We start from the raw sequence: 55,961 nt of genomic DNA on the forward strand, positions 1-55,961 counted from the left end.
TTGCCGAGCATGGCTCGGCACTACACCTGGAGCTTAGCGCGCAGGACGGGGAGAGTGCTTGTGGGAGCGGCGTAAGCCGCGAAGCTGGCCTCGCCCAAAACCTCGGTAGTGCCGAGCCATGCTCGGCAGAGGCCTTACCGGTAAAGCCCCCTTGCCGAGCATTGCTCGGCACTACCTTGCTGCGGCTACTTGGCTCAGGGGCCGAGCAACTCGAAGCTCACCGCCTCGCCGCTCACCGACGAGGTGCATACCCAGAGATCAAACATCCCCGGCTCAGCGCTGTATTCGCCATCCACCCCGGTGAAAGCGAGCTGATCGCGGTCCAGATGGAATTCCACTTCCACCGATGCTCCAACAGCTACGGCCACCTTCTGGAAGGCCTTCAGCTCACGCACCGGCCGTACCCGGCTGGCGACGCGATCGTGCACATACAACTGCACCACCTCCTCGCCCGCCACCGCACCGAGATTGCGTACGCGGGTACGGATGACAAGCTCGCCGTCCCAATCCAACTGCGCGGCACTCAGGCGCGGGGCTTCATATTCGAAACGCGTATAGCCGATGCCGTGGCCGAAGGCGTACAAAGCGGTATTGGGAAACTCGCGCCAGCGCGACTTGAACTCCGACATCGTCGGCAGTTCCGGGCGGCCGCTGCGCGGGTGGCTGTAGAAATACGGCTGCTGGCCCGACGCATGCGGAAAGCTCACCGGCAAGCGTGCCGAAGGGCTGTAGTCACCAAACAGGATATCGGCCAGTGCGTGGCCATTCTGCGTGCCCAGATACCAGCTCACCGCAATGGCCTGTGCATCACGTACCGCACCTTGCAGAGCCAGCGCGCGGCCATTGCGCAGCACCACCACCAGCGGCGTACCGGTCGCGGCAACCGCTTCGGCCAGCGCCTGCTGTGCCGGCGGCACGGTGATCTCCACCCGCGACTGCGCCTCACCGCTGTAGCGCTGCGGCTCGCCAATCGCCAACACCACCACATCGGCGCGTTGCGCGGCGGCCACTGCCGCCTCGATGCCACCGTCCAGCGGTGCTTCCAAGCCACAGCCCGGTACGATTTCCAGTTCGGAATGCGCTGCCAATGCGGCGCGCATACCGCTTTCCAGAGTGACGTAACGCGACTTGTCGCCGAACAGCGTCCAGCAACCTTCGATATTCTCGCGGTCCTGCACGAACGGACCAATCAAGGCGATCTTCTGCCCCTGCTTCTTCAGCGGCAGCAGCTCACCCTGGTTCTTCAACAACACTACCGAGCGCCGCGCGGCATCGCGCGCCAGCGCATCATGCTCGGCGATATGTGATTGATCGGCTTCGCGTGCGGGGTCGAGCGAGCGATAGGGGTTGTCGAACAGGCCGATCGCATCCTTCAGCCGCAGGATGCGCCGTACCGATGCATCCAGCGCCGCCATCGGCACCTCACCAGCGTGCACCAGCCCGGCCAGATGCTGGTCGTAGAAACCGCTCTGCATGCTCAGGTCCAGCCCGGCGAGGAACGCCTTGCGGGTGGCGTCCACTTCATCGGCTGCATAGCCGTGCGCGATCAGTTCCATGTCGGCGGTGTAATCGGACACCACCACGCCTTCGAACTTCCACTCGTTGCGCAGCAGGTCGGTCAGCAGCGCGCGGTTGGCGCTGGCGGGCACGCCATTGATGTCGTTGAAGGCGCTCATCAATGACAAGGCGCCTGCATCCAACGCCGCCTTGAAGGGCGGCAGGTGCACATCGCGCAGTGTCTGCAGCGAGATATCAACCTGCGCGTACTCCATGCCTGCGGCAACGGCGCCATAGGCGGCGAAGTGCTTGGGGGTAGCCAGCAGCGAATCGGCGGCTTTCAGATCATCGCCCTGGAAGCCGCGCACGCGGGCCGCGGCGAATTCACAGCTCAGCAGCACGTCTTCGCCCGCACCTTCGGCACCACGCCCCCAGCGTTGGTCGCGGGCGATATCCACGGCCGGTGCATAGGTCCAGTGGATGCCTGCGGCGGTGGCCTCGATGGCGGTGGCGCGCGCGGTGCGCCGGGCCAGCTCGGGCTCGAAACTTGCGGCTTCCCCCAGCGGTATCGGGAACACCGTGCGCATGCCATGGATCACGTCCGATGCGAGGATCAGCGGAATGCCAAGGCGGCTTTCTTCCAATGCCACCTGCTGCAGGCGCCGGCCCAGTTCGGCGCCGACGCCGTTGAACAGTGAGCCCACGCGGCCAGCACGCACCTGCTCCAGCACCTGCTCGGCGTTGCGGACGTTGGCCTCGGGGTTCACGTCCGGCGCGAAGGGGCGGCCCATGTCGGCGAATACGCTCAGCTGGCCGACTTTTTCGTCGACGGTCATGCGCGCGATCAGGGATTCAATGCGGTCGGGGGACACCGGTGTTCCTTGGTAAACACAAGCAGGCGGGGATTCTAGCGCCCCGTTCGTTAAGCGGTTGGCGCGCGGGGTGCAGTGGTGGAGCTGAGTTCTGCTGTGCTGGGGGTTTAACGGTACGGCGCTGCCGAGCATGGCTCGGCACTACAGTGCGTCCTCTCGCCTGCCGAGCATGGCTGGGCACACAGTGCAGGTTGGTGTTTCGGGTTTGTTGGCAGGGCCCCTGCCGAGCATGGCTCGGCACTACAGTGCGCGGCTGGCGCTAGGGTTGCCGGTCGCGCTGGTCGCGCGCGGTCATCAGCATCGCGTCGCTGGATTCCTGGAATACGTGCAGGCCAAACTCCGGCAGGATCGCCAGCAGGTGGTCGAACATGTCCGACTGGATGGCTTCGTACTTTGCCCAGGCGATCGAGGAGGTGAAGCAGTAGATCTCCAGCGGCAGGCCTTGCGGGGTGGGTGCCATCTGCCGCACCAGCAGGGTCATGTCCTGGTGGATGCCGGGGTTGTGCCGCAGGTACAGCTCCACGTACGCGCGGAACGTGCCCAGGTTGGTCAGCCGGCGCGCATTGACCGGCTCCGGGTGCGCCTGCGCCACCTGCGCGTTCCATTGCTGCAGCTCCTGCTGCTTGCCGGCAAGATAATCATCCAGCAGCGCAATCTGGCCCAGCCGCTCGAGCCCGGCGCCATCCAGGAAACGCACACTGTGCTGGTCCAGGTAGATCGAACGCTTGATCCGCCGCCCACCCGACTCCTGCATGCCACGCCAGTTCTTGAACGACTCGGTGACCAGCTTCTTGGTCGGAATGGTGGTGACGGTCTTGTCCCAGTTCTGCACGGTGACGGTGTGCAGTGCGATGTCGATCACGTCGCCATCGGCGTTCTGGCTGGGCATCTCGATCCAGTCGCCGATGCGCACGCGGCCATCGCCACTGATCTGCACGCTGGCCACCAGCGACAGGATGGTGTCCTGGAAGATCAGCATGAACACCGCAGTGGCCGCACCCAGGCCGGTGACCAGGTGCAGCAGCTCCACACCAACCAGGATCGCCACGATCGACAGGCCGGCAAACACGAACACCACGATCTTGACGACCTGCAGGTAGCCCTTGATCGGCTTGTTGCGGGCATCGGCGCGGCGTTCGTAGAAATCGTTGAAGGCATCCAGCGCATGCGACACCGCCATTGCGATGGTCAGCACGGTCCAGGCATGACACAGCGCCTTCAAGCCGTGCACCAGGCCGGGCGGCAGCTCCGGCACGATGCTCAGGCCGGCGGCGAGCACCACCGAGGGCACGATGTTGGACAGCCGCGCGATCACCCGCAGCGGCTGCCTGGCGTTGTGATTGGGACCGGAGAAGCGTTCGATCATCGAACGCAGGCCGCGCAGCAGTACACGCTTGGTGACGAAGTTGGCCAGCCAGGCCACCAGCACCAGGCCAGCCAGCACCACCGCCGGGTAGGCCATTGGATACGGCGCCAGCATGTTTTCCAGCTGATCCAGCCAACGAATTCCCATTACCGCCATCGTGCTCGCTTCCTTTTACGTGTATTGCAGAAACACCCTGCCCGGCCCATCACGTCACTGCTGGGCGTGTGCGAACAGGAAACCATCCAGGCCGTGCGCCACAGGACGCCCGGCCTTATGCATGCTGGCTCACGCCGCTGCGCGGCTGCGCTCGATGATCACCCCGACCGCGCGCGCACCGCGCACCGCACCGGGCTTGCTCAGCTTCAGCCGCAGCCATTGCACATTGAACTCGTCCAGCACGATCTGCGCGCAGCGCTCGGCCAGCGTCTCCACCAGACCGAAGTCGGAGGCGCGTACGAACTCCATCAAGCGCTTGCTGACGGCCTTGTAGTTCAGCGTGTCGACGATGTCGTCGCTGGCGGCCGGCTTGCGGTTGTCAAAACCCATTTCCAGATCGAACACCAGGGTCTGGCGGATGCGCCGTTCCCAGTCGTAGATGCCGATCAGGGCGTCGATTTCGAGCCCTTCGATGAATACCTTGTCCATTGCATCTGTCGTATTGGATGAATACGACATGGTAACGGCAGCAGACTGAGCCTGCCGTGGACGAGCACGGCAGGCCTGCTTTTCAGCCCTGCAGTGGCGGCAACAAGGCCATGTCCCAGCGCGGCGTCACCTTGATCTCGGCCGGACCGTGCTGGCCGGCCTGCAGGCGTAGGGCACCGGCGAAGGCGATCATCGCGCCATTGTCGGTGCACAGTTCCGGGCGCGGGAAGCAGACCCGGCCGCCACGGCGCTGGGCAGCGTCCTGCAGCTTGGCGCGCAGGCGCTTGTTGGCGCCGACGCCGCCGGCCACCACCAATACGTCGCAACCGGCCGCATCCAGCGCGCGGCCACACTTGATCGCCAGCGTATCCACCACCGCGTCCTCGAAGCCACGGGCGATGTCGGCGCGGGTCTGATCGGTCTGGTCGCTGTCGCGCCAGGCCATCAGCACCTGGGTCTTCAGACCGGAGAAGCTGAAATCCAGCCCCGGCCGGTCGGTCATCGGCCGGGTGAACTTGTAGCGCCCCGGGGTGCCGAGCTCGGCCAGCTTGGCCAGCTGCGGGCCGCCCGGGTACGGCAGGCCCATCATCTTGGCGGTCTTGTCGAAAGCCTCACCGGCGGCATCGTCGAGGGTCTCGCCGAGCAGGCGGTACTTGCCGATGGCGTCCACCGCGATCAGCTGGGTATGGCCACCGGAGACCAGCAGCGCCACGAACGGCGCCTGCGGCGGGTCGTCTTCCATCAGCGGTGCCAGCAGGTGGCCTTCCATATGGTGTACGCCGATGGCCGGCACATCCAGGCCCCAGGCCAACGACCGGGCCACGCCGGCGCCCACCAGCAGCGCCCCGACCAGGCCGGGGCCGGCGGTGTAGGCCACGCCCTCGATCTCGGAAATGGCGATGCCAGCCTCGTCCAGGGTCTGCCGGATCAGCGGCAGGGTCTTGCGCACGTGGTCGCGGCTGGCCAGCTCCGGCACCACGCCGCCGTATTCAGCATGCAGCGCGATCTGGCTGTAAACGGCATGCGCACGCAGCGCAGCCGCCCCGGAAAAGGAGGTGTCATAGACGGCTACGCCCGTCTCATCGCAGGAAGATTCAATGCCAAGGACTTTCATAAGGCGTATTGTGAACCTGTCTGACGCCCCCGCCAAATCCAAGGGGGTTGCACGTCTGTTCAAAGGGACTATAATGCGCGGCTCACCGGGTATGACCCGGTTTTTCTACTGAGTCCCCGGAGATTCCATGCCCAGCGTTAAAGTCCGCGAGAACGAACCCTTTGAGTTTGCTCTTCGCCGCTTCAAGCGCACTTGCGAAAAGGCCGGCGTGCTGGCCGAAACCCGCAAGCGCGAGTTTTACGAAAAGCCGACCCAGGAACGCAAGCGCAAGGCCGCTGCTGCCGTGAAGCGCCAGCTGCGTCGTTCCTCGCGCGACGTCACCAAGCGTCAGCGCCTGTACTGATCGTACGCGACTCCTGAACGGGGGGCTCCGGCCTTCCGTACTGGGGTGAAAGCCGGCACGCGCAAGCGTCGCCGGCTTTTTGCGTTCCAGATGCCAGCAATGCTGACGTCTCTTCCCTCCTATTCCCGACCCAAAGAGGTGCTCCATGAGCCTGAAGCAACAGCTGTTCGAAGACATGAAGGCCGCCATGAAGAGCGGCGACAAGCACTCGCTGGGCGTGATCCGCCTGATCAATGCCGCCATCAAGCAGCGCGAAGTGGACGAGCGCATCGAGTTGACCGACGCCGACGTGATTGCCGTGCTGGACAAGATGGTCAAGCAGCGCAAGGACTCGGTCACCCAGTTCGAAGCCGCCAACCGTGAAGACCTGGCCGTGATCGAGCGCGACGAGATCGTGGTGATCGAGCGCTACGTGCCGGCCAAGATGGGCGAAGCCGAGATCCAGGCCGCGATTGACGCTGCCAAGGCCGAGACCGGCGCCAGCAGCGCTGCCGACATCGGCAAGCTGATGGGCGTGCTCAAGCCCAAGCTGGCTGGCCAGGCCGACATGGGCCTGGTGTCCAAGCTGGTCAAGCAGGCCCTGGCCGGCTGATCCCAGCTGCCAAGCCTGTACCGACAAGGCCCGCCCCGCGCGGGCTTTGTCGTTTCTTGCCCATATGCTTTTTGTGGGAGCGGCATGAGCCGCGAAGCTGGCAGTGCTGGAATCACCGGCCTGCCTGCAATTTGAGTGATATGTGGCTTCGCGGCTTACGCCGCTCCTACATCGTTGTGTATTGCCGGGAGAGCCCCTGCCGAGCATGGCTCGGCACTACAGATGCCGCGCTGCCACTTGCTTTTGTGGGAGCGGCGTCAGCCGCGAAGCTGGCGGCGCTGGAATCACCTGCTTGCCTGCAATCTGAGGGATATGTGGCTTCGCGGCTGACGCCGCTCCCACATCGTCGTGTATTACCGGGAAAGCCCCTGCCGAGCATGGCTCGGCACTACGGGTGTGGGCGGATTTGGCCGGCGAGGACCTCCCCCATTCACCCGCTCCGAAGCCCGGCTTTGCTAGAACAGAACCCTGTCTTCACGCCACATCAAACCCTGATGCCCCTCACCCGCCCCACCCTGCACACGTTCAAATCCCGCCTGGAGCTGCTCCAGCAAAGCCTGCCGGCCGCTCTGGTCCGCCGCTTCGTCGAAACCGATGTGATGACCCAGGCCGCCTCACTGGCCTTCTATACGCTGCTGTCGCTGGCGCCGCTGCTGGTCCTGCTGCTTTGGTTGACCGCCTCACTGTACCCACCTGCACAACAGACACTGATCGACCAGATCGGCTCACTGGCAGGCCCCAGCGTGGCCGAGGTCGCGCGCACGGTGATCACCAACGCCAGCGCGCAGCCGGACCTGGGCTCGTTCGCCGGCATCTGGAGCCTGGTGCTGCTTTTCATCGGCGCCACCGTGGTGTTCGCCCAGCTGCAGGCAGCGCTGAACCTGATTTTCCGCAGCGACTCCAAGCGCTTCGAGGGGGTGTTCGGCTGGCTGAAGAAGCGGGTGTTCTCCGCCGGCGTGGTATTGGCGCTGGGCTTCCTGCTGATCGTGTCGATGGTCGCCACCACCGCCCTGCAGGTGATTTTCTCGCACCTGCCCTCGGCCTTGCCGGCGGTGGGCTACATCACCACCCTGCTGCTGTATGCGCTGGGCTTCGCCTTTCTCTACCACTACCTGCCGGACCGGCCGGTGGACTGGCGCCAAGCCTTCCTCGGCGGCGTCATCACCGCGGTGCTGTTCGCGCTGGGCCGTTATGCGATCGGCCTGTACATCGCCAACGCCGCGCCGGGCAGCGCCTACGGCTCAATGGGCACGCTGGTGATCATGCTGATCTGGATCTACTACGCCAGCGTGGTGTTCTTTGGCGGCGCGCTGATCACCGCGGTGATTGATGAGCGGGTGTATGCGCGGCGCAAGGTGGCGGCTGCGGGGGTTGATGCTGGGGCTGTGGATTGATGTGGAAGCAAGGGCGACAGCTACCCCTCCCCAACCCTCCCCTTCGCTGCGCGAAAGGGAGGGGGCAAGAGCTGCAGTTCGCAAAATGACGAAGGCTGCAGCCGTTGCCCCCTCCCTTTCGCGCAGCGAAGGGGAGGGCTGGGGAGGGGTAGCTCTGCGCCTTTGACTGAAAACCATCAAGCCCAACCCGCAACCAGCAGCAGCCCAGCCTAGTACACTGCCTGTTCCCCTTTCATCGCGCCCCCGCCAACCGGCGGCGCTGCTCATTTGCCGCATGGCCCGACTTCCCGACGCGTTCATTGACGACCTGCTGGCCCGCACCGACATCGTCGAGGTGGTGGGTTCACGCTTGCCGCTCAAGCGCCAGGGCAAGGAATATGCTTCGCGCTGCCCGTTCCATGACGAGCGCTCGGCCTCGTTCACGGTCTCGCCGACCAAGCAGTTCTACCATTGCTTCGGCTGCGGCGCGCATGGCACCGCGATCAGCTTCCTGATGAATTACGACCGCCTCGAGTTCCTCGATGCGGTGGATGAACTGGCCAAGCGCGTGGGCATGGAAATCCCGCGCGAAACCAATGCCCGCACGCCGCAGCAGCAGGACGACAGCCGCGACCAGTACTCGGCGCTGGATGCCGCCACCCGCTTCTTCCAGAAGCAGCTGGAAGGCAACGACAAGGCCCTTGCCTACCTCGACGGCCGTGGCGTAGATGCCGATACCCGCACGCGCTTCGCCATCGGTTATGCGCCGGATGGCTACAGCGCGCTGAAGGATGCACTGGGCAAGGACGAGCGGCGCATGAAGCTGCTCGAACGGGTGGGCCTGTTCTCCAAGAACGACCGCGGCCACGTTTACGACAAGTTCCGCGACCGGGTGATGTTCCCCATCTTCGACCGCCGTGGCCGGGTCATCGCCTTCGGCGGCCGGGTCATGGAAAAGGACGACGGCCCCAAGTACCTCAACTCGCCGGAAACCGCGCTGTTCCACAAGGGCCGCGAACTGTACGGCCTGTGGCAGGTCCGTCAGGCCAACCAGAAGATCGAACGCCTGATCGTGGTTGAAGGCTATATGGACGTGGTCAGCCTGTTCCAGTTCGGCGTCACCCAGGCGGTGGCGACGCTGGGCACGGCAACCACCCCCGATCATGCCGAGCTGCTGTTCCGCAACGCGCCGGATGTGTACTTCTGCTTCGACGGTGATGCCGCCGGTCGCCGCGCCGGTTGGCGCGCACTGGAGTCGGTGCTGCCGCGCATGAAGGATGGCCGCCAGGCCTTCTTCCTGTTCCTGCCCGATGGCGAGGACCCGGACACCATCGTGCGCAAGGAAGGCGCCGAGGCTTTCGATGCGCGGCTCAAGCAGGGCACGCCGCTGTCGCAGTTCTTCTTCGACGAGCTCAGCCGCGAGATCAACCTCGGTACGCTGGACGGCAAGGCACGCCTGGCCGAACGCGCAAAACCAATGCTGGCGCAGATTCCCGATGGCGCTTTCGGCGACCTGATGAAGCAGGAGCTGGCGCGCCTGACCGGCATTGGCAACACCAGCAGCGCTGCCACAGCACCTGCGCCGCGTCCGCCGATGCGCAACAACGCCGTGCCAGCGCAGAAGCGCAGCCTGGTGCGTGCGGCCATCGCCATCCTGCTGCAGCAGCCATCCTTGGTAATGACGTTGGAGGGCCACCACGCCATCGGCGGCCTGCGCCTGCCCGGCATCGAGTTGCTGGTCGAACTGATGGCGCTGGTGCAGCAACGCCCGGACATCAGCACCGGCGCCCTGCTCGAACACTTCAACGATCGCGAAGAACAGGCCGCCCTGCACAAGCTGGCCGCGCAGGCTCTGCCCGGCGATGAAGCGCTGTGGGCGCAGGAACTGCAGGACGCGGTGATGCAGCTGGAGAAACAACTGCTGACCCAGCGGCTGGACGAACTGCAGGCCAAGCAGCGCCAGCAAGGCCTGGACGAGACCGACAAGTACGAACTGCGCGAGCTGCTCAAGGCACGCGCCAGCCTGCGCCTCTGACAACCTGCAACGGAGCATCCGCATGTACCGCTACCGCCTGCCACTGCTCCTCATGCTCACGCTCTGCGCCAACGCCTTCGCGGGTGATGCGACGCTGCGCCAAGCACGGCCAGACCTGATCACCGCTGGCCAGCCCAGTGCGCAGCAGCTGCGCGATGCCGCCGCCAATGGCGTCACCAGCATCATCGACCTGCGCCGGCCGGAGGAAGATCGCGGCTATGACGAGGCCGCACTGGCCGAACAACTGGGCCTGCGTTATGTGCGCCTGCCCATCGCCGGCGCCGCCGACATCAGCGAAGCCAATGCCCGCACACTGGACCGCCTGCTCAAGCAGGACAGCGGCAAGACACTGCTGCATTGCGCCTCGTCCAACCGCGCCGGCGCACTGCTGTCACTGATTGATGCCCGCATCAACGGTGCATCGGTGGATGACGCACTCAAACTCGGCCGTGACGCCGGCATGACGTCATTGGAACCGGCTGTACGCGCTGCATTGGAAGTACCCACACCCTGATCAGGAGGCCTGGCCGACATGACACGCTGGTGGTCGCGACTGCGACCGGACAACTTCACCCTCGCACTGCTCGGAACCGTCGTACTGGCCAGCGTGCTGCCGCTCACTGGCGCCGCCGCCAAGGGCTTCGACCACTTCACCGATATCGCCATCGCCGCGCTGTTCTTCCTGCACGGCGCGCGCCTGCCGCGTGAATCCATCGTTGCCGGGCTGCTGCACTGGCGCCTGCACATCACCATCCTGGTCTGTACCTTCGTGCTGTTCCCGGTATTGGGATTGGCGATGAAGCCGCTGGCCGGCTGGGCACTGACACCTGAGCTCTACATCGGCGTGCTGTTCCTGTGTGCGCTGCCCTCGACCGTGCAATCCTCGATTGCCTTTACGTCGATTGCCGGTGGCAATGTGCCGGCGGCGGTGTGTGCGGCTTCCCTGTCCAGCATCCTCGGCGTGTTCCTGACCCCGTTGCTGATGACGGTGCTGGCCGGCTCGCAGGGCGGCATGGCCAACCCGCTGCATGCGGTGGGCGCGATCATGCTGCAGCTGTTGGTGCCGTTCGTGCTTGGGCATCTGCTGCGGCCGTGGATCGGCAGTTGGATAGAGCGGCAGCGGCCGTTGCTGCGTTACACCGACCAAGGCACAGTGCTGCTGGTGGTCTATGCAGCCTTTGGCGAATCGGTCAGCGAAGGCCTGTGGAGCAAGACCCCGCCGTTGTCATTGCTGGCTGCTGCCTTGGTTGCGGTGGTGTTGCTGGCGATCGCGATGCCCGGCATCACCTGGCTGGCGCGGCGGCTTGGCTTCAACCGCGCCGACCAGATCACCATCATGTTCTGCGGCTCCAAGAAGAGCCTGGCCACCGGCGTGCCAATTGCCAAGGTGTTGTTTGCTGGCGGCAGCCTCGGCGCGATCGTGCTGCCGATCATGATCTACCACCAGATCCAGCTGATCGTCTGCTCGATGGTGGCGCAGCGGTATGCGAAGCAGAACGCTGAATCAAAGCAGCAATAATCGACACCGAAGTTGGTAGTGCCGAGCCATGCTCGGCGGAGGCCTTACTGGTAAAGCCCTTTGCCGAGCATGGCTCGGCACTACATCAAGCACAGCAACCCCTCCCCAACCATCCCCTTTCCTGCGGCAAAGGAAGGGAGCGTAGTGCCGAGCCATGCTCGGCAGGGGCGTTCCCCGAGATCCCGAAGACACGTAGCCCGGGGAAGCGGTTGTGGGAGCGGCGTAAGCCGCGAAGCCACCAATGCATCCGATGCCAGCGCAAACTGCAATCAAACATTCAGCGGTTGCAGATCCAACCCCAAACGGAAATATCATCAGCTTCGCGGCTGACGCCGCTCCCACAACCACGCAGCTCCCACAATCGCAGTTGCCGTTGTTTGAATAAAAAAGGCCGGCTTTCGCCGGCCTTTTCAGTGCTGGGTCACAACCAGGGCAACAGCCAATGGTCGACCAGCAGGAAGGCGAACAGCGCCATCAGGTAGACGATGGAATAGCCGAACATCTTCATGTTGAACATTTCGTCCGGCGGGTTCTGCATTTTCCATGCGTACCAGAGGAAGACGATGTTCAACACCGTGGCCCCGCCCAGGTAGAACATGCCGCTCATGTCGATCGCCACCGGCAGCAGCGTCACCACCGCCAGCACCATCGAGTACGCCAGGATCTGCTTGCGGGTGTGTGGCACGCCGTGGGTTACCGGCAACATCGGGATCTCGGCCTTGGCGTAATCGGCGCGGCGGAAGATCGCCAGCGCCCAGAAATGCGGCGGGGTCCAGATGAAGATGATCAGCACCAGCAGCGAGGCGTAGGCCCAATCCGAGCTGCCCTGCATGCCGGTGATCGCCGCCCAGCCCAGCAGCGGCGGCGTCGCGCCAGCCAGGCCGCCGATGACGATGTTCTGCGAGGTCGCACGCTTCAGGTAGACGGTGTAGACCACCGCATAGCCGATCAGCGAGGCGAAGGTGAGCACCGCGGTGATCACGTTCACCCACAGCACCAGGATGGTCATCGACAACGCGGTCAACGCGCCGGCAAACACCAGCACCTGCCGCGGCGAGACCTTGCCCACCACCAGCGGGCGCCAGGACGTACGCGCCATCTGTGCGTCGATGCGCGCATCCAGCAGCTGATTGATGGCCGCCGCCGCCGATGCCGACAACCAGATGCCGAGGAAGCCCAGCAGACCGGTCACCACCTGCGCGGTGGTCGGCAGGCCGGGAATGGCCAGGCACATGCCGACCAGGGCGGTGAACACAATCAGTGCCACCACCTTAGGTTTGGTCAGGTCCCAGTAATCACGCCATGTTGTACGCATCATTCACTCCGGAGCGCGCAGCCGCGCCAGCAGCGTGACCAATACAAACAACAGGGCAACCGCACCGCCGCTGTGCATCACCGCCACCACCAGCGGCAACGCCAGCTTGACGTTGAGCACGCCCAGCGTGACCTGCAACAGCACCAGCGCGATCAGCGTGCTTGCCCAACCGCGCATGCCCGGCAAACGGAACATGCGTACCGACAACACCAGCAGATACAGCGCCACCACTACCGCGAACATGCGGTGCGCCATCTGGATGGCGATACGTGAGGCGCCATCGAGCACGCCACCTTCGTAGTCCACACCGATGCCACGCCACAGAGTGAAGCCTTCGCTGTAGTTCTGCTGCGGCCACCATTGGCTGACGCAGCGCGGGAAGTTGTCCAGCGAGGCGCTGCCGCCGCCGCAGGCCAGCGCCGCGTAGTTGGCGCTGACCCAGCCGCCGAGCGCGATCTGCAGCACCACCATTGCCACCGCGGCACGCAGCCACCAGCGCAGGCGCGGCTCCTCGGCCAAGGTGATCGGCAGGTCGGTGGCCTTCCACGCCATCCATGCCAGCAACGAGAACATCGCCATGCCGCCGAGCAGATGCCCCATCACCACGATGGGTTTGAGCAGCCAGGTCACCGTCCACATGCCAAGCAGGGCCTGGAAGATCACCACCGCCAGGGTCAGCACCGCCGCGCGCGCCAGGTCGATGTTGGACCAGCGCAGCGCCGCCCGCAGCAGGATCGCTTCACCGCCGATGGCCAGCACACTGGCGGCCACATGTTCGCCGCGCATGTACAAGGGTATGGCTATGGCCACCAGCACCGAGGCGGTGACGATCTGGGCAATGCCACGCTTGCGCCGGCGCGCCGCCAGCAGCGCCAGCGTCAGTACTTCAACACCAAGCAGGCCGGCCAGGAAGCGATGCACCTGTTCGCGCCAGGCCTTGTGGGTTTCCAGCGGACGGATCTCGCTGGCCACATGCTGGGCCGCTTCCATCTGCGTCTGCGGCCAGGTCACGCGGCCATAGCAGGTAGGCCAATCCGGGCAGCTCAAGCCGGCATCGGACAGGCGCACGAACGAGCCGAACATGATCGTGCTCGCCGTCATGATCAGTGCGAACCACGCCAGTCGGTGGAAATTGCGGTACAGCGCCGGACGCGCGGAGGCATTCATCGAACGGAACTCACATCAGTTTCAACAGCTTGGATAGATCAGCCCGCAATCCACCCGGTTCAAAACCCGGCGCATAGCGGAATACCACAAAGCCATTGGGATCAATCACATACACCGGGGTACCGGCCGGGTCATCAACACCCGGCAGCTTGGCCCGGAACGCAGGCTGGGGCTGCAGCACCTTCAGTGCCGGCGTGGCGGCCACCTGTTCAGGCGGCGTGCCCAGCCACAATATCTCGACATTATCCGCGTTATGCCCGAACAACTGCCACACCTTGTCCAATTGCTGCGACAAAGTGACGCAGGCAGGTGCGCAGTCTGCCGGCGGCGCCAGCAGGATGCGCCAGTGGCGCTCGCCGGGGTTCCAGTCGTAGGCCTGGCCATTGGCCAGCTGCAGCTGCTCGCTGCGCAAGTCCACCGCCGGCTGCAGCAGTTCGCCATGATGGCGGTTGATCTGCGGTGTCCAGCCGGAGAAGCGCAGGATGCCGGCCAACGCCATCGAACCAAAGAACATGGCGAAGATCAGCAGCAGTACCCGGCGGCCGCGGTTGCGGGTGGCGAGCTGGTCGGGAGTGAGTGCGTTCATGGCTGGGTTCTTTTAGAGCTGGCGACGGAGAGTGGTTGGGGCAGAAGCTGGAGCTGGAGCTGGGGCTGGAGCTGGAGCTGGAGCTGGAGCTGGAGCTGGCACTGGCACTGGCGCTGGCGCTGGAGCAAGAGCAGAAGCAGAAGCAAAGGCTGAAAGCACCCCTCCCCGACCCTCCCCTTCACCTTTGGTGAAAGGGAGGGGGAAATTCAACGGCAAAAGCAGGAGCAAGGACCAAAGCGACGGCGCGGCGATCTGCCCCCTCCCTTTGGCGTAGCCAAGGGGAGGGTTGGGGAGGGGTGCTTTGGCTTTGGCTTTGGCTTTGGCTTTGGCTTTGGCTTTGGCCCAGCTCCAACCTAACCCCCATTCCCAACTCCCGCCGTCCTGCGCCTCCTGAACTGCAACACCAGCGCAATCAGCAACACCGCCAAGGCCATCGCAAACCATTGCACCGCATACCCAAGATGCCGCGATGGCGGCAAGGTATTGGGCAGCAGGTCCAGGTCACGTGCATACCCCAGCGGCATTGCCGGATCCAGGCGAAGCACCTTCGGCGCCAACGCGCCGTTGCCCAGCTGCAACTGCGCAGCAATGGCAGGCAGGTCGATACGCGTGGCCAGCCATGTCTGCGGCTGGGTGGTTGCGGTCAAGGCCGGGCCCAGGGCAATGCCGCTTGCCGGTGCCGGCGCCCACAGGCCCTGCACGGCCTGCGTGCCCTGCAGCGTGTTGATGGCCGGCAGGCTGCGGTCAGCCGGCAACGGCAGCCAGCCCAGATCGACCAGCACCACGGTGCCGGTGGCTGCGCGCGCCGGCTGGTAAACCTTGATGCCGGCACGGCCATCACGCAGCTGGTTGTCTAGCAGCACCGTGGCCGGCAGGAACTGCAGCTGATCTGCCACCCAATGCAGGGCGTCCGGCGCGGCGGCAGCCTCGGCAAGGCTGACTGCGGCCTCGCGGCCCGGTGGCAGCTGCGCGAGCAGGGCCTCCTTCTGGTGCATGCGCTGCAGCTGCCAGCCGCCCAGCACGCAGAACAGGGCCGCTACCAGCAGTGCCAGGCTCCAGCCGAAGATGGCCGTGTGCTGTCGCGTCATGACAAGCTGCCGCCAAGCGGGTGATATAGCACTGCCTTCCCACCGAACGAGCCACGCATGAATGATTCGTTGAAGACCCTGTTGGTGATCGCGTTCTTGATCGTCATCGTCTGGAATCTTGGAGCCGGCCTCTATTACCTGATGATCGATCGCGGCCAGACCAAACGGACGGTCAATGCGTTGACGCGGCGTATCGCGCTGTCAGTAGTGTTGATCCTGCTGGTCGCGCTGAGCATCTATATGGGCTGGATCAAGCCACATGGGGTTGGCGGCTGAAAGCCGCGAATGGGTGAAAGGGAATCGGGAATGGTGGAAGTAGGAGCGGATGCCGCACACCTCCGATTCCCCATTCCCCACTCCCGGTACCGTGATCAAAGCACGTAGACGAACAGGAACAGCATCAGCCACACCACGTCGACAAAGTGCCAGTACCACGCGGCAGCTTCAAAACCGAAGTGGTTGTCGCGGGTGAAGTGGCCCTTGGCGGCGCGGAACCACATCACCAGCAGCATGATCGTCCCCAGCAGCACATGTGCGCCGTGGAAGCCGGTCAGCATGAAGAACGTCGAGCCGTAGATGCCCGAGCCCAGGGTCAGGTTCAATTCCTTGTAGGCGTGGATGTATTCCTCGGCCTGGAAGAACAGGAACACGCAGCCCAGCACGACAGTCAGGCCCAGCCAGATCAGCAGCTGCTTGCGGTTGCCCGCCTTCAGCGCGTGATGGGCAATGGTCAGGGTCACGCCGGAGGTCAGCAGGATCAAGGTATTGATCAGTGGCAGGCCCCAGGCCGGGATGGTCTGGAACGCACCGCCGATATCGGCCGGGCCGTTGGTCGGCCACGCGGCCGAGTAACCGTCCCACAGGTATTCGTTGGTCAATACGCCATGGCCTTCACCACCCAGCCACGGCAGGCCCATGTTGCGGGTGTAGAACAGCGCACCGAAGAACGCGGCGAAGAACATCACCTCGGAGAAGATGAACCAGATCATCCCCATCCGGAACGAACCATCCACCTGCCGGTTGTAGTTGCCGCCCACCGATTCGCGGATGACATCGCCGAACCAAAGGAACAGGGTGAACACCAGCATCGCCACGCCGGTGAAGAAGGTCCAACGGCCCCAGCTGGCGTCGTTGAGCCAGCTGGCTACCCCGACCATCATCACCAGCATCGCGATCGATCCTACAAACGGCCATTTGCTGCTGCTAGGCACGAAGTAGACGTTGGCATCAGGGGCGTTATGGGCCATGGCGTTGCTTCCGGGTCCGTGATCAGGGAGCTGCGTGGGCAGCGGCCGCGGCGGTTGCCGGGGCCAGCTGCTCGGTCAGCGCATCGTTCTTGTAGAAGGTGTAGGACAAGGTGATCGTGTTGACGTCGGCCGGCAGGTCCGGGTCGACGATGAAACGTACCGGCATCTCGCGCTTCTCCCCTGCCTGCAGGGTCTGCGCGGTGAAGCAGAAACATTCGGTCTTGTTGAAGTAGCCCGAAGCCCGCGCCGGCGCCACCGACGGCACCGCACTGCCGACCAGCGCGCGTTCGCTGTCGTTGCGGGCGAAGTACAGGGCCTCGTTCAACTCGCCCGGCACCACGTCCATCGTCAGCTTTTCCGGATGGAAGGCCCAGGGCAGCTTGGAATTGACGCCGCCATCGAACTCCACCCGCACCGTGCGCTTGCTGTTGGCCGCATGTGCCTTGGTTTCATGCGTGGTGGCGCCGCGCTCCAGCCGCACGCCAAATACCTTTTCGCAGGCGATGCGGTACAGCGGCACCAGCGAGAAGGTCAGCACGAACACCGCAAAGGCCACGCCGATCAGCCGACCGAGGCCGGCATTGGGTTTGGGCTTGGGTGCGGGCGCCGGCGTGGTCAACTCGCCAGCACCCCGGACAGGATGAAGCCGACATACACCGCGACCGCGATCAGGCCAACCACCAGCGCGGTGCGCCGCGAGCGGCGCTTGCGCAGCGCCATCTCCTCAGCTTGGAAATGCTCGTTGCTGTTCATTGCCGGGCTCCTCAATGGCTCACGTCGTCATGCGCCAGATCGCCCGGCTTGATCACCGGCGGCACGGTGAAGGTATGCGCAGGTGCCGGCGAGGGAATGGTCCACTCCAGGCCCTTGGCACTTTCCCAGGCGCGCGCTTCGGCACGCTTACCGTTGCGCAGCGAGTGCAGCAGGATCGCCGCCATCATGAATGGGGTGGCGAACATGCCGAATGCGCCAATCGAGCTGATCAGGTTCCAGTCGGCGAACACCGGGTTGTAGTCCGGAATACGCCGCGGCATGCCAGCCAGGCCGAGGAAGTGCTGCGGGAAGAACAGCAGGTTGACGAATACCATCGTCCACCAGAAATGAAACTTGCCCCAGAACTCGTTGTACATGCGGCCAGTCCACTTCGGCCACCAGTAATACACCGCCGCGATCAGCGCCAATACCGCGCCGGTCACCAGCACGTAATGGAAGTGCGCCACCACGAAATAGGTGTCGTGGTACTGGTAGTCGGCCGGCACGATGGCCAGCATCAGGCCGGAGAAACCGCCGATGGTGAAGAGGATCACGAACGAGATGGAGAACAGCATCGGCGTTTCAAACGTCAACGAGCCCTCCCACATCGTGCTGACCCAGTTGAACACCTTCACCCCGGTCGGGATGGAGATCAGCATGGTGGCGAACATGAAGTAGATCTCGCCACCCAGCGGCATGCCCACCGTGAACATGTGGTGCGCCCACACGATGAAGGACAGGAAGGCGATGGCGGCAGTGGCGTAGACCATCGCCTGGTAGCCGAACAGCGGCTTGCGGCTGAAGGTCGGCAGGATCTCGCTGACCACGCCGAACGCCGGCAGGATCATGATGTAGACCTCGGGGTGACCGAAGAACCAGAAGATGTGCTGGTACATCACCGGGTCACCGCCACCGGCAGCGTTGAAGAAGCTGGTGCCGAAGAACTTGTCGGTCAGCAGCATGGTCACCGCACCGGCCAATACCGGCATCACCGCGATCAGCAGGAAGGCGGTGATCAGCCAAGTCCAGCAGAAGATCGGCATCTTCAGCAGATCGATGCCGGGTGCGCGCATGTTGAGCACGGTGGCGATGATGTTGATCGCGCCCATGATCGAGCTGACACCGGCCACGTGGATGGCGAATACGCTGAAGGCCACGTTGTAGCCACCCTGCAGTGACAGCGGCGGGTACAACGTCCAACCACCGGCCGGTGCGCCACCGGGCAGGAACAAGGTCACCAGCAACATGCCGAAGGCCACCGGCAGCAGCCAGAACGACCAGTTGTTCATGCGCGGCAAGGCCATGTCCGGCGCGCCGATCTGCAGCGGGATCATCCAGTTGGCCAGGCCGACGAAGGCCGGCATCACGCCACCGAAGATCATCACCAGTGCATGCACGGTGGTCATCTGGTTGAAGAACTCCGGCTTGACGAACTGCAGGCCGGGTTGTGCCAGCTCCAGCCGGATCACCACGCTCATCGCCGCGCCGACGATGAACATCGTGAAGCTGAAAAGCAGGTAGAGCGTGCCGATGTCCTTGTGGTTGGTCGAGAAGAACCAACGCTCGAAGAAACCTTGCTGGTGCCCGTGGTGATCGGAGTGGTCCACTGCGGTATTCGCCATTGCAACTACACCTCGTTATGCGTTTTCAGGCATCGCGCCGGCAGCACCGGCACGCAGTGGTATCAGGCACCGGCCGCCGCAGGTGCGGCGGGTGTAGCGACAGTCGGCGTTGCTTCAGGCGCCGCCGCCGCCGGTTCGGCAACAGGTGCGGGTGCCGCTTCGGCAGGTGCAGCGGGCACCGGCTTGCGCGAGGCCAGCCAGGACTTGAACTCGTCCTTGGACACGGCCTTGACCACGATCGGCATGAAGCCGTGGTCCTTGCCGCACAGCTCCGCGCATTGGCCGCGGTACACGCCCTCGGTTTCGATGTTGGTCCAGCGTTCGTTGATGAAGCCCGGCACGGCGTCCTGCTTCCAGCCCAGTGCCGGCACCCACCACGCATGGATCACGTCGTCGGAGGTGATGACGAAGCGGACCTTGGTGTTCACCGGCAGCACCAGCGGGTTGTCCACGTCCAGCAGGTAATGCGGGTCACTGGCCATGGTCGGCACGCTGCCGCTCTGCCGCACTTCGTCGGACTTGCGGTCCAGGCGGCTGGTGAAGGCCACGTCCTCACCCAGGTATTCGTACTTCCACATCCACTGATAGCCGGTGACCTTCACCGTCATCTCGGAATCGCGGGTGTCGTACATGGCGATCAGCTTGGCCGTGGCCGGCCAGGCCATCACCACCAGGATGACGATAGGGATGACGGTCCAGATGATTTCCGCCTTGGTGTTGTGGCTGAACTGCTTGGCCACCGCCCCCTTGGACCTGCGGAACTTGAAGATCGCGTAAGCCATCGCGCCGAATACCAGCACGCCGATGACGGTACACACCCACAACGCCACCATGTGCGCGTCCCACGCCATACGCGAGGTATGGGTGACGCCCTTGCCCATGTTGAGCTGCCATTCCTTTGGATCGGCCGATTGCGCCCATGCTGCCTGCGCCGACAGCATCATCGCCGCCGCTGCCAAACCGTGTTTCAACTTCGCGCCCCACACGCTGCTTTGCTTCATTGCCTAGACCCTTGACGTCATCGGTTGCCACCACTGCTGGCAGCGAGCAAGCCTTCAAGTGTCACCGCAAGTTCCCGACGTTCCACGGGCGCGAGGAAACTCCCCACTTCCACCCATTTGCCGCTGGAAACCAGCAGGACCCGTTCCTTCCCGGTCACCACCCGCACCCAATACGGGTGTGCGCGGAATACCGGCGAAACTCCGGCTGCGGGAATCACTTCCACGCAGTCCGGTCCTACCCGGATCTCTTCCCGGCGATTGCTGCTGCGCCAACACGCGCGCAGGGCAGCGGCCACCAGGAAGCCATGCAACAACGCGAAGACAGGGGCCAGACGGTTGCCGGACAGCCAAGCAAGGCCAGCCGCGAACACCATCAATCCTGCCAACGCCGCAAACAACTGGACGAACTGCCGAGCACTGAGTGCCCGTGGGGGGTGCAGTAACAACTGCGTCCCTGAGCCATCGGAATCTTGCCGAAGCACCTGGATCATCGCAGCCGCGTCCATCGCGGAAATCGAGTTCGATGGTAGCCCTGCCTGCGCACGCCCGGCAAGCTTCCATTCATCAACGTCATCAATGCTGCAGTGCACACCGGAATTGCGCTGATATCGCCCAAGCACGTCGATTTAAATGCCGGAATCGGCACAATAGAAACGTGTCGGGTAAATATTGCGGAATCGCCCACAGGCCAGTGCTTTCGCCCTGCAAAAAGATGCTCGCAGGGGGCTAGGAAATCCGCCGCCGAAGATTAAAATGGCCGAATCCAACCGTGGCCGAGCGCATGAACGCAACACCTTCTCCCGATGTCGCCTCCCCAACGCCAGCAGCCCCGCCGTTGCTGGCGCCTGAGCTGCCAGCGGCGCCATCCGCGCTGCGTCAGGCCATCACCGATGCCTGGCTGAAAGATGAAGCCAGCCATGTGCGCGAACTGCTGGAGCAGGCGCGCCTGCCGGCCGACGAACAGGCGCAGGTACAGGCAACCGCCGCCGACCTGGTACAGCGTGTGCGTGCGCGCGCAAAAAACCAGGGCGCGATCGAAGCGTTCATGCGCCAATATGATCTGGGCAGCGAGGAAGGCGTGCTGCTGATGTGCGTGGCCGAAGCCCTGCTGCGCATTCCGGACCAGGAAACCGCCGACAAGCTGATCCGAGACAAGCTCGGCGAAGCCGACTGGAAGCGCCACATGGGCCAGTCCGATTCGGTGCTGGTCAACGCTTCCACATGGGGCCTGATGTTGACCGGCCATCTGGTTGATCTGGCCGATGCCACCAAGCGCGACGTGCATGGCGCCTTCAAGCGGCTGATCGGCCGCGTTGGCGAGCCGGTGATCCGCTTGGCCGTGCGTCAGGCAATGAAGATCATGGGCCACCAGTTCGTCATGGGCCGCACCATCGACGAAGCGCTGTCGCGCTCGCACAAGGGCGACAACAGCAACTACCGCTATTCCTTCGACATGCTCGGCGAAGGTGCGCTGACCATGAAGGATGCGCTGCGTTACCTGGAAGACTACCGCCGCGCCATCCACGCCATCGGCAGCGACAACATCGCCCGTGGCGGCAAGGCCGATGGTGACGTGACCACCTCGCACGGCATCTCGATCAAGCTGTCGGCGCTGTATCCGCGCTACGAACATGCCAAGCGCGAGCGCGTGCTCAAGGACCTGGTACCGGGCGTGCTGGAACTGGCGCAGCTGGCCAAGTCCTACGGCATCGGCTGTACGGTCGACGCTGAAGAAACCGACCGCCTGGAACTGTCGCTGGACATCATCGAGCGCGTGGTCAGCCATCCTTCGTTGAAGGGTTGGGAAGGCTTCGGCATCGTCGTCCAGTCCTACCAGAAGCGCACGCCGTACACGATTGATTACCTCGCCGACCTGGCCCGCCGCATCGGCCACAAGTTGCAGGTGCGCCTGGTCAAGGGCGCGTACTGGGATGCGGAAATCAAGCGCGCGCAGATCGAAGGCCTGCCCGGCTACCCGGTGTTCACCCGCAAGCAGAACACCGACGTGTCCTACATCGCCTGTGCCAAGCGCCTGTTCGGCCACAGCGACGCCATCTACCCGATGTTCGCCACCCACAACGCGGCCACCATCGCCACCATCAAGCAGATCGCCAAGGGCGGCGTCTACGAGCACCAGAAGCTGCACGGCATGGGTGATGACCTGTATGCCGAAGTGATTCCGGCCGACCGCTTGAACGTGCCCTGCCGCGTGTACGCACCGGTCGGTTCGCACGAGGACCTGCTGCCCTACCTGGTGCGCCGCCTGCTGGAAAACGGCGCCAACTCCAGCTTCGTCAACCGCATCACCGATGAAGACGTGTCCATCGACGACCTGATCCGCGATCCGGTCGAAGCCGTGTCCTCGTTCGCCTCCATTCCTCACCCCAAGATCCCGCTGCCGGTTGACCTGCTGCGCAGCCAGAACCACGACAGGACCAACTCCATGGGCATCAACCTCGCCAACGACAACGAACTGCGCGCCCTGGCCGAGCAGCTCAACGCCGCCGTCAAGCCGTGGCAGGCCGCCCCGCTGGTACCGGGCGCCAGCACCACCGGCGCCACCCAGCCTGTGACCAACCCGGCCGACAACCGCCAGGTCGTGGGTCACTGGCAGGCCGCCGATGCCGCCACCGTGCAGAAGGCGCTGGCCAACGCCGTGGCCGCCCAGCCGGCCTGGAACCGCACCCCGGCTGCCAGCCGCGCTGCCATCCTCGAGCATGCCGCCGACCAGCTGGAAGCCCGCATCGCCGAGTTCATGGCGCTGTGTGTAAAGGAAGCCGGCAAGAGCCTGCCCGACGGCGTCGCCGAAGTACGCGAGGCGGTGGATTTCCTGCGTTATTACGCCAAGCAGGCGCGTGACCAGTTCGGCGCCGGCGAAAAGCTGCCCAGCCCCACCGGCGAAAGCAACGAGCTGCAGCTGCACGGCCGTGGCGTGTTCGTCTGCATCAGCCCGTGGAACTTCCCGCTGGCGATCTTCATGGGCCAGGTGGCTGCCGCCCTGGCCGCCGGCAACAGCGTCATCGCCAAGCCGGCCGAGCAGACCAACCTGATCGGCTATTACGCGGTGAAGCTGCTGCTCGATGCCGGCGTACCGGAAGGCGTGGTGCAGTTCCTGCCGGGCTCCGGCTCGGTGGTGGGCGCGGCCCTGACCGCCGACCCGCGCGTGGCCGGCGTGGCCTTCACCGGCTCCACCGACACCGCCCGCATCATCAACCGCACCATGGCCGCGCGTGACGCTGCCATCGGCGTGCTGATCGCCGAGACCGGCGGCCAGAACGCCTTCATCGCCGACTCCTCGGCGCTGCCGGAACAGCTGGTCAAGGACGCCATCGGCTCGGCCTTCACCTCCGCTGGCCAGCGTTGCTCGGCAGCGCGCGTGCTGTTCGTGCAGGACGACATCGCCGACAAGGTGATGGGCATGCTGGCCGGCGCGATGGCCGAACTGAAGGTTGCCGACCCGGGTGAACTGTCCACCGACGTCGGCCCGGTGATCGACGCCGACGCGCTGCAGATCCTCAAGGACCACGCCGTACGCATGGACGCCGAAGCGCGCCTGATCGCCACCGCACCGCTGTCCGAGGCTGCCGCACACGGCACCTTCTTCGCACCGCGCGCGTACGAGCTGAAGGATCTGGGCCAGCTGCACCAGGAGATCTTCGGGCCGGTGCTGCACGTGATCCGCTGGAAGGCCGATCAGCTCGATGCGGTGATCGACCAGATCAATGCCACCGGCTATGGCCTGACCTTGGGCGTGCATTCGCGCATCGACGAAACCGTCGACCGCATCGCCTCGCGCGTCAATGTCGGCAACGTCTACGTCAACCGCAACCAGATCGGCGCCGTGGTCGGCGTGCAACCGTTCGGCGGCCAGGGCCTCTCCGGCACCGGCCCCAAGGCCGGCGGCCCGCACTACCTGCTGCGCTTCGCCACTGAAAAGACGGTGACGGTGAACACCACCGCAGCCGGCGGCAACGCCTCGCTGCTGACCCTGGGCGATTGATTCCAATCGTGTCCTGATCAAGAAAAACCCCGCGCAAGCGGGGTTTTTCTTTGCACCTCAAAAAACCAACCCCGCCCCCTTCGCTACGCGAAAGGGAGAGCGCGTAGTGCCGAGCCATGCTCGGCAGGGGCTTTCCACGCACCCATGACTCCTGAGGCTTGTAGGAGCGGCGTAAGTCGCGAAGCAAATGACCCGTCAGATTGCAGAGGCACTCGCAATTTCATTGATACCAGCTTCGCGGCTTACGCCGCTCCTACAACCTGCACACGCCATCGCCGTGCACGACTGCAAACAGAGGCAAAACCTACCCCTCCCCAACCCTCCCCTTTGCTACGCAAAAGGGAGGGAGCATGTAGTGCCGAGCCATGCTCGGCAGGGGCTTCCCACGCACCCCATCACTCCTGAGGCTTGTGGGAGCGGCGTAAGCCGCGAAGCAAACGGCCTATCAGATTGCAAAGACACTGGTCATTCCATCGCCGCCAGCTTCGCGGCTTACGCCGCTCCCACAACCTGCACACGCCATCGCCCTGCACGACTGCAAACAGAGTCAAAACCACCCCCTCCCCAACCCTCCCCTTCGCTACGCGAAAGGGAGGGAGCGTAGTGCCGAGCCATGCTCGGCAGAGGCTTCCCGCGCACCCCATCATTCCTGAGGCTTGTGGGAGTGGCGTAAGCCGCGAAGCAGATGGTCCATCCGATTGCAGAGGCACTCGCAATTCCATCGCCACCAGCTTCGCGGCTGACGCCGCTCCTACAACTGCGCGATCGCCCTGCCGTGCACTCCGCGCACAAACAAAAAGCCCCGCTTGCGCGGGGCTTTCTGCATGCATCAGCTACGGGTTCTATTAGAACTTGTAGTTGATCGAAGCTGCGAGGATGTCGCCGCCCACGTCGTACTTACCCTTGACCACGTTGCCCGTGGCCGAGGTGACGTTGATGCCCGGCTCATTGGTGAACAGGTGGGTGTAACCGAAGTTGAACTCGGTCTTCTCCGACGGGGTCCAGCCCAGGCCCAGCGACAGCCACTTGCGGGTCACGTCCGGCACGCGCACGTCACGGTGCTCGATGCTGGTCGGGGACTCGTCATAGGCCACACCGCCACGCAGGGTGATGGTGTCGGACAGCTTGTACTCGGTACCGATCGAGGCAAAGGTGGTGTCGTTGTAGTGGAAGCCCAGGGTGTTGTCCGGCTGGTTCGAGGCGAAGTCGACGGTGACTTCATCGAACGCGGTCTTCCATGCGGTGCGCGACACGTCGCCCATCACGGTCCAGCGATCATTGACGCGGTGGGTAACGCTCATCGACAGCGAAGCCGGCAGGGTCACCGTGGCCTTGCCCGAGGTGTCCACGAACAGGCCGCTGCCCGGCTGGCCGAGGGCCACCGAGACGTTCTGCGGAACGGTGAAGTTGGCCTTGCCGCCGGTGATCTTGTGCTCAACCTTGGAGCGGTAGCTGAAGGCGATGTTGGTGTTTTCGGTCGGGCTCAAGGTGGTGCCGAGCACGTAACCGACGGCATTGTTGTCGCCTTCGATGGTGACGAAACCATCAGCGCTGCCCGGCGAGAAACCACCAAGCGCGGCCTGCTGACCAGCAGTGGCGGCGGCGGCGGCGATCTGTGCCGGAGTGCGGCCAGCGGCAGCAGCGGCGGCTGCAGCCTTCTGCTGGGCGGCACCGTTGACCACGGCACCCATGTCCAGTGCGTTGGACAGTTCGATGGTCAGGTGCTCAACGAACACCGACGCGCCGAACGACACATACGGGTTGACGTCGTAAGAGAACGCCGCACCCAGGTCGATGGCCTTCAGGTCAGTGGTCACGCCGCTGTAGCGGCCTACCCAGTTCTTGTCGTAATCGGTCTTGAAGCCGAACGGCGCGGTCAGCGACAGACCGAAATGCATGTTGTCGTTCTCACCGAACGGCAGGTGGAAATACGCAGCCGGAACCGGCGCGATCATGCCAGCGTCGCCGCCGTTGCCACCGGTGATCTCGGTGCCGGTGCCCGGGCCGCCCGGGCCGGAGTTACGGCCAGAGGCCTTCTTGAAATCAGCCGAGAAGCTAATGGCGCTCAGGTCAGCCTGGAACTGGCGACCATCGAGCAGGCGCATGGAGGCCGGGTTGGTGGCAACCACCGAAGCGTCGTCCCATGCGCTGGTCGAACCAGCAAAAGCGCGGCCGAGGCCCTTGGCGCTGTTTTCCTTCAGCTGGAAGGCGGCAGCGTCGGCGTGGCTGAAAGCGAGGGCGCCGGCGATGCCGACAGCAAGTGCGGTTACGCGGGCAATAGCAGAAGCGGTCATATTCGAAGCTCTCTCCGTAAACGGTAATTGTCGTTTTGCGCCTGCACCTCCAAGCAGCCAAGCCGCTTGACGGTGCGCCGGAGTCCCCTCCCGACATACGACGCCGTATGCAGTATCACCCACGGTGCTTAACTAAACAATAACGACGAAAGACATATTCCCAGCCCGTCCCGAGCGCTGCCGGGTTAGGCTTCCGGACCCATGTTCGTCTCCATTCCTTCCAGAAATAAGACAGGTCTGCGCTGGGCAGTGCCGCTGCTGTGCCTTGCCTTGCTTGCCGCGTTCCTATGGTCGATCTCACGACCGGATGAGGCGCGGCGCACCTTGTGGCTGGACTGGGGTGCGCTGGCCACCGGGCTGGGCAGCAGCCATGACTGGTGGGCGGCCTTGCGTGATGGCAGCGTATTAAGGTTGTTCACCGCGCTGTTTCTGCATGCCGACTGGTCACACCTGCTGGGCAACCTGGTGTTCCTGCTGATCTTCGGCCTGCCTGCCGAGCGGGTGCTGGGGCCGTGGCGGCTGCTGCTGCTGTTCCTGTTCGGGGGCGCGGTTGCCAACCTTGCCGCGCTGTATGTGATCGGCTCGCCCGAACGCACCATCATCGGCGCCAGTGGCGCGGTGTCGGCCTTGATGGGCACCTATCTGACCCTGTTCCCGCGCGCCAAGCTGGGCGTGGTGCTGCCGTTGGGATTGTTCCTGGAATTTGTGCGGGCGCCAGCCTTTCTGCTGATCGGCGTGTGGGCGGCCCTGCAGGTGGTGTTTGCCTATATCGGCCCGAGCTTCGGCATGGTGGCCTGGTCGGCGCATGTGGCCGGCTTTCTGTTCGGCATTGTTTACGGGCTGTATGTGCGCGCGGCCATTGCCAGGCGGCTGCGCAAGCGCAAGGGCTTCTAGCCGATTTGTTGTTTTGTGGGAGCGGCGTCAGCCGCGAAGCCTGCGATACATCGGATCGCAGGCAACGGGCGCCAAGGTAGAGCCGAACCATGTTCGGCTGAAGCCTTACCGGTGACGCCCTGCCGAGCATGGCTCGGCACTACGCGGAAATATTGCCGGTGAAGCCCCTGCCGAGCATGGCTCGGCACTACGCGGAAATATTGCCGGTGAAGCCCTGCCGAGCATGGCTCGGCACTACGCGGCGATATTGCGATATTGCCGGTGAGGCCCCTGCCGAGCATGGCTCGGCACTACAGGGGTTTTTCTTCCTCGACTGGCTTGGCTTCCGGTGTTGCAGCTGCCGGTTTTGCAGCTTCTGCCGGCTTCACTTCGGCGCTGACGGGCTTGGCCTTGGCCTTCGCCGCCGCCTGCGCTGCCGCCACCGAGCCGGGGTGCTTGAGTTCCTGCAGTGCCGACTGGATCGGTGCATCGCCCGGCAATACCACGCCGGCCTTGCTGCCCACCGCTTCGTCATCGCCGCGCAGATGCCCTGGCAGCTTGGCCTCGCTGTAATCGCTCAGGCTGGCTGGCAGATCGCTCGGCACGTCGGCCGGATCCGGCGCCAGCTCCACGTCCGGCAGAATGCCGGTGGCCTGGATCGAGCGGCCGCTGGGGGTGTAGTAACGGGCGGTGGTCAGCTTGACCGAATCGCCATTGTCCAGCGGCAGCACGGTCTGCACCGAGCCCTTGCCGAAGGTACGGCTGCCGACCACGCGGGCGCGGCCATTGTCACGCAGGGCGCCGGCCAGCACTTCGGAGGCGCTGGCCGAGCCGGCATCGGCCAATACCACCAGCGGCGCGCCCTTGAGCAGGTCGCCGGGGGTGGCATCGAACTTGGCATCGCTGATTGAAATGCGGCCACGGGTACTGACGATGCCGCCCTTCTCCAGCAGATCATCGGCTACCTGCACGGCGGCGGTCAGCAGGCCGCCGGGGTTGCTGCGCAGGTCCAGCACCAGCCCCTTCAACTTGCCGCCAGCCTGGCTCTGCAACTGGTTCAACTGCTTCTGGAAATCGGCGCCGGTGTCGGCCTGGAAAGTGCTGATGCGGATATAGCCATAGCCCGGCTCCAGCATCTTGCTGCGCACGCTGGTGACGCGGATGGTCTCGCGCATCACGCTGACATCGAAGGGCTTCTGCTCGCCACGGGCGATGGTCAGCACCACCGCGCTGCCAGCCTTGCCGCGCAGCGGTTCGCTGGCGTCGATGCTGTTGATCGGGGTGCCATCGATGGCCACGATCAGGTCACCGGCCTGCAGCCCAGCCCTTGCCGCCGGCGTGCCGTCGATAGGCGACACCACCTTCAAGGTGTTGTCCTTCTGCTGCAGCACCTCCACGCCAATGCCTTCGTAGGCACCGTTGGTCTGCTCGTCAAAGGCTTCGGCATCTTCCTTGTCGAAGTAGGTGCTGTGCGGGTCCAGCTCAAGCAGCAGGCCGCGTACGGCCGACTGCATCAGCTTCTTGTCATCAACCGGATCCACATAGGCCGCACGCACGGCGTTGTAGACACCGACAAAACGCCGGATCTCATCCAGTGGTACGCGTGAGGTGACCGATTCATTGGCATCCGGATCGTCCGCCTTGGACGCCGTGTCCGGGGCGCTCTGGGCAAACGCCAGGGCCGGTGACAGGGCCAACAGCAGGGCAGCAGCAAGACGGGCTACACGCATGAACCACTCCATGAGAAAACGGATGCGCAACAAACACGCAGGCCCCGATTATGCGCGAAGCATGGCTAAATTCCCGTTGAATCCGTGCGAACGGCGGCAGCGCCGCTCAGCCCCCGTTACTGCCGCTGCAGCCAGGTCGAAGGGTCCACCGGCTGGCCGTTGCGGCGCAGTTCAAAGTACAGCGCGGTGACGCCCTGGCCACCGGAATTGCCGACCTTGGCCACCGCATCGCCGCGCTTGATGGTGGCGCCGGCATCCTTGAGCAGGGTGTCGTTGTGGGCGTACAGGCTCATGTAGCCGTTGCCGTGGTCGACGATCAGGATCATGCCGTAGCCGGTCATCCAGTCGGAGAACACCACGGTGCCATCGGCCACGGCGGTCACCGTGCTGCCGGCAGGCGCGCCGATCAGCACGCCGGCGCTGCTGCGGCCGTCCGGCAGGCGGCCGCCGTAACGGGCCAGCAGATTGCCCGACAGCGGCCAGCCAAGCCCGCCCACCCGTGGTGCCGGCGCGTTGGCTACTACCCGTGGCGGTGTCTTGCCCGGCGTGGCCCGTGCCGGGCTGCGGCTCGAACCGCTGTTGGCTGCCGCAGCCTGCCGTGCCTGTTCGGCGGCGCGACGGGCAGCCGCGCGGCGCTCGGCTTCCGCCCGGGCGGCGGCCGCACGCAGGCTGGCCAACACCTGTTCCAGCGCGCGCGCGTCCTTGCCGAGGGCTTGTTCGCGCTGGCTGCGGTCCTGGTAGCGGCTGTCCAGTTCGGTCAGCACGGTTGCACGTTGGCGACGGTCCTGGGCCAAGGCTGCGGCCTGCTGGCGTTGCTGTTCGCGGGCCTGCTCCAGTTCCCTGCTGCGCGCCACGATCTGCTGCTCGGTGCTGGTCAGCGCCTGCAGGTCGGTGGTCAGGCCGGCAATTGCCTTGGCCCGCTCGCGTTGCAGATAGCGGTGGTAGGCCAGCTCGCGGTTGGCATCGGCCACGGTGTCCTGCGACAGCAACAGCTTCAAGGGGGCGTGATTGCCGAGCTGGTAGGCACCGCGCAACAGCGTGGCCAGTTGCTGGCGCTGCTGGGCCAGGCCGCTTTCCAGCGTGGCCCGGCGCTGCTGCAGCGCACTCAGTGATTGTTGTTCGCGCTGCACGGCAGCCTCGGCCTCGGCAACCGCGCGGCCACTGCGGGCGACCTTCTGGTCGGCCTCGCGCAGGCGTTGGCTGGCCTGGCCACGCTGCCCTTCCAGCTGCCGCCGCTCCTGCGCCACGCTCTTGAGCTCGCCGCGCAGCTGCTGCAGCTTCTTCTCGGTATCGCGTGAAGTGTTCTGCGCCAGCAACGGCCCGGCCAGCAACGCCAGGATCAGCAGGCAACTGCCGCGCCACTGCGGCTGGGCCGCAAGCCGCTGGGGGCAAGGCTGTTGACTGGGCTGGCGCAAAGAGGTTCCAGTGACTTCAGGCAGATGCGGATTGTACCCAAGCATGATGCTATGCCGCCCTGTCCCTCGGTATTTCCATCGCGGAGATCTCATGAAACGTTTATTCCTGCTCCTGCTGCTGAGTGCGAACGCCCCGCTGGTGCTGGCTGCCGACGACATCAGCAAGGTCAATGGCAGCATCCAGACCGATGCCGGCGCCACCTATGGCGACCTGGAAACGGTCAATGGCAGCATCAAGCTGGCCGCCGGGGTACAGGCGCGCGGGGTTGAAACCGTGAACGGCAGCGTACGCGCCGAAGACAATGTGCAGGCGCGCAACATCGAGACGGTCAATGGCGGCATCCGCACCGGCCGCAACCTGGTGCTGGCGCGCGGCCTGGATACCGTCAACGGCGGCATCTATGTGGACCGTGGCAGCCGCATCGGCGGCGATGTCGAAACCGTCAACGGCAGCATCGGCCTGGTCGGCGTACAGCTGGATGGCGACATCGAAACCGTCAATGGCGACATCACCGTCGGCATCGACTCGGTGGTCAAAGGCGGCATCAAGGTCAATCGCCCTTCGTTTGGCATCTCGCTGACCGCGCCGCGCAAGCCGCGCGTCGTGATCGGCCCGAACGCCGTGGTCGAAGGCCAGCTGGTATTCGAGCGCGAAGTCACCCTGCTGGTGCACGACTCGGCCAAGATCGGCCCGGTCACCGGTGCCACGCCGCAGCGTTTCGACAGTGAAACCGCGCCGCGCTGAACGCGCATTGCAGGCCAATCCTGCCTAGAATCCGGGTTCGACCTTGCAACCCGGAGTTTTCATGCAACGCAAACTGTTGTTGTGCCTGGCCGCCGCCGCGGCCCTGGCCGCCTGCAAGCAGGAGGCGCCGGCACCGGCGGCCCCCGCGCCCGCCCCTGCACCGGCCCCGGCCCACACCTTTGCCGGCGGCATCAACGCAGCCGACTTCGGCGAGCTGGTGAAGACCCTGGCCTCGGACGAATTTGAAGGCCGCGCCCCCGGCAGCAACGGCGAGGAGCTGACGGTCAACTACATCCGCGACCAGATGCAGCGCATCGGCCTGCAGCCGGGCAACGGCGACAGCTGGTTCCAGGAAGTGCCGATGACCGAGACCACGGCCGAGCCGAGCACCGTGCTGAAGATCCAGCAGGGCGACGCCAGCCGCGACCTGGTGTTTGGCACCGACATGGTGATCGGCACCCGCAGCGGCCAGCCAGAAATCAAGATCGACAACAGCGAGCTGGTCTTCGTCGGTTACGGCGTGGATGCGCCCGAACAGAACTGGAACGATTACACCGGCCAGGACTGGAAGGGCAAAACGGTGGTGATGTTCGTCAACGACCCCGGCTTCCACACCGACGACGCCAAGCTGTTCGATGGCAAGCGCATGACCTATTACGGGCGCTGGACCTACAAGTTCGAGGAAGCCGCACGCAAGGGCGCCGCCGCCGCGCTGATCGTGCATGACAGCGCTGGTGCCTCGTATGGCTGGGACGTGGTGAAGAACTCCTGGGGCGGCGCGCAGTACGACCTGCCGGCCGCCGAAGACAAGCAGCCGCGCCTGCAGGCACAGGGCTGGCTCAGCGCCGAGGCCGCACGCACGCTGTTCGCCGATGCCGGGCTGGATCTGGACAAGGCCTACAAGGATGCCAGCAAGCGTGGCTTCAAGCCGGCGCCGTTGAACGCGCGGCTGTCGCTGGACCTGAAGAGCACCATCGCGCAGAAGAAATCGCGCAACGTGGTCGGCGTCCTGCCGGGCAGCAAGCGTGCCGACGAAGCCGTGCTGTACATGGCGCACTGGGACCACCTGGGCAAGCATGAGGGCGAGGAAGGCGACAACATCTACAACGGTGCGGTCGACAACGCCACCGGCGTGGCCGGCATTCTGGAAGTGGCCGACGCCATGACCCATCAGCAGACCCCGCCGGAACGCTCGGTGGTGTTCCTGGCGGTGACGCTGGAGGAATCCGGCCTGCTCGGTTCGCAGTACTACGTGAACCACCCGACCTTCCCGCTGGACAAGATTGCCGGCGTGATCAACATCGATGCGATGTCGGTCAATGGCCGCGCGCGTGACCTCACCGTGACGGGCTTTGGCAGCTCCGAGCTGGAAGACCTGCTCAAGCCGCTGGCGGCCAAGCAGGGCCGTACCCTGCATGCGGAAAGTTCGGTGCAGAGCGGCTTCTACTTCCGCTCCGATCACTTCAACTTCGCCAAGGCCGGCGTGCCGGCACTGTATGCCGATGGCGGCGAAGACCTGATCGACGGCGGCGTCGAGGCCGGCAAGCGTGCGGCCGAAGCCTATGGCAAGGACCGCTACCACGGCCCCAAGGACGAGTACGACCCGGCCACCTGGAAGCTCGACGGCATCGTCGAAGACCTGGAGCTGTTGTACGGCGTTGGCCAGCAGCTGGCCGGCGGCGATGCCTGGCCGAACTGGTATGAAGGCAATCCGTTCAAGGCCAACCGCGACGCGATGATGAAGAACAAGGACAGCAACGCAGCCAAGTAAGCCGCTGCTGATAGCAAACAAAAACGGCGCCTTTTGGGCGCCGTTTCTGTTTGTGCGGGACGGATATGACTGCCAATAGCGCCGTAGCCCGGGTAAGCGCAGCGCACCCGGGAACGAGGGATCGACTGTGCGCCAAAAGCCCCGGGTGCGCTGCGCTTACCCGGACTACGGTGATTGCGGGGCTGCGCAAGCCAACAGCAGACACATCGCCGCCAAACCGCTAACGTCGGCGCATCCTCAACAATCGGCAGGTCGGTTCCAATGCTGCATCACGTTTCCTTCCCGGTCACCGATCTTGCGCTGAGCGCTGCGTTCTACGATGCCGCGCTGGGCGCGCTGGGTTTCCGTCGCGTGTTCGAGGACGAAACCGCCATCGGCTATGGTCTGGTCGACGACCAGGACATGTTCTGCCTGAAACTGCGCAGCGAGGTGCGCGCGCCAAGCGCCGGCTTCCACCTGGCCTTCGCCGCACCCGATCAGGCGGCGGTCGATCGCTTCCATGCGCAGGCACTCGCCGTCGGTGGCCGCGACAACGGTGCGCCGGGATTGCGCCCGGACTATGGCGCGCAGTACTACGCGGCGTTCCTGATCGACCCCGACGGGCATCGTATCGAAGCTGTCATCAACCGCTGAGTGGCCCGCTGCACTGCCAGCAGCGTAGCCCGGGTAAGCGCAGCGCACCCGGGAGTCGGCGATACGGTTTCATCAAAGCGTGCGCCAACGGCCCCGGGGGCGCTGCGCTTACCCGGGCTACTCGAGCGCTGCTTAGGCCGCTGGCGAGACCACGCGCGCCATCCGCGCCTTGCGTACGCCGGCCACCGCAAACACCACCAGCCCGGCCCAGATCAGGCAGAAACCGACCAGCTGATTGGCATTGAAGGCTTCACGGAACACCAGCACACCTACCAGGAACTGCAGGGTCGGCGCGATGTACTGCAGCAGGCCCACCACGGTCAGCGGCACCCGCCGCACGCCAAAGGCAAAGGCGATCAGCGGTATCGCGCTGACCGCACCGGCCAGCACCAGCAGCACGTCGTTGCCAACGCCCCAGCCGGAAATGAAACCACCGCCATGGCCGGCCTCGGACCAGATCACATAGGCCAGCGCCGGTGCCACCATGAACAGGCTTTCCACGCCCAGCCCGCTCACCGCATCGACCACCACCAGCTTGCGCAGCAGGCCGTACAGGCCAAAGGTGATGGACAGGCCAATGGCGATCCACGGTGGGCGCCCGCTCTGCCAGGTCAGCCAGGCCACGCCGAGGGCGGCCAACCCCACCGCCAGCCACTGCAGCTTGCCCAGCCGTTCGCCCAGCACCACCACCCCCAGCAACACGCTGAGCAGCGGATTGATGAAGTAACCCAGGCTGGTTTCAACCACGTGGCCGGCATTCACCGCCCAGATGTACAAGCTCCAGTTCAGCGCGATCAGCAGACTGGACAGACCCAGCAGCCAAAACCGCCGTGGCGTTGCCCATACCTCCGTCAACCAGCCCCAGCCGCGCACGATGCTCAGCCCGCCAACCAGCAATACCGCGCTCCAGACGATGCGGTGGGCAATGATCAGGAACGACGGCACCTCCTTGAGCAGGTGCCAGTACAGCGGGAACAGCCCCCAGATGACGAAGGCCAGGGTGGTGGCCCACAGGCCGTTGCGGTGTTCGCTGTTGCTGTTCATGCGCGACGCAGCCTTGCAAGAGTGATGACCACGACGCCAGCCAGAATCACCGCCATCGCGCCGAGATCGGAAATGCTGAAGCGCTCATGCGCGATCCAAGCGCCCAAGGCCACGGCGATCACCGGATTGACGTAGGCATAGCTGCTGGCCAGTACCGGCCGCACGTTGTGCAGCAGCCACACATAAGCGGTGAAAGCGATGATCGAGCCGAATACGGTCAGGTAGCTCACCGACAACAGGCCCTGCAGGTTGGGCCAGGCGTTGATGCGCTCACCGCGCAGCAGGCCGGCGCAGACCAGGATCACGCCGCCGCAGAGCATCTGCCCGGCAGCGGTCATGAACGGCGATGGCAGGTCGCGGCCGCGCGACCAGATCGAACCGGCCGCCCAGCCCAACGGCGCAATCAGCAGCAGGATCAAGCCGGTGGGGGTCGCGGTCAGGCTGCTGCCGGCGTTGAGCCAGACCACGCCGACGAAGCCAACGGCGATGCCCAGCCATTCGCCGCCGGTAACCTTCTCACCCCGGATGGCCGAGAACAGCGCCATCCACAACGGCACCGAGGCCACCGCGACCGCCGCCAGACCGGAAGAGACGTCGCGTTCGGCCAACACCACCATGCCGTTGCCGAGGAACAGCAGACACAGGCCCATCACCGCCAGCGTCTTCCATTGCGCGCGGGTCGGCGCGGCCACACCGCGCCAGCGCAGCAAGGCGTACAGCACGCTGCCGGCAATTACAAAGCGCGTACCTGAAATCACCGTCAACGGTGGCAGGCCGCTTTCCAGTGCCAGATGGATGCCGAGATAGGTGGACCCCCACACCACGTAGACCAGGAACAAGGCCAGAACGACAAGGCCACCCCTGGGAGGAGCAGCCGGCGCGGATTCGGGGGAGGACATGAGGCGGTGCCACCATTCGGGGGAAAGTGGATTCTAGGCCACCCCGGCACGGAGATCAGTCTGAAAAACGGCATGCTGTATTCGCTTGGCAAGACTGACTACGTCATGCAGACGCCGGCTGCGGTAGGGTGAAGCCATTCGCCTGGCCCTGCTGCGTGCATCGCCCGGCCTTGGCCACCCCGCGAGGACACCGCCTGCATGAACACCCCCACCGCCGCCGCACCGGCAGCCTCCGATCGCGCCGCGCTGCGCCGTTCCATCTCCAACACCTTGAAGGGCTCGGCCGGCAACCTGGTGGAGTGGTACGACGTCTATGTCTACTCGGTGTTCGCGGTTTACTTTGAATCACAGTTCTTTTCGGCCGCCGACAAGAACTCCACCATCTATGTGTGGGCGATCTTCGCTGCCACCTTCCTGATGCGCCCGATCGGTGCCTGGTACTTCGGCCGCTTCGCCGACCGCTACGGTCGCCGCCGCGCCTTGACCGTGTCGGTGACGGTGATGGCGGCCTGCTCGTTCCTGATCGCGATCACCCCGACCGCCTCGCAGATTGGTGGCGCAGCGGCCTTGATCCTGCTGATCGCGCGGCTGGCGCAGGGCTTTGCCACCGGCGGTGAGTACGGCACCAGCGCCACCTACATGTCCGAAGCGGCCATCCCAGGCCGCCGCGGCTTCCTGTCGTCCTTCCACTACGTGACCCTGGTCGGCGGCCATGTGCTGGCCCAGCTGACCCTGCTGGCAATGCTGCTGTTGTGGGAAAAACCCGAAATCTCGGCCTGGGGTTGGCGCATCGCCTTCGGCATCGGCGGCATTGCCGCCATCGTGGTGTTCTGGCTGCGCCGCAGCATGGACGAGTCACTCAACCAGGACCAGATCGAGGCCGCGAAGGAAGGCCGCGCCAAGGCCTCCGGCTCCATGTACGAATTGTTCGTGCACCAGTGGCGGCCGTTACTGCTGTGCTTCCTGATCACCGCCGGTGGCACGGTCGCGTTCTACACCTATTCGGTGAACGGACCGAAGATGATCCAGAGCGCGTTTGCGGGCGATGACGTGATGACCGGTACGCTGATCAACCTCGGCGTGCTGACCTTCCTGATGCTGCTGCAGCCGGTTGGCGGTTGGTTGTCGGATAGGGTCGGACGCAAGAGCCTGCTGGTGTTCTTCGGCGTCGGCGGCGTGCTCTACAGCTGGTACATGATCACCGCGCTGCCGCAGCAGCATGATGCGTTCAGGGCATTCATGGTGCTGGCTGTTGGCTTTGTGATCCTGACGGGCTATACCTCGATCAACGCGGTGGTGAAGGCCGAATTGTTTCCCACACACGTGCGTGCGCTGGGTGTTGGCTTTGGCTATGCGATGGCCAATTCGCTGTTCGGCGGCACGGCACCGTTGTTGTACCAGGGCGCACTGAAGACCGGCCACGTGGATGCGTTCGCCATGTATGTGACTGCGGTGATCGCGGTGTCGCTGGTGGTCTATGTGTTCTTTCTGAAGAACAAGGGGCCGAACTGGCTGGATGGGACGCGCCAGTAATAGCTTCGGCTTTGGTGCTGGCTTTGGCTTTATGCCCGTATGCCGTCATTCCCGCGCAGGCGGGAATGACGGCATAAATGCGGAATTCGGAAAGCGGAAAACAAAGCGCAAAGAGCTGAAAAGCAGAACGCCGGCAGCATCAGCCAGCCGGCCTTCACATCACTCAGCGCCGGGCAGCATCGCTGGCTTCGCGCGCAGCCCTGAACTCCGCGCCCTTCTGCCATGTCGGCCAATGCCGGCTATTGGCCAATTCCAAACCCATGTCATAGACCAACAAGGTGTCGGCAGCCAGGCCGCGCGCATCCCACTGCGGCGTCCACGCATCGCAGGCCTGGTGGTAGCACTTGGCGAAGTAGGCATCACGCAGCGCGCGACCGGCGGCAACACCACCCTCCAGCTTGTCCAGGCCGGCGCCGACGGTGATCGCCGGTACACCCTTGCGCGCAAACGCAAAGTGATCGGCGCGGTAGAAGAAACCCGCTTCCAGATTGGGGTCCGGCGACCAGCGTCGGCCACGTGCCTGCGCCACGCGCTGCACATCGTTCTCCAGCGAGACGCGGCCATTGCCCCAGGTGGCGATATCCACCGTCTCGCCATCCGGGCTGAACATCTCGATGTTCAATACCGCCGCGGTGGTTTCCAGCGGTGCCAGCGGATGCGCGGCGTAATAGCTGGCACCGAGCAGGCCCTTCTCTTCGGCCGTCAATGCAATGAAGTACAACGAGCGCTGCGGACGCGGGCCGGCGGCGAACACCCGGCCCAGCTCCAGCACCGAGGCCACGCCGGTGGCGTTGTCGATGGCGCCGTGGCGCACGGTCTGGCCGTTTGCGTCCGGCTGGCCGATACCGAAGGCGTCCCAGTGGGCGGAGAAGATCACCGATTCCTGCGGATGGCTGCTGCCTTCCAGCTTGGCCACCACGTTGCGGCTCACCACGCGCTCGCGGTCCACCCAGAAGCTGGTGGAAAGCCGCGCATCACCCAGCGCCACGGGCTGGAAATCGGCGCGCATCGCCTTGCGTTTTTCGGTCTCGAAATCCAGCCCGGCGGCACTGAAGATGCGCTCGGCCAAAGCCCGCTGCATCCAGCCGCGTACCGGCGTATGTGCGGCCAGCGCGTCTTCCTTGCTGCGTTCGATATCGAACAGCGGCGAAGTGCCGGATGCCTTCACCGTCGCCCACGGATACGCGGCCGGCGCGGTCTCGTGCACGATCAGCACGCCTTCGGCGCCGCGACGTGCGGCTTCCTCGAACTTGTAGGTCCAGCGGCCGTAGTAGGTAACGGCCTTGCCGTCGAACGCACCCGGTGCATCGGCCTCGAAGTCGGCATCGTTGATCAGCACGACGGCGATCTTGCCGCTCAGGTCCAGACCCTTGTAATCGTCCCAATGCCGTTCCGGCGCGGAAATGCCGTAGCCGATGAATACCAGCGGCGTGTCCTGCTGGTCGACCACACCCAACGGGCTCAGGCTCTGCAAGGTGATGTCTTCACCGTTGACCAGCGGTTGGGCCTTGCCATTCAGCGACAGACTGGCAGCGACCTCACCGTTCACCGTCGCGCGTACCAGCGGCACTTCCTGCACCCAACTGCCGTCCTTGCCGCCCGGCTGCAGGCCAGCCTTGCGGAATTCCTCGACCAGATAGTCGATGGTGCGCTGTTCGCCCTTGCTTGCCGGCGCCCGGCCCTCGAACTCGTCGGAGGCAAGAATGCGCACATGCCGCGACAACGCTTCCGGGTCGATGCCACCGCCAGGCAGGTCATTGGCCGCAGATGCGACGCCGCCGACAAACAGGCAGGAAGAAAGCAGCAGGATGCGCATCGGATTCAAGGCAACTACCAACGACAGAATGAATGGCAAATTCTAACCGGCATTGCCTTGTAGGAGCGGCGTAAGCCGCGAAGCCAGGAATCCGGCAGATTGCAGGCCAATCCGTAATTCCGGCAATGGCGGCTTCGCGGCGTACGCCGCGCCAACATTTACCTGCTGCTTTCCCGGGAAAGCCACAGCCGAGCAGGGCTCGGCACTACCGGAAACCTGCCGGCCTTCAGCGTTTTTCGCGGTCCAGCCAGCAGGCCAGGCCTTGAGCGTTGAGTTCGATATCCATGGCCAGCACACGCAGTACTTCCGAGGCGTCCAGCGGGCTGCCCTGCAGCCGCAATCGCGCTACATACAACGCGCCCAGTGCATCCACCAGCAGGCGGTGTCGCTGCGGCTCGCCCTTGCAACGCAATGCAATGGCCACCATCGCGTCGATCTGCTCATGCAGTTCCTTCGCCAACCGCGCCGTGCCTTCCACGCGACCGTAGTGAGTCAGATACATGGCCTCGGGCGCCTCGCGCATCAGCCGTTCGATCGAGGCATGCATCGCCTCCGGCTCGAACTGCACCGGCGAGGAGGTTGGGATGATGAAAGCGCCAGCGGCATGATCCAGCTCGCGGTAGGACAGGCCGAAGGTATCGCCGGTGAACCAGCTGCGGCTGGCCGCATCCCAGACGCAGAAATGGTGGCGTGCATGTCCCGGCGTATCCACGCAGACCAGCACGCGGCCGGCCAGCGAAACACGATGCCCGTCCTCGGCCACCACCACCCGTTCGGCGGGCACCGGCACGATCTCACCGTAACTGCGTGCCATCTCGTCCTGCCCATACACCGCGGTGGCACCGGCAATCAGCCGGGCCGGATCAATCATGTGCTGGGCGCCGCGCGGGTGCACCACCAGCCTGGCATTGGGCAGCTGCTGCATCAGTGCGCCGGTGCCGCCAGCGTGGTCCAGATGCACATGGGTGAGGATCAACCAGTCGATGTCGGCCGGTTGCAGGCCTGCCTGCGCGATGCAGGCCAGCAGATGAGGCTGCGAATGGGTGGTGCCACAATCAACGAACGCGCCGCGCCCGTCCTGCACGATCAGATAGGCCGCATCGAAGTGATCGCGCTGGAACGCGGTATCGATGGTGTGGATGCCATGGGCAAGGGACATGCAAGGACTCCGGCAGATACTGGCTTCGATCCTGCCAGCCCCCACCGCGCCACTCAACCCGGACTTTTGTCGCAGCCGCGTCGGCCTAGGGCTGCAGTACGCGTGGGCGCAGCAGCAGCGCCAGCACCATCACCGCCAGGAAGCCGCCATAGGCATACAGCACTGCCAGGATCTGCTTCCACAGCCCCTCGGCAACCTCGGCCGCACCCACCTGATAGCCCCACAACATGAAGCCAATGCTGGCCACCAAGGCCAGCACCAGCATGGCTGCATCGAATACCGTGCGCCTGCGGCTACGCGGCTGGCGTGGAAACCACCAGTACAGCGCCCCCATCACGCAGAACCAGGGGAGAAACAACAACAACGACAACCAGGCCATCGACGTGCTCCTCCCCAGGGGATCATTCCTTTGCCGCAGCCTCGCGCAGTTCGCGCAATGCCGCCAGCACCGGCTCTACTTCCGTTTCAACCTTGAACAACTCGCTCTGCAGCGCATCGCCCTGCTCGGCCTGCTTGAGCACGGCGATCAGCTGGCCGGCATCGCGCGGCGAATCAAAGCCTTCGCTCTGGATCAGCAGTTCGCCTTCGCCATCGAGCAGCTTGAAGTAGAAGCGGCCGTCCTTTTCGCGGTACTGCTTGAACAGCGGCAACGCCGCCTTGGCAGCGACTTCGGCCTTGGGCTTGTCGCCGGCAGCGGACAGGTCGCGCAGGCCGACGGCATGGCGCAGTTCCTTCAGCAACGGAATGGCGAACTGCTCGCGCAGCTGCTGGCCACGCTTGCGCAGGATGGCTTCGATCTTTTCGGGTTCTGCCATCAGTGCGTTGTAGCGCTCGCGCAGCGGCGACAGCTCGGCGTCGATACGCTCGAACAGCTGCTGCTTGGCATCGCCCCAGCTGATGCCCTCGGCGAAGGCCTTGGCAAAACCAGCGGTCTGCTCCGGGCTGGCGAAGGCCTGGTACATCTGAAACAGCGCCGAGCCTTCGGTGTCCTTGGGCTCGCCGGGCATGCGCGAATCGGTGAGGATCGAGAACACCAGCTTCTTCAGCTCTTCGCGCGGTACGAACAGCGGGATGGTGTTGCTGTAGCTCTTGCTCATCTTGCGGCCGTCCAGGCCGGCCAGGGTGGCCACCTGTTCGTCGATGATCACTTCCGGCAGGGCGAAGTATTCCTTGCCGTACACATGGTTGAAGCGCTGGGCGAAATCACGCGCCATTTCGATGTGCTGGATCTGGTCACGACCCACCGGCACCTTGTTGGCGTTGAAGATCAGGATGTCGGCGGCCATCAGCACCGGGTACATGAACAGGCCGGCGCTGACGCCTGCATCGTCGTCCAGCTGCTCCTCGCGGTTCTTGTCCACCGCGGCCTTGTAGGCGTGGGCGCGGTTGAGGATGCCCTTGCTGGCAACAACAGTGAGGAACCACATCAGCTCGGTGGTTTCCGGGATGTCGCTCTGCCGGTAGAACCACACCTTGTCCGGGTCCAGGCCGCAGGCCAGCCAGCTGGCCGCGATCTCCAGGGTCGAACGCTGGGTGCGCTCGGGCTCCTGCGCCTTGATCAGGCTGTGCAGGTCGGCCAGGAAGAAGAAGCTCTCGATATCCGAGGCGCGACTGGCGGCAATGGCCGGGCGGATCGCGCCGACGTAGTTGCCGAGGTGGGGAGTGCCGGAGGGGGTAATGCCGGTAAGGACGCGGGTAGTCATGTAAACCAAGCTGACGAGCGGATGAACCGGGCCAGTGTAACCGCCCGCAGCTGTCCCCGCCTTCAACCCCGTTGCCCGCGCCCGGCCGTTCAAGGCCACGTACCCCGCCCAGGAGCCAGCGCCATGTACCGTTTGATTGCCAGTGTGTTGTCGGTTGTCGCCCTTTGCGGGTTCAGCCCGGTCCGGCCGGCCGATGAGGGCCCGGTGCTGCTGTCGGTGATCGACCGCGACCGCGATACCGAGCTGGAAACCCATGCCCACCGTGGCCAGCAATGGGTGGCCGGCGAGCCGGGCCACCGTTACAGCGTGCGCATGGAAAACCGCAGCGGCCAGCGCGTACTGGTGGTGCTGTCGGTGGATGGAGTCAACGCGATCACCGGCCAGACCGCCTCGGCCAGCCAGTCCGGCTATGTGCTGGAGCCCTGGCAGAGCAGCGAGATCACCGGTTGGCGCAAATCCAACGCCGAAGTCGCGCAGTTCGTGTTCACCCGCTCCAGTGACAGCTACGCCAGCCGCACCGGCCGCCCGGCCAATGTGGGGGTGATCGGCATCGCGGTATTCAACGAGGCACGCCGGCCGGTTTACGACGTGCGTCCATTGCCGATGCCACGGCCGTCGCCGCGCCCGATGCCGCAGTACGAAGACCGCGCCGAGGCCAGCGCAAACGCCAGTGGGCGTGCGGCCGAAGCCGCTGCGCCCAGCGCGATGGCCAAGAGCGAATCGCGGCAGCGGCTGGGCACCGGCCATGGCGAGCGCGAGTGGTCCAGTTCGTCGTTGACCAACTTCGAACGTGCCAGCCGCACGCCGGTGCAGGTCAGCGAAATCCGTTACGACTCGCGCCAGCGCTTGGTTGCCATGGGTATCCTGCCGCGCGGTTACCCGCGGGTGGATAACTCGCCACAGGCGTTCCCGAGCGGCTTCGTGCCGGATCCGCCGGCACGTGGGCGCTGATTTCGCAGGTCGCTGAGCAGCAGCCGCCTGTCGGGATCTGGGTTTGTTTTTGTGGGAGCGGCATAAGCCGCGAAGCTGACATTGCCAAAGCACGTGCCAGATGTGCCATCTGATGATGCCCCTAGCTTCGCGGCTTACGCCGCTCCCACAGCAGCCCGCCCGGGGACACATCTGAAACAAACAAAGGGCCGCTTTCGCGGCCCTTTGTTATTGATCCTTCACCATTGCTCAAGCGATGTTGATCAACGGTAGTCCGGATACTCGTCGTGCAGGGTTTTCTGGAAATCGCGCACCTCGGTTTCAGCGCGGTCCTTGGCCCAGCCATAACGCTCCTGCAGGCGCCCGGCCAGATATTCGGCGTTGCCTTCGGCAACCTTCATGTCGTCATCGGTGATGTCACCCCACTTGGCCTGTACCTTGCCTTTGAGCTGGGTCCACTTGCCGGAAATAATGTCTTTGTTCATTACGCTGCTCCTTGTGGGATACGCGGTTGATTCGCGTGGGGCCATCTTGTGGGAGCAGGTGTTGGCACAGGGTCCACACCGCGTTGTGGGGCACTGATGTCCGTGAATGACGATTCAGGCTGACGATGCAGCAAGCGCAATAAAGCGCAGACAAGAAGAAGGCCGGCAATGCCGGCCTTCTTCATTCATCGGGTGGACGCGGCAGGGTCAATGGCCCTTGGCAGCGCCTTCAACCTTCTCACCAGCCTTCTGCACATCCTTACCAGCGCCGGCGACGGTATTGCAGCCAGACAGCACCGCGACCGAGAACAGCGACAACAACATCAGGGCGACCAAACGCTTCATGTGTTTCTCCTGTGGTGGTTTCATCGATGCGATCCATGGGACCGCGTGTTCATCAGCACTTGCCGTCGTTACAGTCCTTGGCCTTGTCTTCGACCTTCTCACCCGCCTTCTGCATGTCCTTGCCGGCGCCCGCGACGGTGTTGCAGCCACTGAGCATGCCAATCGAGAACGCGCCCACCAGGGCCAGCATCATCACTCGCTTCATCATCTTGTCTCCTCCCTTGAATTCGGCTGCCGTGGCCGATGACCGGCGGCAGACACTCCGCGTGTGAAGACGAATCTGGCGGCTGGCCCGTGTGCTCCGCGTGAAGTCGCGCAGCACTCGTTCAGTGATGTCGGTTGAACGTTAATCCCGCATCAGCGTGGATTTGCCGAACAGGCTCTCCACCAGGTCTACGGCCAACTCGGCGGTGCGGTTCTGATGATCCAGTAGCGGATTCAGCTCGACGATATCCAGCGAGCCCATCAAACCGGTGTCGGCAATCATCTCCATCACCAGCTGCGCTTCGCGGTAATTGACGCCACCCGGCACGGTGGTGCCGACGCCCGGTGCAATGCTGGGGTCGAGGAAATCCACGTCGAAACTGACATGCAGGTGGGTGTTGGCGTCGACTCCGTGCAGCGCCGCTTCAACCGTGCGCTTCATGCCGGCTTCGTCGATATGGCGCATGTCGTACACATCTACCCGGTGCTGCTTGATCAGCCGCTTCTCTTCCGGATCGACCGAGCGGATGCCGATCTGGTGGACCTGCCACGGCGCGATTGCCGGGGCGCTGCCACCCAGGTGGGTCAGGCCTTCAGGGCCCAGCCCGCACAGGCAGGCCACCGGCATACCGTGGATATTGCCCGACGGGGTGACATCGGAGGTGTTGAAATCGGAGTGCGCGTCCAGCCACAGCACCCGTAACTGTTTGCCCTGTTCGCGGCACCAGCGCGCCACGGCGGTGATCGAGCCCACGCCCAGGCAATGGTCGCCACCGAGCATGATCGGCAGGCGTCCTTCGCTCAGCTCGGCGTAAGTTGCCTCCATCAGCGCGTGGTTCCAGGCCACCACTTCATCCAGATGACGATAGCCCTGCACCGGGCCGGTCCACGGATTGCGCGGGCCATCGAGGTTGCCGACATCGCGCACGTCCACACCGCGGTCAGCCAAGGCTTCGGGCAGACCTGCAATGCGCAGCGCCTCCGGGCCAAGCCGTGCACCGCGCGCACCGGCACCAACATCAGTGGGCACGCCAATCAGCGACACCGGACGAAAACCAGTCATACCACCTCCGTTGCAAATGAAAGCAGTTTAGCGATCTGCCGCACAAAGGCCTTGCGGCAGCGCGTCAAACCAGCGCCCCGGCGCCGCGTTGCGACACCCGCGGCGGGCGTCACGGCAAGCTTACGCCCGGAACATGTCAGTCATCTGCGCCAGCCTGTTCAGCTGCGCAACGCCAGCCCGGCGATCATGGCGTGGGGCCTTTGGGGTCCCAATCGGCGGGAGGCACGATCTTCGGCAACTCCGGGTCGGCGATGTAGTTGGGCGACATGATCTGCACCCCGGCGGCGTTGAACGCGTCCTGGATGTTGGCATGCAGCTCACTGCGTATCTGCGCGCGCAGCGGCAACTGCACGATATGCACGCGCAGTACATAGGCCACATAGAAATCATTGAGCGCGGTCTGCAACACATGTGCGGCCGGCGTGCTCTGCACATGCGCGGTCTTGCCGGCGGCATCCAGCAACAGGCGATGCACCTGCCGCCACGGCGTGTCATAGCCGATGGTGACGCTGGTCTCCAGCCACATGCCTGCCGCTTGTGGGTCACGTGAGTAGTTCAGCAGCTTGCCGCTGAGCACATGCATGTTGGGGATGCTGGCTTCCACTCCGGTGATGGTGCGGATACGCGTGGTGAACAAGCCGATGTGGACAACCTGGCCTTCCACATCGGCGACGTTGACCAGATCGCCCACCGACATCGTCCGCGCGTAGAGCAAGGTAAAGCCCGCTGCGGCCTGGCCGACCACGCTGGATCCGCCCAGCGAGATCATCACCCCCAGCAGCACGCTCAGGCCCTTGAACGCATCACTGCTGGAGCCCGGCAGATACGGATAGGCCATCGCCAGCGCGAACAGCCAGATGCCGCCAACCGTCAACTTGCGGGTCGGCTCGGCCAGCTGCCGGTCAATGCCGAACAGCTTGAAGCGGCCGTTCTGCACGCCACGGAACAGCATGCCGACAATCTGGCTGCACAGCCGCGCCAACAGGAAAATGATCACCGCCGTGACCAGCCCGGGAATTGCAGCCACCGCCGCCAACAGCCACAGCTTGGCCTGGCCGGCGAGCCACAAGGTCATCGCCGTGGCCCAGGGCTGGGTGTAATCGAACTGACGGAAGATGTAGCGCAGCCACTCTTCGGCCAGCACCAACACCGCAACCAGCAGCACCGCCCGCGACAGCCAATCAGCCACCGCATTGGCGCCGGTGAGCATCTGCCGCAGCGGAGCGCTGCGCAATGTGCCGGCCTTTTCGCCCACCCAGGCCAGCATCGCCGCGCGCAGCCTGCGCGCGCCCCATGCAATCAACCAGATCAGCGCCACCGCCAGCAGGGTTGCGGCCAGGCTGTGCATCACCCCACGCAATACCCGTCCCGGTGCGCGCTCACGCTCGGCCGCTGCCACCGCGTCACCGAGCTGGCGCTGCACCTCATCGCGCACCTGCGCCATGCTCTGGCCATGCGCGCTGTCCACGTCCTGCGGGGTGATCATGGTGACCACTTCACCGCCCAGCAGCAGGATGGTGCCGTCGAGCGTGTCCTTGAAACTGATCCCAGGCAGGCCGGGCTCATCGACAATCCGCTTGATGTTGAACTCGGCAACCTCGGCCCGTTGCAACGGCGAGCGGCCCATGAAAGCAGCGCGGAAGCTGAGGATGTCGCGGTTGTAATAGCGCACCATGGCCGGGACCGGCCCTTCAACCTGGGCCGCTTCATTCGCGGCTACCGCCGTGGTGGGAAAGGCCAGCCCGGCCAGCGCCGCAAGCGTGACTACCAGCGCTAGCAAGGCGAACCGGCGTCCCACCGACCAGACTTCGACGCGGCTTCGGAACATCATTGCGCTTCCCCGCAGGTGACTGCCCGGTGCAGTGTTGCCGCAAAGGCATGGCGAATGGAAGCCCGCGAATGGGCCCACCGCCGTCAGCGGCCCATCCTCAGAGCTTGATCACCTGGCCCAGTATCAACAAACCCGGCAACCAGCCAGTAAATACCCCGCACAACACGGTGAACCCGGCCACTGGCTTCTGGATGTTCCGAGCCAAGCCCAGCAGCAGAAAATAGCTGAACCATAGAGCCGTCCATGCGCTCCAGTTGAGCGCATTCCATAGCCCGAACGCGCCATCCAGCGCAGTAAACGCTCGCACCGCTTCGGTAGCGGCAGTAATGCTGACGAACAGACAGAACCAGCCCAGCCCCCTGCCGTCGTTGCCCATCAACTGGTTGGCCGCCACCCACAGATAGGTAAAGGCGAACAGCAAGGTGAAGGCGCCGCTTTTTACATCGGCGAGGACGAAGATCGTATACAAGGCCACCAGCAAGCTCAGGCCACCTACCAGGCTATTGATGACCGCCACCTCCTTGCCACTGATACGGTCCATCAGCCACACGCCGTTTACAAACAGAACCGCACCCACGTAGAGCAATATCAGCCCAAGCATCATGATCAACTCCCGCTGCCTTCAGGACGGTTCTCCGCCGGTCTTTTTGCTTTCACCACGTCTTGCGCAATCTTCTGGATCGACTCACGCTGCTTCATTGCTTCCTGCGACAACCATGCGTGGGCCTGACTTTCCTCCCAGCCATGGCGGCTCATCAGCATCACCTTGGCGCGGTTGATATCCGCTTGGCCGGCGAGTTTTTCCTGCAGCTGGGTATTCTTCTGTTTCAGCTTCAGCAGTTCGCCACTGACTCGGCGTGCGGAAACCAGCGATGGCAGCACGCGATGCGCATCCAATGGCAGGATGATCACGCCGTGGCACTCCAGTTCGATGATCTGCGAGAGCACCGCCGGGCTCTCGTACTCAACCAGGGCCAATACCGTGGTACTAGGTTGACCGCTGGCAATCAGCGCACTGATGTCTTCATGGTGCCTGTTCTGGAAGATGCCGGTGAAGATGACATCCACAGCCACATCGAAGCGCTTGGGCGGTGGCCAACAGTTACGCACCGAGCAGCCGATGCGGATCAGCTGCAACACCAGCGTGTCGCTCACTTCAGACGGCGGAATGAGCACCATCACCTGCAGCTCGCGCAAGCTCGCCAGGATGGTGGAGGCACTCATGCCGGCACACTCCCACCCATGCTGGTCGACCAGTCGTCCAGGTTGTGAACCACAACATAGGGGTCCGGGCGGATCGGCTCCGGCGATTGCCACTTGACCTGGAAGATGCCGCTGCTGTCTATCTCGGCAATGCGCGCGGCAAGGTGACTGTGATTGTTCTGCGGCTCCACCCATACCTCGCCCTGGGGCGCCGAAATCCGCAACCCATACAGCTGCGGCTGTACGTCTTCCACACGCCAGCTGCGCGCTTTCTGCATGGCACGGCCAAGCATCAACGTCTGGGTGTAGGCCGCCTCGGCCCATGCGGTAATACTTACACCCGGCGGAAACGATGCCTGGCAAGCGCTCACGAACTTTCGGTTCTCCGCCGTATCGATGCTGGAGAAATAGGGCGCTACCACCACGTGCCCTTCAGCCACTTCCGCACCCATTCTGGCCACTTCGGCCTCGCTGGTGGTCAGGCTGGCGATGGGTGGCCGGGGTGCATCCCCGTAGCGTCGCGCCATGGCCCGGTACAGTGCCGCGGTGCCGATACCAACGACCGTCGAGAAAACGACGTCGGCCCTGGCCCTGGCAATGCGCTCAACTGCATGGGCAAGGTCCTCGTCGGAGGGATACAGGGGAATGTAGATCTCCTCCAGCACCTTGCCACCATGCTGCCGATAGAGATGGCGCATGACATGATTGCTTTCGCGCGGATAGATGTAGTCCGAGCCTATGAACACCACCCGCTCGCCGTAATGGCGGATCAGGTACGCCGCCAACGGCGCGCTGTTCTGGTTGGGCGCCGGGCCGCCGTAGATGATGTTTGGCGAGTACTCAAAACCTTCGTACGGCGTTGGAAAGCACAGCAGCGCGTCCATGCGCTCCACCACCGGCATCACCGCTTTGCGCGTATGCGACATGTAGCAGCCCACCAACATCTGCAGCCCGTGGTTGCGGATGAGGTCCTCGGCATATAGCCGGTAGCGGTCTGGATCTCCGCCCGGATCACGCGAAAGCACCTGGATGGCACGCCCTTCGACGCCGCCTTCGCGATTGAGCTGATCGACCGCCAGCAGCGCGCCATGCCGTTGGGAGCGCTCGATATCGGCCGTCACGCCGGTCTCGGAGAACAGAAGCCCCAAGCTTGGCTGGTCGCGGTTTGTTGCCATGCTGCCCTGCTCCCGGTTTGGCGTCGCTCAGCGGCGCAGAAAGTGGACCTCGCCGTGCTCGAGCACGGCGAGGTAGACGATGTTCGCAGTTGCCGCTGCCCCGGCATGGTGATCAATAAGATAACCGGCCAGCGGCACCTCCAGATGCTGGCGCATGCTGCGCCGAAGCGCACGCGCGCCGAACTGCCTGTCGAAGCCATTGGCGATGACCCTGGCCAGCACCGGCGGCGTCACTTCCAACGTGCAGCCATGCTTCTGCAGACGTCGATTGAGCCGTTTGACTTCAAGCGCAGCCAGCTGCTCGGCAACACCCTGCTCTATCCAATTGAAGGTGATGACCTTGTCGATCCGGTTGATGAACTCAGGTGCGAATGCCTTAAGCAACCGGGCGCGCACCAGACCGTCCACGGCGCGTTGACGCGATGCCGCCGTCGCTCCGCGGATGAGACCCCGCCAACCTGTGCGGCGTTGGTCGTAGCGCTGGATTTCGTGCGCGGCAAGATTGCTGGTCATGAAGATCAAGGTGTTGCGGAAACTGTAGGTACGCTCGCCGGACGCCACCGTCAACATCCCGTTGTCGAGCACGTTCAGCAGCGTCTGCACTACCTGCGGGCTGGCCTTTTCCAGTTCGTCGAACAGCATGATTCCGGGGCGACCAACGCTGCCCTCCAGCTTTTCCTGGTCCAGCAGTGTGGTGCCTTCCTTGGCGCCGACGTAGCCAGGAGGCGCACCTGTCAGCGCGGCGGCGTAATGCTCCTGCGACAAGGTATTCATATCTACCCTGCAGAACGCATCGGCATCGCCGTGCAATGCACGTGCCAGCGCCCGCACGATTTCGGTCTTGCCCACACCGGTTGGCCCCAGAAACAACGCAGTGAACAGGGGGCGGCGTGGATCGGTGATATCCGCACGCACCACTTTGAGCATGTCCTCGACCGACTGCAGTGCTGCGTCCTGGCCCAATATCTCGCTGCGCAGGCTGGCCATGATGACGCCGATATCGAAGCGATACCGGCTCTCCAGCGAACTGTTTACGCACAGATGCGCTTGGACAAGTCCGTCCGGCGCCCTGTTCTCAACGGAAAGCACCCCGTCCAGCGCGCGTTTGCGCTGTGTCTGCTCCAGCATGTCGGTTAGAAACGGCATTGCGGTCACTCCTTGTGCGATTGCAGGACGAAGCACAACTGCGCTGTTGTCGGTCGCCATCCCGCAACAGCGCATCACGCGTGTTCTCGCTGGCTTCAGGCCTCTTTTTCCTTGGCTTCGTACGGCAAGCGCCCAACCGGGCATTGCGCCACGCCCACCGTGGACCGGGTCATCTTCTCGACGTTCTCCCTGGCTTGCTCCGCATCGTTGACCCAGGTCTTGTAGAACTCGAACGGGCACTCGGCCAAGCCCTTGTCGCCCTCACCGGAATTCCGCAACCCGGTGTAACCACGGTGCAGCAGCTTGAACAGATGGTTCTGGGATTGGTCATTGGCACGCGCATCGCGGATCTGCGATACCGACAACTGCGCGTACTGGATGCCCATTTCCTCCTCACCGCACTCGCCCAGCGTACGGCCATCGAAGCCGATGATCGCGGAGTGCCCGAAGTAGGAATACACCCCGTCGAAACCTGCCGCGTTGGCCACGGCAACGTAGCTGTTGTTCGCCCAGGCCATGGCCTTGGCCATCAGCACCTGCTGCTCTTTTGCTGGATACATATAGCCCTGGCAGCGCACGATCAGCTCGGCACCCTTCATCGCACAATCACGCCAGATCTCGGGGTAGTTGCCGTCGTCGCAGATGATCATGCTGATCTTCATGCCCTTCGGGCCGTCACTGACATACGTCTGGCCGCCCGGATACCAGCCTTCGATCGGGCACCACGGGATGATCTTGCGGTATTTCTGCACGATCTCGCCCTTGTTGTTGATCAGCACAAGGGTGTTGTACGGCGCCTTGTTCGGGTGCTCCTCATGACGCTCACCGGTAAGCGAGAACACGCCCCAGGTGTTGGCCTTGCGACAGGCGCTGGCAAGCAGCTCTGTCTCCACTCCCGGTGCGGACACCGCGGTTTCCATCATTTCCGCAGGGTCGTACATGATTCCCTGCAGGCTGTATTCCGGAAAGATCACCAGGTCCATGCCAGGCAGGCCCTGTTTCATGCCAACAACGATGTCGGCAATCTTCTGGGCATTGGCCAACACTTCTGCACGCGTGTGCAGCCGCGGCATCTTGTAGTTGACTACCGCCACGCCAACTGTGTCATCACTGCTGGAAATATCACCATGACGCATGATTTGCCTCTCCCGATAGATTTTTTTTGGACAAAAAAAGGCCCTCCCGGAGAATTCCGGGAGAGCCCATTTGCTCTTGTTACTCGATCTGGTTGGCACATCCGCATCGACGTTGATGCAGTTGTGCCTGGTTCGGCAAAGATATAACCGGAAAAAAAACACTGTCAAGTGCACTACGACGTAAGGATTCCACATGGCAGATCCTGCACATGACGCTGAATTGGGATAAGCCCGCGTTACACGGATAAAACACTGGATGCACGCAGCAGCCAGGCCCGTCTACAGAGCACGGTGGACGAGGATGGCCAGAACGACGGCGTTGCGCTGCAACACCGCATTTTATTTTTCCGGCAATCGCCGCCCAAGGTTCCGCGCCCTGTCACCGACGTTGACATTGATCAGCACAGCCGGCTTCCAGTGGGCGGATACTCTCGCCGTGAACACCACTCCCACACGCCTGCCCATCCTCAACGCGCCGCACCGGCTGCTGTTCTTCATCGGCGTGGCCAATCTCGGGCTGGCGATGGGCTGGTGGGCGCTGTGGCTGGGTGGGTTGCAACTGGGCAAACCCCTGCCCGCGCCCGCCTTGCCGGCGGCCTGGCTGCACGGGTTATGGATGCAGTACCTGGTGCTGCCGAGTTTCATTTTCGGTTTCCTGTTGACTGTTTTCCCACGCTGGATGGGATTGCCGGCGCTGCCGCGCTGGCAGTACGCCGGTGTTGGTGGCGGACTGTTCGGGGCGCAGCTAGCGCTGCTGGCAGCCAGCGTCGGTTGGTCAGCTGGGCTGCGGCTTGGGCTGTTGCTGGCCATCCTTGGCTGGGGCTTCGGTGTGTGGGTTCTGGGCCGCTTGCTGCTGCAGGAGCGCGGGCGCACCTGGCACGCCCTGTCGTGCTGGTCTGGCTTGCTGGTGGGTTGGCTTGGCCTGCTGGCTTTTGCCGCCGCTGCTGTTGGTGGCGATATCCGCTGGCACGCCCTCAGCGTTTCGATCGGCAGCTTTGGCTTGCTGCTGCCGGTCTACGCCAGCGTTGCCCACCGCATGTTCCCCTTCTTCGCTGGCAACGTGGTGCCGGGCTATCAGGCGTGGCGGCCACCGCAATGGCTGGCGATCCTGTGGGGGCTGTGCCTGCTGCATCTGGCCGGTGAAAACCTGCAGCAGCCCCTGGCAACGCTGCTGGCCGATACCGGTTTGCTGCTGCTGTCACTGTACACGCTGTGGCGCTGGTGGCCGCGTGGCCCCAAGCCGGCCTTGCTGGCGGTGCTGTTCTACGGGCTGGCGTGGTGGCCGCTGGCGATGCTGCTGTACCTGCTGCAGGACATCGCCGCGCTTGCCGGGCAGCCTGGCTGGCTGGAACGCGCACCGCTGCACGCCTTGGCGATTGGTCTGTTCGGGAGCCTGCTGGTGGCGATGGTCACACGCGTCACCCAAGGCCATTCGGGCCGTGCGCTGGTGATGCCGCTGGTGGCCTGGATCGCCCTGCTCGGCCTGCAGCTGGTAGCAGTACTGCGCATCCTCGCGCCGCTGCTGGACGATCCCTGGCGCTGGCACGCCGTGGCAGCTGCCGGTTGGTTGCTGGTGCTCGCGCCATGGCTGCTGCGGCTGGCGTGGATCTACTGCCGCCCGCGCGCGGATGGAAAGCCGGACTGAGCAAGCCCGTCAGCACATACCGCATGCGCTGCGTGATGCAGAAGACGCGGCGCTGCTCAGACCTGCACGCGGCCGTCGGCCAGATGCACCACCTGCTGGCCGAACATGTCCACGTCTTCCGGGTCATGACTGATCAGCAGCAGCGGGATGCCGGTCTGGTCCAACACGGTTTCCAGTTCCTGGCGCAGATGCGCGCGCAACGCGTGGTCGAGCGCCGCGAACGGCTCATCCAGCAGCAAGGCCTGCGGTTGGGTCACCAATGCCCGCGCCAAGGCGGTGCGCTGACGCTGGCCGCCGGATATCTGCGCCGGCAGGAGATCACCGATGTGATCGATGCGGAACGCCTGCAGCCATTGTTCCACCGCATCGATGCGGCGACCGCGTGGCGGATTCAACAGACCTCGCTGCAGGCCGAAGCCTACGTTCTGCCGCACCGTGAGGTGTGGGAACAAGGCGTAGTCCTGGAACACATAACCGATGCGACGGCGCTGCGGCGAAAGGTTGATGCCTGCGCCCGCGTCAAACAAGGGCTGGCCGTGCATCCGGATCACCCCGGTATCCGGCCGCAGCAGTCCGGCCACCGCCTTGAGGGTAAGACTCTTGCCGGCGCCGGACGGGCCGAACAACACCACGTTCGGCTGCGTGCAACGCAGTGCCGGCTGCAGCTGGAACTGCTGGCCAGCCGCCTGCAACTGGCGTTGGATGTCCAGCTCAAGCCACATGCCGCGCCCCTTCCTGTCGCCGCCCTACCAACCGCGCGGCGAGCAGCAGCACGCTGATGCAGACCAGCGAGGACAGCAGTACCAGGGCATTGGCGCGGCCATCGTTGCCGGCCTGCACCGCTTCGTAGATGGCGATGGACAAGGTCTGGGTGCGCCCGGGAATGCTGCCGGCGACCATGATGGTGGCGCCGAACTCACCCATCGCACGCGCGAACGCCAACAGCAGGCCGGCCAGAATGCCGCGCCATGCCAGCGGCAAGGTCACCCGGAAAAACAGCGCCCACTCGGACACCCCCAAGGTGCGCGCCGCCTGTTCCAGCTGCCCATCCACATCCTCGAACGCGGCCCGCGCCGGCTTGAACACCAAGGGGAACGAGGCCACCGCCGCCGCAATCACCGCCGCCTGCCAGGTAAACACCAGGTTGATGCCGAAGCTGCTCTCCAACCAGCGCCCGAGCGGGCCATTGCTGCCGATCAACACCAGCAGGTAATAGCCGAGCACGGTGGGCGGCAACACCATCGGCAGGGTGAACACTGTGTCCAGCAGTTCACGGCCGGGAAAGCGTCGGCGCGCCAGCAAGGCACCCAGGCCAACGCCGAGCACGAGGTTGATCGCGGTCGCCCAGCCGGCCACCTTCAGCGACAACCACAACGCGCTCCAGTCCAGATCCACCATCAGGGGCTGCCGAAACCGTGCCTGTGCAGAATGGCCTGGCCCGGCGCCGAGCGCACGAAGGCGATGAAGCGCTTGGCCTCAGCGGCATTGCGGCTGGTCTTCACCATCGCCAGCGGATAACTGATACCGCCGGCAACCGGCACCTGGAAGGCGCGCTGCACGCGATCACTCATTGCCTGCACATCGGTGGCATAGACGAAACCAGCGTCCACTTCGCCACGTGCCACGTAGTCCAGCGACTGGCGCACGTTCTGGGTGCTGATCAGCTTGGCCTGCAGCGCCGGCCACAGACCAGCCTGCTGCAGCACGCCGCGTGCATAGCGGCCTACCGGCACGCTGTCCGGGTTGCCGATGGCGACACGCTTCACGTCCGCAGCCGCCAACGCTGCCAAGTTGGCCGGCTTGCGTGCTGCGTTCGGCGGCACCACTACCCACAGGCTGTTCTGTGCGAACACATGCTGGGTGGAAGGATCGATAAGTCCCCCGGTCTGCGCCTGCGTCATCGTCGCCTGGTCGGCGGAGGCCAGCACATCGACGGGCGCGCCACGGGCGATCTGCTGCAGCAAGGTACCGGAGGCGGCGAAGTTCAAATCAACCTTCGTGCCCGGGTTGGCCTTCTCATACGCAGCGGAAATTTCACGAAAGCTCTCGGTCAGGCTGGAGGCGGCCGAGACCGTCAGCTCAGCCGCGCTGGCCGGTAGTGCGGCGGCCAGCAACAACAACGCCCACAGCTTGTTCATGCATGCATCCTCGGTTGGGCATCATTCGCTTGTGTCATCGGTGGCCGCCATCAGCGCCAAGCGCTCAGGTTGCAGCAGGATGATCTCGCGCTGCTTCACTGCGATGACTTCCTCATCGCTCAGCCGGCGCAACACCCGGCTGGCGGTTTCCGGTGCCATGCGCAGGTAGTTGGCAATCTCGGTGCGGGTCATGGTCAGGTTGAAGCGATTGGCCGAGAAGCCGCGTCGCGCATAGCGGTTGGAGATATCCAACAGGAACGCCGCCATGCGCTCCTCGGTACGGTAGTTGGCCGCCAGCAGCGCCGCCTTGCCGATCTCGGCGCTGAGCAGGCTGAACAACTTGGCCTGCAGCCCCGGCATGCGGCTGGCCAGCAGGCTGATGCGCGGAAACGAAATGCGGCATAGATGCACGGTATCCAGCGCCACTGCATTGCAGGGATAGCGCGAGCCGTGGATGGCGTTCAAACCGATGACCTCGCCGGGCAGGGCGAAACCCAGCACCTGCTCGTTGCCGAGGCTGTCGTCGACGAACGTCTTGACCATGCCGGCACGCACAGCGGCGATCGAGTCGAACGGCTCACCGGCGCGGAAGATGTAGTCGCCCGCATGGTAGGGGCCAACGTGATCGACCATCACGTGCAGCTCGTTCAGCGCAGTCTTGTCATAACCCTGCGAACTGCAGGCATCGGAAAACGCGCAGGTGGTGCAGAAATGCAGCGCGTCACCGTCGCTGGCAGCGGCCGGATTGGGTGTTGCAGAGCCCTGCGGGCCACGCGGTGGGGGGGCTGATGGCGTCATTCCGGTTTCAAGCAACTACGGCCAAGGGTCGAAAGCTTGCTGCGATCATACGCCACAGCAGCTGTCCTTCATTTTCAATCAACAGCATGTCGCCCTCACGCCGCAGCCAGCC

Annotated in this window: 54 protein-coding genes (1 of these 54 running past the window's edge); 16 read left to right on the forward strand and 38 right to left on the reverse strand. The window is 64.2% G+C overall.

Translation table 11 applies throughout. The features are described from left to right. Positions 1-194: 194 nt before the first annotated feature. The 4 genes from ABE493_RS03940 to tsaD all read right to left on the reverse strand — a co-directional run bounded on the left by ABE493_RS03940 (position 195) and on the right by tsaD (position 5,494). On the reverse strand, positions 195-2,369 hold the full coding sequence (locus ABE493_RS03940) for a glycoside hydrolase family 3 N-terminal domain-containing protein (RefSeq protein ID WP_346497500.1): 2,175 nt from the start codon (positions 2,367-2,369) through the stop codon (positions 195-197). A gap of 259 nt (positions 2,370-2,628) precedes the next feature. Next, positions 2,629-3,891: a mechanosensitive ion channel family protein gene (locus ABE493_RS03945; protein WP_346497502.1), complete on the reverse strand. Its 1,263-nt coding sequence runs from the start codon at positions 3,889-3,891 to the stop codon at positions 2,629-2,631. Positions 3,892-4,020: 129 nt separating this feature from the next. Further along, entirely contained in the window at positions 4,021-4,380 is a 360-nt protein-coding gene (folB, locus tag ABE493_RS03950) for a dihydroneopterin aldolase (RefSeq protein WP_062170347.1), read from the reverse strand. Positions 4,381-4,462: 82 nt separating this feature from the next. Further along, on the reverse strand, positions 4,463-5,494 hold the full coding sequence (gene tsaD / locus ABE493_RS03955; protein WP_346497505.1) for a tRNA (adenosine(37)-N6)-threonylcarbamoyltransferase complex transferase subunit TsaD: 1,032 nt from the start codon (positions 5,492-5,494) through the stop codon (positions 4,463-4,465). A 127-nt stretch (positions 5,495-5,621) separates the two neighbouring features. On the opposite strand from tsaD, the gene rpsU reads away from it, so the two are divergent. The 6 genes from rpsU (at position 5,622) to ABE493_RS03985 (ending at position 11,356) form a co-directional block, all read left to right on the forward strand. After that, complete coding sequence (rpsU, locus tag ABE493_RS03960) at positions 5,622-5,837, forward strand: 30S ribosomal protein S21 (RefSeq protein WP_002808376.1); 216 nt, start codon at positions 5,622-5,624, stop codon at positions 5,835-5,837. Between the two features lie 145 nt (positions 5,838-5,982). After that, the gene (locus ABE493_RS03965) at positions 5,983-6,429 is read left to right on the forward strand and encodes a GatB/YqeY domain-containing protein (protein ID WP_346497506.1); all 447 of its coding nucleotides are present in this window, start codon (positions 5,983-5,985) and stop codon (positions 6,427-6,429) included. 494 nt (positions 6,430-6,923) lie between these two features. Further along, a complete protein-coding gene (locus ABE493_RS03970; RefSeq protein ID WP_430980711.1) occupies positions 6,924-7,823 on the forward strand; it encodes a YihY/virulence factor BrkB family protein in 900 nt (299 codons plus the stop codon). Positions 7,824-8,097: 274 nt separating this feature from the next. Further along, entirely contained in the window at positions 8,098-9,837 is a 1,740-nt protein-coding gene (gene dnaG / locus ABE493_RS03975) for a DNA primase (RefSeq protein WP_346497508.1), read from the forward strand. Positions 9,838-9,859: 22 nt separating this feature from the next. Further along, the gene (locus ABE493_RS03980) at positions 9,860-10,351 is read left to right on the forward strand and encodes a beta-lactamase hydrolase domain-containing protein (protein ID WP_346497510.1); all 492 of its coding nucleotides are present in this window, start codon (positions 9,860-9,862) and stop codon (positions 10,349-10,351) included. Positions 10,352-10,369: 18 nt separating this feature from the next. Further along, positions 10,370-11,356 (forward strand): bile acid:sodium symporter family protein, encoded by a 987-nt coding sequence (locus tag ABE493_RS03985; RefSeq protein WP_346497512.1) that lies wholly within the window; start codon positions 10,370-10,372, stop codon positions 11,354-11,356. A 421-nt stretch (positions 11,357-11,777) separates the two neighbouring features. Here ABE493_RS03985 and cyoE read toward each other — a convergent pair whose 3' ends face one another. The 3 genes from cyoE to ABE493_RS04000 are packed head-to-tail and all read right to left on the reverse strand — an operon-like array spanning position 11,778 to position 14,424. Continuing rightward, positions 11,778-12,671, reverse strand: a complete 894-nt coding sequence (cyoE, locus tag ABE493_RS03990) for a heme o synthase (RefSeq protein WP_346497514.1) — start codon at positions 12,669-12,671, stop codon at positions 11,778-11,780. A 3-nt stretch (positions 12,672-12,674) separates the two neighbouring features. Next, a complete protein-coding gene (locus ABE493_RS03995; RefSeq protein ID WP_346497516.1) occupies positions 12,675-13,838 on the reverse strand; it encodes a COX15/CtaA family protein in 1,164 nt (387 codons plus the stop codon). A gap of 10 nt (positions 13,839-13,848) precedes the next feature. After that, positions 13,849-14,424: a hypothetical protein gene (locus tag ABE493_RS04000; RefSeq protein ID WP_346497518.1), complete on the reverse strand. Its 576-nt coding sequence runs from the start codon at positions 14,422-14,424 to the stop codon at positions 13,849-13,851. Positions 14,425-14,459: 35 nt separating this feature from the next. Between ABE493_RS04000 and ABE493_RS04005 the strand changes: the two genes are divergently transcribed. Further along, the gene (locus tag ABE493_RS04005) at positions 14,460-14,615 is read left to right on the forward strand and encodes a hypothetical protein (RefSeq protein WP_346497520.1); all 156 of its coding nucleotides are present in this window, start codon (positions 14,460-14,462) and stop codon (positions 14,613-14,615) included. Between the two features lie 162 nt (positions 14,616-14,777). Here ABE493_RS04005 and ABE493_RS04010 read toward each other — a convergent pair whose 3' ends face one another. Beyond that, positions 14,778-15,512: an SURF1 family protein gene (locus ABE493_RS04010; protein WP_346497522.1), complete on the reverse strand. Its 735-nt coding sequence runs from the start codon at positions 15,510-15,512 to the stop codon at positions 14,778-14,780. Between the two features lie 57 nt (positions 15,513-15,569). On the opposite strand from ABE493_RS04010, the gene ABE493_RS04015 reads away from it, so the two are divergent. Next, complete coding sequence (locus tag ABE493_RS04015; protein ID WP_282268147.1) at positions 15,570-15,788, forward strand: twin transmembrane helix small protein; 219 nt, start codon at positions 15,570-15,572, stop codon at positions 15,786-15,788. A gap of 95 nt (positions 15,789-15,883) precedes the next feature. Here ABE493_RS04015 and ABE493_RS04020 read toward each other — a convergent pair whose 3' ends face one another. The 6 genes from ABE493_RS04020 to ABE493_RS04045 all read right to left on the reverse strand — a co-directional run bounded on the left by ABE493_RS04020 (position 15,884) and on the right by ABE493_RS04045 (position 20,626). Then, entirely contained in the window at positions 15,884-16,759 is an 876-nt protein-coding gene (locus tag ABE493_RS04020) for a cytochrome c oxidase subunit 3 (RefSeq protein ID WP_057630480.1), read from the reverse strand. Between the two features lie 22 nt (positions 16,760-16,781). Further along, positions 16,782-17,378 carry a cytochrome c oxidase assembly protein gene (locus tag ABE493_RS04025; RefSeq protein WP_346497525.1) on the reverse strand — a complete coding sequence of 199 codons (597 nt, stop codon included), beginning with the start codon at positions 17,376-17,378 and terminating at the stop codon, positions 16,782-16,784. Next, positions 17,375-17,512, reverse strand: a complete 138-nt coding sequence (locus ABE493_RS04030) for a hypothetical protein (protein WP_346497527.1) — start codon at positions 17,510-17,512, stop codon at positions 17,375-17,377. The genes ABE493_RS04025 and ABE493_RS04030 overlap by 4 nt, the downstream gene beginning before the upstream one ends. Before the next feature lie 11 nt (positions 17,513-17,523). After that, positions 17,524-19,134 carry a cytochrome c oxidase subunit I gene (gene ctaD, locus ABE493_RS04035; RefSeq protein WP_346497529.1) on the reverse strand — a complete coding sequence of 537 codons (1,611 nt, stop codon included), beginning with the start codon at positions 19,132-19,134 and terminating at the stop codon, positions 17,524-17,526. Positions 19,135-19,196: 62 nt separating this feature from the next. Next, positions 19,197-20,135, reverse strand: a complete 939-nt coding sequence (gene coxB / locus ABE493_RS04040; RefSeq protein WP_346497531.1) for a cytochrome c oxidase subunit II — start codon at positions 20,133-20,135, stop codon at positions 19,197-19,199. Positions 20,136-20,152: 17 nt separating this feature from the next. After that, positions 20,153-20,626 (reverse strand): DUF2244 domain-containing protein, encoded by a 474-nt coding sequence (locus ABE493_RS04045; RefSeq protein ID WP_346497729.1) that lies wholly within the window; start codon positions 20,624-20,626, stop codon positions 20,153-20,155. Positions 20,627-20,916: 290 nt separating this feature from the next. Here ABE493_RS04045 and putA point away from each other — a divergent pair, with 290 nt between their 5' ends. Then, a complete protein-coding gene (gene putA / locus ABE493_RS04050) occupies positions 20,917-24,135 on the forward strand; it encodes a bifunctional proline dehydrogenase/L-glutamate gamma-semialdehyde dehydrogenase PutA (protein WP_346497533.1) in 3,219 nt (1,072 codons plus the stop codon). An 845-nt stretch (positions 24,136-24,980) separates the two neighbouring features. Here the strand turns inward: putA and ABE493_RS04055 are convergent. After that, a complete protein-coding gene (locus ABE493_RS04055) occupies positions 24,981-26,429 on the reverse strand; it encodes an outer membrane protein transport protein (RefSeq protein ID WP_346497535.1) in 1,449 nt (482 codons plus the stop codon). A 201-nt stretch (positions 26,430-26,630) separates the two neighbouring features. Between ABE493_RS04055 and ABE493_RS04060 the strand changes: the two genes are divergently transcribed. After that, the gene (locus ABE493_RS04060) at positions 26,631-27,323 is read left to right on the forward strand and encodes a rhomboid family intramembrane serine protease (RefSeq protein ID WP_346497537.1); all 693 of its coding nucleotides are present in this window, start codon (positions 26,631-26,633) and stop codon (positions 27,321-27,323) included. Positions 27,324-27,613: 290 nt separating this feature from the next. On the opposite strand, the gene ABE493_RS04065 is transcribed toward ABE493_RS04060, so the two are convergent. Beyond that, positions 27,614-29,032 (reverse strand): S41 family peptidase, encoded by a 1,419-nt coding sequence (locus ABE493_RS04065; RefSeq protein WP_346497539.1) that lies wholly within the window; start codon positions 29,030-29,032, stop codon positions 27,614-27,616. Between the two features lie 116 nt (positions 29,033-29,148). Continuing rightward, positions 29,149-30,492 (reverse strand): murein hydrolase activator EnvC family protein, encoded by a 1,344-nt coding sequence (locus ABE493_RS04070; protein ID WP_430980712.1) that lies wholly within the window; start codon positions 30,490-30,492, stop codon positions 29,149-29,151. Between the two features lie 46 nt (positions 30,493-30,538). Between ABE493_RS04070 and ABE493_RS04075 the strand changes: the two genes are divergently transcribed. The 3 genes from ABE493_RS04075 (at position 30,539) to ABE493_RS04085 (ending at position 33,596) form a co-directional block, all read left to right on the forward strand. Next, positions 30,539-31,192: a hypothetical protein gene (locus ABE493_RS04075; RefSeq protein WP_346497543.1), complete on the forward strand. Its 654-nt coding sequence runs from the start codon at positions 30,539-30,541 to the stop codon at positions 31,190-31,192. Between the two features lie 61 nt (positions 31,193-31,253). Beyond that, positions 31,254-32,963, forward strand: a complete 1,710-nt coding sequence (locus ABE493_RS04080) for a M28 family metallopeptidase (protein WP_346497545.1) — start codon at positions 31,254-31,256, stop codon at positions 32,961-32,963. 261 nt (positions 32,964-33,224) lie between these two features. Then, positions 33,225-33,596 carry a VOC family protein gene (locus ABE493_RS04085; protein WP_346497547.1) on the forward strand — a complete coding sequence of 124 codons (372 nt, stop codon included), beginning with the start codon at positions 33,225-33,227 and terminating at the stop codon, positions 33,594-33,596. A 132-nt stretch (positions 33,597-33,728) separates the two neighbouring features. On the opposite strand, the gene rarD is transcribed toward ABE493_RS04085, so the two are convergent. Together rarD and yedA are read right to left on the reverse strand one after the other, a co-directional pair. Further along, on the reverse strand, positions 33,729-34,640 hold the full coding sequence (gene rarD, locus ABE493_RS04090) for an EamA family transporter RarD (protein ID WP_346497549.1): 912 nt from the start codon (positions 34,638-34,640) through the stop codon (positions 33,729-33,731). Then, positions 34,637-35,539: a drug/metabolite exporter YedA gene (gene yedA / locus ABE493_RS04095; protein WP_346497551.1), complete on the reverse strand. Its 903-nt coding sequence runs from the start codon at positions 35,537-35,539 to the stop codon at positions 34,637-34,639. Before yedA ends, rarD begins: the two co-directional genes overlap by 4 nt. Positions 35,540-35,737: 198 nt before the next feature. On the opposite strand from yedA, the gene ABE493_RS04100 reads away from it, so the two are divergent. After that, positions 35,738-37,072 (forward strand): MFS transporter, encoded by a 1,335-nt coding sequence (locus ABE493_RS04100; protein WP_346497553.1) that lies wholly within the window; start codon positions 35,738-35,740, stop codon positions 37,070-37,072. Between the two features lie 163 nt (positions 37,073-37,235). Here the strand turns inward: ABE493_RS04100 and ABE493_RS04105 are convergent, their stop codons facing one another. The 4 genes from ABE493_RS04105 to ABE493_RS04120 all read right to left on the reverse strand — a co-directional run bounded on the left by ABE493_RS04105 (position 37,236) and on the right by ABE493_RS04120 (position 41,750). Beyond that, the gene (locus tag ABE493_RS04105; protein ID WP_346497731.1) at positions 37,236-38,888 is read right to left on the reverse strand and encodes a M28 family metallopeptidase; all 1,653 of its coding nucleotides are present in this window, start codon (positions 38,886-38,888) and stop codon (positions 37,236-37,238) included. Positions 38,889-39,114: 226 nt separating this feature from the next. Beyond that, a complete protein-coding gene (locus tag ABE493_RS04110; protein ID WP_346497555.1) occupies positions 39,115-40,047 on the reverse strand; it encodes an MBL fold metallo-hydrolase in 933 nt (310 codons plus the stop codon). Positions 40,048-40,132: 85 nt separating this feature from the next. Further along, positions 40,133-40,426 (reverse strand): hypothetical protein, encoded by a 294-nt coding sequence (locus tag ABE493_RS04115; RefSeq protein ID WP_346497557.1) that lies wholly within the window; start codon positions 40,424-40,426, stop codon positions 40,133-40,135. 22 nt (positions 40,427-40,448) lie between these two features. Continuing rightward, a complete protein-coding gene (locus tag ABE493_RS04120; RefSeq protein ID WP_346497559.1) occupies positions 40,449-41,750 on the reverse strand; it encodes a tryptophan--tRNA ligase in 1,302 nt (433 codons plus the stop codon). A 123-nt stretch (positions 41,751-41,873) separates the two neighbouring features. Here ABE493_RS04120 and ABE493_RS04125 point away from each other — a divergent pair, with 123 nt between their 5' ends. Continuing rightward, a complete protein-coding gene (locus ABE493_RS04125) occupies positions 41,874-42,701 on the forward strand; it encodes a hypothetical protein (RefSeq protein WP_346497561.1) in 828 nt (275 codons plus the stop codon). A 242-nt stretch (positions 42,702-42,943) separates the two neighbouring features. Here the strand turns inward: ABE493_RS04125 and ABE493_RS04130 are convergent, their stop codons facing one another. The 10 genes from ABE493_RS04130 to ABE493_RS04175 all read right to left on the reverse strand — a co-directional run bounded on the left by ABE493_RS04130 (position 42,944) and on the right by ABE493_RS04175 (position 51,268). After that, complete coding sequence (locus ABE493_RS04130) at positions 42,944-43,165, reverse strand: CsbD family protein (protein ID WP_346497563.1); 222 nt, start codon at positions 43,163-43,165, stop codon at positions 42,944-42,946. Positions 43,166-43,372: 207 nt separating this feature from the next. Next, positions 43,373-43,510, reverse strand: coding sequence for an entericidin A/B family lipoprotein (locus ABE493_RS04135; RefSeq protein WP_062170399.1), 138 nt, complete (start codon positions 43,508-43,510; stop codon positions 43,373-43,375). Between the two features lie 52 nt (positions 43,511-43,562). After that, positions 43,563-43,715: an entericidin A/B family lipoprotein gene (locus ABE493_RS04140; RefSeq protein WP_346497566.1), complete on the reverse strand. Its 153-nt coding sequence runs from the start codon at positions 43,713-43,715 to the stop codon at positions 43,563-43,565. A 141-nt stretch (positions 43,716-43,856) separates the two neighbouring features. Next, the gene (gene rocF / locus ABE493_RS04145) at positions 43,857-44,777 is read right to left on the reverse strand and encodes an arginase (RefSeq protein ID WP_346497568.1); all 921 of its coding nucleotides are present in this window, start codon (positions 44,775-44,777) and stop codon (positions 43,857-43,859) included. A gap of 184 nt (positions 44,778-44,961) precedes the next feature. Then, a complete protein-coding gene (locus tag ABE493_RS04150; protein WP_346497570.1) occupies positions 44,962-46,608 on the reverse strand; it encodes a mechanosensitive ion channel family protein in 1,647 nt (548 codons plus the stop codon). 97 nt (positions 46,609-46,705) lie between these two features. After that, positions 46,706-47,212, reverse strand: coding sequence for an AmiS/UreI family transporter (locus ABE493_RS04155; RefSeq protein WP_346497572.1), 507 nt, complete (start codon positions 47,210-47,212; stop codon positions 46,706-46,708). A gap of 2 nt (positions 47,213-47,214) precedes the next feature. After that, positions 47,215-47,832: an ANTAR domain-containing response regulator gene (locus ABE493_RS04160; protein ID WP_346497574.1), complete on the reverse strand. Its 618-nt coding sequence runs from the start codon at positions 47,830-47,832 to the stop codon at positions 47,215-47,217. Further along, complete coding sequence (amiC, locus tag ABE493_RS04165; protein ID WP_346497576.1) at positions 47,829-48,986, reverse strand: aliphatic amidase expression-regulating protein AmiC; 1,158 nt, start codon at positions 48,984-48,986, stop codon at positions 47,829-47,831. Before amiC ends, ABE493_RS04160 begins: the two co-directional genes overlap by 4 nt. Before the next feature lie 27 nt (positions 48,987-49,013). After that, positions 49,014-50,192: an AAA family ATPase gene (locus ABE493_RS04170; RefSeq protein ID WP_346497578.1), complete on the reverse strand. Its 1,179-nt coding sequence runs from the start codon at positions 50,190-50,192 to the stop codon at positions 49,014-49,016. Positions 50,193-50,227: 35 nt separating this feature from the next. Beyond that, positions 50,228-51,268, reverse strand: a complete 1,041-nt coding sequence (locus ABE493_RS04175; protein ID WP_346497580.1) for an aliphatic amidase — start codon at positions 51,266-51,268, stop codon at positions 50,228-50,230. A gap of 436 nt (positions 51,269-51,704) precedes the next feature. Here ABE493_RS04175 and ABE493_RS04180 point away from each other — a divergent pair, with 436 nt between their 5' ends. Continuing rightward, positions 51,705-52,913 carry an NnrS family protein gene (locus ABE493_RS04180; RefSeq protein ID WP_346497582.1) on the forward strand — a complete coding sequence of 403 codons (1,209 nt, stop codon included), beginning with the start codon at positions 51,705-51,707 and terminating at the stop codon, positions 52,911-52,913. Between the two features lie 56 nt (positions 52,914-52,969). Here ABE493_RS04180 and ABE493_RS04185 read toward each other — a convergent pair whose 3' ends face one another. The 5 genes in view from ABE493_RS04185 to ABE493_RS04205 are tightly spaced (at most 21 nt apart) and all read right to left on the reverse strand, a layout consistent with a single transcriptional unit that may run on beyond the window. Continuing rightward, complete coding sequence (locus ABE493_RS04185) at positions 52,970-53,635, reverse strand: sulfate/molybdate ABC transporter ATP-binding protein (RefSeq protein ID WP_346497584.1); 666 nt, start codon at positions 53,633-53,635, stop codon at positions 52,970-52,972. Beyond that, positions 53,625-54,308: a molybdate ABC transporter permease subunit gene (modB, locus tag ABE493_RS04190; protein WP_346497733.1), complete on the reverse strand. Its 684-nt coding sequence runs from the start codon at positions 54,306-54,308 to the stop codon at positions 53,625-53,627. The genes ABE493_RS04185 and modB overlap by 11 nt, the downstream gene beginning before the upstream one ends. 2 nt (positions 54,309-54,310) lie before the next feature. Further along, a complete protein-coding gene (modA, locus tag ABE493_RS04195; RefSeq protein ID WP_346497586.1) occupies positions 54,311-55,051 on the reverse strand; it encodes a molybdate ABC transporter substrate-binding protein in 741 nt (246 codons plus the stop codon). Positions 55,052-55,072: 21 nt separating this feature from the next. Continuing rightward, on the reverse strand, positions 55,073-55,849 hold the full coding sequence (locus tag ABE493_RS04200) for a helix-turn-helix domain-containing protein (protein WP_346497588.1): 777 nt from the start codon (positions 55,847-55,849) through the stop codon (positions 55,073-55,075). Between the two features lie 7 nt (positions 55,850-55,856). Beyond that, a protein-coding gene (locus ABE493_RS04205) for a coproporphyrinogen III oxidase (protein ID WP_346497590.1) crosses the window boundary here: on the reverse strand, positions 55,857-55,961 show its 3' end. The gene runs 1,107 nt beyond the window's last position; 105 of the gene's 1,212 nt are visible here — the last part of the coding sequence; its start codon lies off the right edge, out of view; its stop codon occupies positions 55,857-55,859.

Origin of the sequence: Stenotrophomonas terrae (assembly GCF_039674165.1) — a bacterium.
GTDB lineage: Bacteria > Pseudomonadota > Gammaproteobacteria > Xanthomonadales > Xanthomonadaceae > Stenotrophomonas > Stenotrophomonas terrae_A.

Excerpts from the sequence above, each read along its gene's own strand:
- ABE493_RS03945 (WP_346497502.1), bottom strand. The coding sequence starts at position 3,891 with ATGGCGGTAATGGGAATTCGTTGGCTGGATCAGCTGGAAAACATGCTG.
- ABE493_RS04125 (WP_346497561.1), top strand. The coding sequence starts at position 41,874 with ATGTACCGTTTGATTGCCAGTGTGTTGTCGGTTGTCGCCCTTTGCGGG.
- ABE493_RS04100 (WP_346497553.1), top strand. The coding sequence starts at position 35,738 with ATGAACACCCCCACCGCCGCCGCACCGGCAGCCTCCGATCGCGCCGCG.
- ABE493_RS03980 (WP_346497510.1), top strand. The coding sequence starts at position 9,860 with ATGTACCGCTACCGCCTGCCACTGCTCCTCATGCTCACGCTCTGCGCC.
- yedA (WP_346497551.1), bottom strand. The coding sequence starts at position 35,539 with ATGTCCTCCCCCGAATCCGCGCCGGCTGCTCCTCCCAGGGGTGGCCTT.
- cyoE (WP_346497514.1), bottom strand. The coding sequence starts at position 12,671 with ATGCGTACAACATGGCGTGATTACTGGGACCTGACCAAACCTAAGGTG.
- rarD (WP_346497549.1), bottom strand. The coding sequence starts at position 34,640 with ATGAACAGCAACAGCGAACACCGCAACGGCCTGTGGGCCACCACCCTG.
- ABE493_RS04075 (WP_346497543.1), top strand. The coding sequence starts at position 30,539 with ATGAAACGTTTATTCCTGCTCCTGCTGCTGAGTGCGAACGCCCCGCTG.
- amiC (WP_346497576.1), bottom strand. The coding sequence starts at position 48,986 with ATGGCAACAAACCGCGACCAGCCAAGCTTGGGGCTTCTGTTCTCCGAG.
- ABE493_RS04170 (WP_346497578.1), bottom strand. The coding sequence starts at position 50,192 with ATGGCGACCGACAACAGCGCAGTTGTGCTTCGTCCTGCAATCGCACAA.
- ABE493_RS04115 (WP_346497557.1), bottom strand. The coding sequence starts at position 40,426 with ATGGCCTGGTTGTCGTTGTTGTTGTTTCTCCCCTGGTTCTGCGTGATG.
- ABE493_RS04175 (WP_346497580.1), bottom strand. The coding sequence starts at position 51,268 with ATGCGTCATGGTGATATTTCCAGCAGTGATGACACAGTTGGCGTGGCG.
- ctaD (WP_346497529.1), bottom strand. The coding sequence starts at position 19,134 with ATGGCGAATACCGCAGTGGACCACTCCGATCACCACGGGCACCAGCAA.
- dnaG (WP_346497508.1), top strand. The coding sequence starts at position 8,098 with ATGGCCCGACTTCCCGACGCGTTCATTGACGACCTGCTGGCCCGCACC.
- ABE493_RS04020 (WP_057630480.1), bottom strand. The coding sequence starts at position 16,759 with ATGGCCCATAACGCCCCTGATGCCAACGTCTACTTCGTGCCTAGCAGC.
- ABE493_RS04055 (WP_346497535.1), bottom strand. The coding sequence starts at position 26,429 with ATGACCGCTTCTGCTATTGCCCGCGTAACCGCACTTGCTGTCGGCATC.
- folB (WP_062170347.1), bottom strand. The coding sequence starts at position 4,380 with ATGGACAAGGTATTCATCGAAGGGCTCGAAATCGACGCCCTGATCGGC.
- putA (WP_346497533.1), top strand. The coding sequence starts at position 20,917 with ATGAACGCAACACCTTCTCCCGATGTCGCCTCCCCAACGCCAGCAGCC.
- ABE493_RS04160 (WP_346497574.1), bottom strand. The coding sequence starts at position 47,832 with ATGAGTGCCTCCACCATCCTGGCGAGCTTGCGCGAGCTGCAGGTGATG.
- coxB (WP_346497531.1), bottom strand. The coding sequence starts at position 20,135 with ATGAAGCAAAGCAGCGTGTGGGGCGCGAAGTTGAAACACGGTTTGGCA.
- ABE493_RS04140 (WP_346497566.1), bottom strand. The coding sequence starts at position 43,715 with ATGAAGCGAGTGATGATGCTGGCCCTGGTGGGCGCGTTCTCGATTGGC.
- ABE493_RS03965 (WP_346497506.1), top strand. The coding sequence starts at position 5,983 with ATGAGCCTGAAGCAACAGCTGTTCGAAGACATGAAGGCCGCCATGAAG.
- ABE493_RS04185 (WP_346497584.1), bottom strand. The coding sequence starts at position 53,635 with ATGTGGCTTGAGCTGGACATCCAACGCCAGTTGCAGGCGGCTGGCCAG.
- ABE493_RS04135 (WP_062170399.1), bottom strand. The coding sequence starts at position 43,510 with ATGAAGCGTTTGGTCGCCCTGATGTTGTTGTCGCTGTTCTCGGTCGCG.
- ABE493_RS03970 (WP_430980711.1), top strand. The coding sequence starts at position 6,924 with ATGCCCCTCACCCGCCCCACCCTGCACACGTTCAAATCCCGCCTGGAG.
- ABE493_RS03995 (WP_346497516.1), bottom strand. The coding sequence starts at position 13,838 with ATGAATGCCTCCGCGCGTCCGGCGCTGTACCGCAATTTCCACCGACTG.
- ABE493_RS04110 (WP_346497555.1), bottom strand. The coding sequence starts at position 40,047 with ATGTCCCTTGCCCATGGCATCCACACCATCGATACCGCGTTCCAGCGC.
- ABE493_RS04080 (WP_346497545.1), top strand. The coding sequence starts at position 31,254 with ATGCAACGCAAACTGTTGTTGTGCCTGGCCGCCGCCGCGGCCCTGGCC.
- ABE493_RS04085 (WP_346497547.1), top strand. The coding sequence starts at position 33,225 with ATGCTGCATCACGTTTCCTTCCCGGTCACCGATCTTGCGCTGAGCGCT.
- modA (WP_346497586.1), bottom strand. The coding sequence starts at position 55,051 with ATGAACAAGCTGTGGGCGTTGTTGTTGCTGGCCGCCGCACTACCGGCC.
- ABE493_RS04155 (WP_346497572.1), bottom strand. The coding sequence starts at position 47,212 with ATGATGCTTGGGCTGATATTGCTCTACGTGGGTGCGGTTCTGTTTGTA.
- ABE493_RS04065 (WP_346497539.1), bottom strand. The coding sequence starts at position 29,032 with ATGCGTGTAGCCCGTCTTGCTGCTGCCCTGCTGTTGGCCCTGTCACCG.
- ABE493_RS04120 (WP_346497559.1), bottom strand. The coding sequence starts at position 41,750 with ATGACTACCCGCGTCCTTACCGGCATTACCCCCTCCGGCACTCCCCAC.
- ABE493_RS04015 (WP_282268147.1), top strand. The coding sequence starts at position 15,570 with ATGAATGATTCGTTGAAGACCCTGTTGGTGATCGCGTTCTTGATCGTC.
- ABE493_RS04030 (WP_346497527.1), bottom strand. The coding sequence starts at position 17,512 with ATGAACAGCAACGAGCATTTCCAAGCTGAGGAGATGGCGCTGCGCAAG.
- rocF (WP_346497568.1), bottom strand. The coding sequence starts at position 44,777 with ATGACTGGTTTTCGTCCGGTGTCGCTGATTGGCGTGCCCACTGATGTT.
- ABE493_RS04045 (WP_346497729.1), bottom strand. The coding sequence starts at position 20,626 with ATGATCCAGGTGCTTCGGCAAGATTCCGATGGCTCAGGGACGCAGTTG.
- rpsU (WP_002808376.1), top strand. The coding sequence starts at position 5,622 with ATGCCCAGCGTTAAAGTCCGCGAGAACGAACCCTTTGAGTTTGCTCTT.
- ABE493_RS04070 (WP_430980712.1), bottom strand. The coding sequence starts at position 30,492 with ATGCTTGGGTACAATCCGCATCTGCCTGAAGTCACTGGAACCTCTTTG.
- ABE493_RS04060 (WP_346497537.1), top strand. The coding sequence starts at position 26,631 with ATGTTCGTCTCCATTCCTTCCAGAAATAAGACAGGTCTGCGCTGGGCA.
- ABE493_RS04200 (WP_346497588.1), bottom strand. The coding sequence starts at position 55,849 with ATGACGCCATCAGCCCCCCCACCGCGTGGCCCGCAGGGCTCTGCAACA.
- ABE493_RS04150 (WP_346497570.1), bottom strand. The coding sequence starts at position 46,608 with ATGATGTTCCGAAGCCGCGTCGAAGTCTGGTCGGTGGGACGCCGGTTC.
- ABE493_RS04105 (WP_346497731.1), bottom strand. The coding sequence starts at position 38,888 with ATGCGCATCCTGCTGCTTTCTTCCTGCCTGTTTGTCGGCGGCGTCGCA.
- ABE493_RS03985 (WP_346497512.1), top strand. The coding sequence starts at position 10,370 with ATGACACGCTGGTGGTCGCGACTGCGACCGGACAACTTCACCCTCGCA.
- ABE493_RS04000 (WP_346497518.1), bottom strand. The coding sequence starts at position 14,424 with ATGAACGCACTCACTCCCGACCAGCTCGCCACCCGCAACCGCGGCCGC.
- tsaD (WP_346497505.1), bottom strand. The coding sequence starts at position 5,494 with ATGAAAGTCCTTGGCATTGAATCTTCCTGCGATGAGACGGGCGTAGCC.
- ABE493_RS04010 (WP_346497522.1), bottom strand. The coding sequence starts at position 15,512 with ATGACGCGACAGCACACGGCCATCTTCGGCTGGAGCCTGGCACTGCTG.
- ABE493_RS04130 (WP_346497563.1), bottom strand. The coding sequence starts at position 43,165 with ATGAACAAAGACATTATTTCCGGCAAGTGGACCCAGCTCAAAGGCAAG.